General features: G+C 51.4%; 58 protein-coding genes and 1 riboswitch (1 of these 59 cut by a window edge). Of the genes, 14 read left to right on the top strand and 44 right to left on the bottom strand.

The window, feature by feature from the left end; genetic code table 11:
• From TJ79_RS20050 to TJ79_RS20025, 6 genes are all read right to left on the bottom strand, one after another.
• Positions 1-723 carry the 5' portion of a glucose-1-phosphate adenylyltransferase gene (locus TJ79_RS20050; protein ID WP_052339789.1) on the bottom strand. It extends 477 nt beyond the left edge of the window, so the window shows 723 of its 1,200 coding nt (coding positions 1-723); its start codon is at positions 721-723; the stop codon falls past the left edge of the window.
• Between the two features lie 120 nt (positions 724-843).
• Positions 844-1,077, bottom strand: a complete 234-nt coding sequence (locus TJ79_RS20045; protein WP_040952115.1) for a hypothetical protein — start codon at positions 1,075-1,077, stop codon at positions 844-846.
• A gap of 31 nt (positions 1,078-1,108) precedes the next feature.
• Positions 1,109-1,951 (bottom strand): CheR family methyltransferase, encoded by an 843-nt coding sequence (locus TJ79_RS20040; RefSeq protein WP_040952114.1) that lies wholly within the window; start codon positions 1,949-1,951, stop codon positions 1,109-1,111.
• Positions 1,952-1,996: 45 nt separating this feature from the next.
• Complete coding sequence (locus tag TJ79_RS20035) at positions 1,997-3,124, bottom strand: SpoIIE family protein phosphatase (RefSeq protein WP_040952113.1); 1,128 nt, start codon at positions 3,122-3,124, stop codon at positions 1,997-1,999.
• A 24-nt stretch (positions 3,125-3,148) separates the two neighbouring features.
• Positions 3,149-4,924 carry a DNA helicase RecQ gene (recQ, locus tag TJ79_RS20030; RefSeq protein WP_040952112.1) on the bottom strand — a complete coding sequence of 592 codons (1,776 nt, stop codon included), beginning with the start codon at positions 4,922-4,924 and terminating at the stop codon, positions 3,149-3,151.
• Positions 4,925-5,127: 203 nt separating this feature from the next.
• Complete coding sequence (locus TJ79_RS20025; protein ID WP_040952111.1) at positions 5,128-5,328, bottom strand: cold-shock protein; 201 nt, start codon at positions 5,326-5,328, stop codon at positions 5,128-5,130.
• 488 nt (positions 5,329-5,816) lie between these two features.
• A riboswitch (SAM riboswitch) is annotated at positions 5,817-5,933 on the top strand.
• Between the two features lie 215 nt (positions 5,934-6,148).
• Here TJ79_RS20025 and TJ79_RS20020 point away from each other — a divergent pair.
• The 5 genes from TJ79_RS20020 (at position 6,149) to udk (ending at position 10,048) form a co-directional block, all read left to right on the top strand.
• Positions 6,149-7,162: a methionine ABC transporter ATP-binding protein gene (locus TJ79_RS20020; protein WP_040952110.1), complete on the top strand. Its 1,014-nt coding sequence runs from the start codon at positions 6,149-6,151 to the stop codon at positions 7,160-7,162.
• A 14-nt stretch (positions 7,163-7,176) separates the two neighbouring features.
• On the top strand, positions 7,177-7,836 hold the full coding sequence (locus tag TJ79_RS20015; RefSeq protein ID WP_040952147.1) for a methionine ABC transporter permease: 660 nt from the start codon (positions 7,177-7,179) through the stop codon (positions 7,834-7,836).
• Between the two features lie 88 nt (positions 7,837-7,924).
• Entirely contained in the window at positions 7,925-8,794 is an 870-nt protein-coding gene (locus tag TJ79_RS20010; protein WP_040952109.1) for a MetQ/NlpA family ABC transporter substrate-binding protein, read from the top strand.
• 221 nt (positions 8,795-9,015) lie between these two features.
• The gene (locus TJ79_RS20005) at positions 9,016-9,198 is read left to right on the top strand and encodes a hypothetical protein (protein ID WP_040952108.1); all 183 of its coding nucleotides are present in this window, start codon (positions 9,016-9,018) and stop codon (positions 9,196-9,198) included.
• 235 nt (positions 9,199-9,433) lie between these two features.
• Positions 9,434-10,048, top strand: coding sequence for a uridine kinase (gene udk, locus TJ79_RS20000; protein WP_040952107.1), 615 nt, complete (start codon positions 9,434-9,436; stop codon positions 10,046-10,048).
• 55 nt (positions 10,049-10,103) lie between these two features.
• On the opposite strand, the gene TJ79_RS19995 is transcribed toward udk, so the two are convergent.
• The 4 genes from TJ79_RS19995 to TJ79_RS19980 form a co-directional block, all read right to left on the bottom strand.
• Positions 10,104-10,994 (bottom strand): alpha/beta fold hydrolase, encoded by an 891-nt coding sequence (locus tag TJ79_RS19995; protein WP_040952146.1) that lies wholly within the window; start codon positions 10,992-10,994, stop codon positions 10,104-10,106.
• 5 nt (positions 10,995-10,999) lie between these two features.
• A complete protein-coding gene (locus TJ79_RS26190) occupies positions 11,000-11,629 on the bottom strand; it encodes a TetR family transcriptional regulator (RefSeq protein ID WP_052339787.1) in 630 nt (209 codons plus the stop codon).
• Between the two features lie 174 nt (positions 11,630-11,803).
• A complete protein-coding gene (locus TJ79_RS19985) occupies positions 11,804-12,787 on the bottom strand; it encodes an SPFH domain-containing protein (RefSeq protein ID WP_040952106.1) in 984 nt (327 codons plus the stop codon).
• Positions 12,788-13,213, bottom strand: a complete 426-nt coding sequence (locus TJ79_RS19980; RefSeq protein ID WP_040952105.1) for an NfeD family protein — start codon at positions 13,211-13,213, stop codon at positions 12,788-12,790.
• 183 nt (positions 13,214-13,396) lie between these two features.
• Here TJ79_RS19980 and TJ79_RS19975 point away from each other — a divergent pair, with 183 nt between their 5' ends.
• Together TJ79_RS19975 and TJ79_RS19970 are read left to right on the top strand one after the other, a co-directional pair.
• Positions 13,397-13,735, top strand: a complete 339-nt coding sequence (locus tag TJ79_RS19975; protein WP_040952104.1) for a L,D-transpeptidase — start codon at positions 13,397-13,399, stop codon at positions 13,733-13,735.
• 113 nt (positions 13,736-13,848) lie between these two features.
• Positions 13,849-14,067, top strand: a complete 219-nt coding sequence (locus TJ79_RS19970) for a DUF378 domain-containing protein (protein WP_040952103.1) — start codon at positions 13,849-13,851, stop codon at positions 14,065-14,067.
• Between the two features lie 102 nt (positions 14,068-14,169).
• Here the strand turns inward: TJ79_RS19970 and TJ79_RS19965 are convergent, their stop codons facing one another.
• From TJ79_RS19965 to mobA, 7 genes are all read right to left on the bottom strand, one after another.
• Positions 14,170-14,628, bottom strand: a complete 459-nt coding sequence (locus TJ79_RS19965; RefSeq protein WP_040952102.1) for a hypothetical protein — start codon at positions 14,626-14,628, stop codon at positions 14,170-14,172.
• Positions 14,629-14,753: 125 nt separating this feature from the next.
• A complete protein-coding gene (gene lepB / locus TJ79_RS19960; protein WP_052339786.1) occupies positions 14,754-15,311 on the bottom strand; it encodes a signal peptidase I in 558 nt (185 codons plus the stop codon).
• 175 nt (positions 15,312-15,486) lie between these two features.
• On the bottom strand, positions 15,487-16,173 hold the full coding sequence (locus TJ79_RS19955) for a metal-dependent hydrolase (protein WP_040952101.1): 687 nt from the start codon (positions 16,171-16,173) through the stop codon (positions 15,487-15,489).
• A gap of 105 nt (positions 16,174-16,278) precedes the next feature.
• Positions 16,279-17,043 carry a TSUP family transporter gene (locus TJ79_RS19950; RefSeq protein ID WP_040952100.1) on the bottom strand — a complete coding sequence of 255 codons (765 nt, stop codon included), beginning with the start codon at positions 17,041-17,043 and terminating at the stop codon, positions 16,279-16,281.
• Positions 17,044-17,229: 186 nt separating this feature from the next.
• Positions 17,230-17,988, bottom strand: a complete 759-nt coding sequence (gene pflA, locus TJ79_RS19945) for a pyruvate formate-lyase-activating protein (RefSeq protein WP_040952099.1) — start codon at positions 17,986-17,988, stop codon at positions 17,230-17,232.
• 82 nt (positions 17,989-18,070) lie between these two features.
• Positions 18,071-20,335, bottom strand: coding sequence for a formate C-acetyltransferase (gene pflB / locus TJ79_RS19940; RefSeq protein ID WP_040952098.1), 2,265 nt, complete (start codon positions 20,333-20,335; stop codon positions 18,071-18,073).
• 397 nt (positions 20,336-20,732) lie between these two features.
• The gene (gene mobA / locus TJ79_RS19935) at positions 20,733-21,359 is read right to left on the bottom strand and encodes a molybdenum cofactor guanylyltransferase (protein WP_052339785.1); all 627 of its coding nucleotides are present in this window, start codon (positions 21,357-21,359) and stop codon (positions 20,733-20,735) included.
• Positions 21,360-21,545: 186 nt separating this feature from the next.
• On the opposite strand from mobA, the gene TJ79_RS19930 reads away from it, so the two are divergent.
• Positions 21,546-22,271 (top strand): Crp/Fnr family transcriptional regulator, encoded by a 726-nt coding sequence (locus TJ79_RS19930; protein WP_052339784.1) that lies wholly within the window; start codon positions 21,546-21,548, stop codon positions 22,269-22,271.
• A 161-nt stretch (positions 22,272-22,432) separates the two neighbouring features.
• On the opposite strand, the gene TJ79_RS19925 is transcribed toward TJ79_RS19930, so the two are convergent.
• The 20 genes from TJ79_RS19925 to TJ79_RS19835 form a co-directional block, all read right to left on the bottom strand.
• A complete protein-coding gene (locus TJ79_RS19925; protein ID WP_040952097.1) occupies positions 22,433-23,272 on the bottom strand; it encodes a formate/nitrite transporter family protein in 840 nt (279 codons plus the stop codon).
• 27 nt (positions 23,273-23,299) lie between these two features.
• Positions 23,300-23,632: a nitrite reductase (NAD(P)H) small subunit gene (locus TJ79_RS19920; protein ID WP_052339783.1), complete on the bottom strand. Its 333-nt coding sequence runs from the start codon at positions 23,630-23,632 to the stop codon at positions 23,300-23,302.
• 61 nt (positions 23,633-23,693) lie between these two features.
• Complete coding sequence (nirB, locus tag TJ79_RS19915) at positions 23,694-26,126, bottom strand: nitrite reductase large subunit NirB (RefSeq protein WP_040952095.1); 2,433 nt, start codon at positions 26,124-26,126, stop codon at positions 23,694-23,696.
• A 473-nt stretch (positions 26,127-26,599) separates the two neighbouring features.
• Complete coding sequence (locus TJ79_RS19910; RefSeq protein WP_040952094.1) at positions 26,600-27,229, bottom strand: hypothetical protein; 630 nt, start codon at positions 27,227-27,229, stop codon at positions 26,600-26,602.
• Entirely contained in the window at positions 27,226-28,470 is a 1,245-nt protein-coding gene (locus tag TJ79_RS19905; protein WP_040952093.1) for an ABC transporter permease, read from the bottom strand. Before TJ79_RS19905 ends, TJ79_RS19910 begins: the two co-directional genes overlap by 4 nt.
• The gene (locus TJ79_RS19900; protein WP_040952092.1) at positions 28,467-29,342 is read right to left on the bottom strand and encodes an ABC transporter ATP-binding protein; all 876 of its coding nucleotides are present in this window, start codon (positions 29,340-29,342) and stop codon (positions 28,467-28,469) included. Before TJ79_RS19900 ends, TJ79_RS19905 begins: the two co-directional genes overlap by 4 nt.
• Position 29,343: 1 nt before the next feature.
• The gene (locus TJ79_RS19895) at positions 29,344-29,646 is read right to left on the bottom strand and encodes a hypothetical protein (protein WP_155987968.1); all 303 of its coding nucleotides are present in this window, start codon (positions 29,644-29,646) and stop codon (positions 29,344-29,346) included.
• Positions 29,603-30,196: an RNA polymerase sigma factor gene (locus TJ79_RS19890; protein ID WP_040952090.1), complete on the bottom strand. Its 594-nt coding sequence runs from the start codon at positions 30,194-30,196 to the stop codon at positions 29,603-29,605. Before TJ79_RS19890 ends, TJ79_RS19895 begins: the two co-directional genes overlap by 44 nt.
• Before the next feature lie 169 nt (positions 30,197-30,365).
• On the bottom strand, positions 30,366-31,625 hold the full coding sequence (gene hydF, locus TJ79_RS19885) for a [FeFe] hydrogenase H-cluster maturation GTPase HydF (RefSeq protein WP_040952089.1): 1,260 nt from the start codon (positions 31,623-31,625) through the stop codon (positions 30,366-30,368).
• A 29-nt stretch (positions 31,626-31,654) separates the two neighbouring features.
• Positions 31,655-31,801, bottom strand: coding sequence for a hypothetical protein (locus TJ79_RS28250; RefSeq protein ID WP_238323083.1), 147 nt, complete (start codon positions 31,799-31,801; stop codon positions 31,655-31,657).
• A 28-nt stretch (positions 31,802-31,829) separates the two neighbouring features.
• Complete coding sequence (locus TJ79_RS19880; protein ID WP_040952088.1) at positions 31,830-33,260, bottom strand: aspartate ammonia-lyase; 1,431 nt, start codon at positions 33,258-33,260, stop codon at positions 31,830-31,832.
• A gap of 53 nt (positions 33,261-33,313) precedes the next feature.
• Positions 33,314-34,732: a [FeFe] hydrogenase H-cluster radical SAM maturase HydG gene (gene hydG / locus TJ79_RS19875; protein ID WP_040952087.1), complete on the bottom strand. Its 1,419-nt coding sequence runs from the start codon at positions 34,730-34,732 to the stop codon at positions 33,314-33,316.
• A 141-nt stretch (positions 34,733-34,873) separates the two neighbouring features.
• Positions 34,874-36,610 (bottom strand): NADH-dependent [FeFe] hydrogenase, group A6, encoded by a 1,737-nt coding sequence (locus TJ79_RS19870; protein ID WP_040952086.1) that lies wholly within the window; start codon positions 36,608-36,610, stop codon positions 34,874-34,876.
• Positions 36,611-36,627: 17 nt separating this feature from the next.
• Entirely contained in the window at positions 36,628-38,508 is a 1,881-nt protein-coding gene (gene nuoF, locus TJ79_RS19865) for an NADH-quinone oxidoreductase subunit NuoF (protein ID WP_081757027.1), read from the bottom strand.
• 31 nt (positions 38,509-38,539) lie between these two features.
• Positions 38,540-39,052, bottom strand: coding sequence for an NADH-quinone oxidoreductase subunit NuoE (gene nuoE / locus TJ79_RS19860; RefSeq protein ID WP_040952085.1), 513 nt, complete (start codon positions 39,050-39,052; stop codon positions 38,540-38,542).
• 262 nt (positions 39,053-39,314) lie between these two features.
• Complete coding sequence (locus tag TJ79_RS19855) at positions 39,315-41,606, bottom strand: thiamine pyrophosphate-dependent enzyme (protein WP_040952084.1); 2,292 nt, start codon at positions 41,604-41,606, stop codon at positions 39,315-39,317.
• Between the two features lie 21 nt (positions 41,607-41,627).
• Positions 41,628-42,626 carry a 2-oxoacid:acceptor oxidoreductase family protein gene (locus TJ79_RS19850; protein ID WP_040952083.1) on the bottom strand — a complete coding sequence of 333 codons (999 nt, stop codon included), beginning with the start codon at positions 42,624-42,626 and terminating at the stop codon, positions 41,628-41,630.
• A 168-nt stretch (positions 42,627-42,794) separates the two neighbouring features.
• Positions 42,795-43,847 carry a [FeFe] hydrogenase H-cluster radical SAM maturase HydE gene (gene hydE, locus TJ79_RS19845; protein ID WP_040952082.1) on the bottom strand — a complete coding sequence of 351 codons (1,053 nt, stop codon included), beginning with the start codon at positions 43,845-43,847 and terminating at the stop codon, positions 42,795-42,797.
• A gap of 527 nt (positions 43,848-44,374) precedes the next feature.
• Positions 44,375-45,823, bottom strand: a complete 1,449-nt coding sequence (locus tag TJ79_RS19840) for an LCP family protein (RefSeq protein WP_052339782.1) — start codon at positions 45,821-45,823, stop codon at positions 44,375-44,377.
• A gap of 208 nt (positions 45,824-46,031) precedes the next feature.
• Positions 46,032-47,390, bottom strand: a complete 1,359-nt coding sequence (locus TJ79_RS19835) for a TcaA NTF2-like domain-containing protein (protein WP_040952081.1) — start codon at positions 47,388-47,390, stop codon at positions 46,032-46,034.
• A 200-nt stretch (positions 47,391-47,590) separates the two neighbouring features.
• Between TJ79_RS19835 and TJ79_RS19830 the strand changes: the two genes are divergently transcribed.
• Both TJ79_RS19830 and TJ79_RS28245 read left to right on the top strand, forming a co-directional pair.
• A complete protein-coding gene (locus TJ79_RS19830) occupies positions 47,591-47,911 on the top strand; it encodes a hypothetical protein (RefSeq protein ID WP_155987967.1) in 321 nt (106 codons plus the stop codon).
• A gap of 13 nt (positions 47,912-47,924) precedes the next feature.
• On the top strand, positions 47,925-48,116 hold the full coding sequence (locus tag TJ79_RS28245) for a hypothetical protein (protein WP_238323082.1): 192 nt from the start codon (positions 47,925-47,927) through the stop codon (positions 48,114-48,116).
• A 95-nt stretch (positions 48,117-48,211) separates the two neighbouring features.
• Here the strand turns inward: TJ79_RS28245 and TJ79_RS26185 are convergent, their stop codons facing one another.
• Genes TJ79_RS26185 through TJ79_RS19815 form a run of 3 tightly spaced genes read right to left on the bottom strand, consistent with a single transcriptional unit; the run spans position 48,212 to position 51,438 of the window.
• Entirely contained in the window at positions 48,212-49,366 is a 1,155-nt protein-coding gene (locus TJ79_RS26185; protein WP_052339781.1) for an ABC transporter permease, read from the bottom strand.
• Positions 49,359-50,489: an ABC transporter permease gene (locus tag TJ79_RS19820; RefSeq protein WP_040952079.1), complete on the bottom strand. Its 1,131-nt coding sequence runs from the start codon at positions 50,487-50,489 to the stop codon at positions 49,359-49,361. Before TJ79_RS19820 ends, TJ79_RS26185 begins: the two co-directional genes overlap by 8 nt.
• Before the next feature lie 13 nt (positions 50,490-50,502).
• On the bottom strand, positions 50,503-51,438 hold the full coding sequence (locus TJ79_RS19815; RefSeq protein WP_040952078.1) for an ABC transporter ATP-binding protein: 936 nt from the start codon (positions 51,436-51,438) through the stop codon (positions 50,503-50,505).
• Positions 51,439-51,671: 233 nt separating this feature from the next.
• Here TJ79_RS19815 and TJ79_RS19810 point away from each other — a divergent pair, with 233 nt between their 5' ends.
• The gene (locus tag TJ79_RS19810; protein WP_040952077.1) at positions 51,672-52,817 is read left to right on the top strand and encodes a sensor histidine kinase; all 1,146 of its coding nucleotides are present in this window, start codon (positions 51,672-51,674) and stop codon (positions 52,815-52,817) included.
• 18 nt (positions 52,818-52,835) lie between these two features.
• Complete coding sequence (locus TJ79_RS19805) at positions 52,836-53,537, top strand: response regulator transcription factor (RefSeq protein ID WP_040952076.1); 702 nt, start codon at positions 52,836-52,838, stop codon at positions 53,535-53,537.
• 93 nt (positions 53,538-53,630) lie between these two features.
• Here TJ79_RS19805 and TJ79_RS19800 read toward each other — a convergent pair whose 3' ends face one another.
• Positions 53,631-54,332, bottom strand: coding sequence for a DUF554 domain-containing protein (locus tag TJ79_RS19800; protein WP_040952075.1), 702 nt, complete (start codon positions 54,330-54,332; stop codon positions 53,631-53,633).
• Between the two features lie 4 nt (positions 54,333-54,336).
• Positions 54,337-55,074 (bottom strand): HNH endonuclease, encoded by a 738-nt coding sequence (locus tag TJ79_RS26180; protein ID WP_162162977.1) that lies wholly within the window; start codon positions 55,072-55,074, stop codon positions 54,337-54,339.
• Between the two features lie 406 nt (positions 55,075-55,480).
• On the opposite strand from TJ79_RS26180, the gene TJ79_RS19790 reads away from it, so the two are divergent.
• A complete protein-coding gene (locus TJ79_RS19790) occupies positions 55,481-56,347 on the top strand; it encodes an aldose epimerase family protein (protein ID WP_040952074.1) in 867 nt (288 codons plus the stop codon).
• 78 nt (positions 56,348-56,425) lie between these two features.
• On the opposite strand, the gene TJ79_RS28240 is transcribed toward TJ79_RS19790, so the two are convergent.
• The gene (locus TJ79_RS28240; RefSeq protein WP_337588959.1) at positions 56,426-56,584 is read right to left on the bottom strand and encodes a hypothetical protein; all 159 of its coding nucleotides are present in this window, start codon (positions 56,582-56,584) and stop codon (positions 56,426-56,428) included.
• A 142-nt stretch (positions 56,585-56,726) separates the two neighbouring features.
• Between TJ79_RS28240 and TJ79_RS19785 the strand changes: the two genes are divergently transcribed.
• Complete coding sequence (locus TJ79_RS19785) at positions 56,727-57,158, top strand: DUF4395 domain-containing protein (protein ID WP_040952073.1); 432 nt, start codon at positions 56,727-56,729, stop codon at positions 57,156-57,158.
• A gap of 66 nt (positions 57,159-57,224) precedes the next feature.
• Here TJ79_RS19785 and TJ79_RS19780 read toward each other — a convergent pair whose 3' ends face one another.
• Positions 57,225-57,653 (bottom strand): GNAT family N-acetyltransferase, encoded by a 429-nt coding sequence (locus TJ79_RS19780; protein ID WP_040952072.1) that lies wholly within the window; start codon positions 57,651-57,653, stop codon positions 57,225-57,227.
• Positions 57,654-57,671: the final 18 nt, after the last annotated feature.

Raw genomic sequence — 57,671 nt, 5'->3', positions numbered from 1 at the left:
GCCTTTAAACGGATAAGCGAATAATTTCGCGCCTTGTTGGAGCATGCCGGGGATAATGTTTTTCCCGAAATCATTGCTCGATTCCAAATCATTCTCGTCTTGGGTTAAGTAGGATTTCAATACCTGCCAATTAAAAATATAAATGCCCATGGAGGCAAGATTACTCTCGGGTTTCGCCGGTTTTTCCACGAAATCCTTCACTCGGTTGCCGTGGTCGATATTCATGATGCCGAAGCGACTGGCTTCTTCCCATTTTACCTGGATAACGGAAATAGTGGCTTCCGCTTGGTTCATCTTATGGAACTCCAGCATTTCCCGGTAATCCATGTTGTAAATATGATCACCGGAGATGATCAAAACGTACTCCGGCTCATATTGCTCAATAAACGAGATGTTTTGGTAAACGGCATTAGCCGTGCCCTTGTACCAATTCATTTTATTGTTTTCCATCTTAGGCGCGAGCATGGTGACGCCGCCTTCTTCCCGATTCAAATCCCAGGGATCTCCCGCTCCGATATGATCGTGAAGAGTCATCGGCTGGTATTGGGTGAGAACGCCGACTGTGTCGATGCCCGAGTTGGTGCAGTTGCTTAACGTAAAATCGATGATCCGGTATTTTCCGCCGAAGTGCACGGCAGGTTTGGCCGTATTCGTTGTCAATACGCCAAGTCTCCGGCCTTCTCCACCGGCTAGAAGCATTGCCACGCATTCCGTTTGCTTCATTGTGCGATCACCTTTCATTTGTTTATTTTGCGGCCGGCAGGATAAGCAAAGCACCTTATTGCATGCTCGTCTTAAGCGTACGGAAATAACGATTCCAAGCCGTTTGTAGGCTCTTGCCGCCTATCCGCAAATGTTGTAATAGGTAATTACACGGCTCGTCCAGCCTTGAAACAAGGGGGCGCGGTTTGAAGTCGTAACGTTTTTGTTAAAAAAGCAGGAAAACACATGGGATAAGGCGTGTTTCAAGCCGCCCGGACAGTCCGCTGATCCTTCCTTAGTATGGCGTTTGACCCGATCCTCTATGCCCTTCTCCGCAGAGAGGCTCCCCTTGACAGTCACGCGCGTCATTTCCATAAGAAAAGCCACCCGGAAGGATGGCTTTGGTTTATCTGACTTTACGGTAAAGCTTCTCATGGGGCAAAATCGTCTCGTAGCAATCCGCACGGGCGATGAAATTAATCGATTCCCGATTGCCCAAGCCCAATACGCCACCTACGGCTAGGCTGTCGTAAAACAGCTCGTGGACCCGGTCCTGCAAGGTTTTGTTGAAATAAATCAAAACATTCCGGCAAAAAATAACATGAAACTCATTGAAGCTCTGGTCGGTAGCCAGGTTATGTTGGGCGAACACGACGTTTTCCAGAAAACGGGGGTGGAAGACGGCATGTTCGTTTTTAACCGTGTAATATTCGGAAAATTCTTCTTTACCGCCGGAAAGCAAATAGTTCCGGGTATACTCCCGCATTTTCCGCAGATGAAAGACGCCTGTCCGCGCCTGTTCCAGCGCTTCCTCGTTCATGTCCGTGGCATAGAGGCGCGCCCGCTCCAAAAGCCCCTCCTCTTCCAGCAGGATAGCCATGGACAGCACCTCTTCGCCGGTAGAGCAGCCCGCGTGCCAAAACCGGATAGACGGAAGCTGCCGAAGCCGGGGAGCGCATTCCTTGCGGAATACCGCAAACAACTCCGGGTCGCGGAACATCTCCGTGACGCTCACCGATAGGCTGGACATCAGCTCCGCCATGCTGGCGGGATCATGCAGAACCCGGTCCTGCAAAGCGGAAATGGAGCCGAGCCCCCAGGTGTTAACCCGGTGCCAGAGCCGGCGGCGGATAGAGGAAGCCGCATAATTGCGGAAATCATACCCGTAATGCCGGTATATCCCCTCAAGCAACAGCTCGATTTCTATCCGTTCCCTCTCTTCGTCGCAGCTAGACGGAGAAATCTGCATTTTCCACCAACCCCTCTTTGATCGGCCCAATCTTCGTTGCCAGTGTCATACCGTTTCGATCAGCACCATGCACATATCGTCCTGCTGGTTTCCCCGGTCTTCCTCCGGCAGGATCCGATCCATCGCTTCAGCCAAATCCCCGGTCACGGCGGATGTCAGTTGGGTATGCAAATCGCCTCCCTGCTTCTCCACCGCTTCCAGAAGCCCGTCGGTAAACAGAAATATACGCGCGTTATCGCAGTACTCGATCCGATCCTTTTGAATTTCAATCTGTTCGAAAAAGCCGACGGCGCAGCTGCCCTTATCAAGCTGAACGGAGCTTCCGTCTTTATAGACAACCAGCCCCGGAGGATGGCCGGCATTTACGTACTCAATGGTTTTACGATGGGTGTCGATGACAAGATAAATAGCCGTAAAATAGTAATGGATAAAGTGCTCCAGACTGTACAACTGATTCATGTAGCGGTTCAACTCGTTGATGACCAGCTCCGGATCCACCAACCGGGTAATGGTATCCTGCAGCACGGAGGAAATGAACATGCACACCAAGGACGAGGATATCCCATGCCCCATCATATCCAGCAAAATGACACCGTACCGATGATCATCGATCCGGTACCAGGAGTACATGTCTCCCGCCAGTTCAAAGGATGGATAGTAGTTTGCCGTGATACGGATGATCTCATTATCCACCGGCTGCCCTAGCACGCTGCGCTGCACCTGCTTGGCTAAATCCAGCTCATTGCGGATTCTCCGGTCCCGTTCGATATGCCAATCCTTCTCATATTTCAACCGCAAGGCAACCCGGATGCGAGCCATCAGCTCCACCTTGTTGATGGGCTTCATGACATAATCCATAGCCCCAGCATCCAGCGCCTCCGCTAGCTTATTGGAGTCACCCAGGGCGGTGACGATAATGATGGGGATGTCTCTTAGCCTTTCTTCTTGATGAATCCTTCGACAAGCGGCCAAGCCGTCGATCTCCGGCATCATCATGTCCATCAGGATCAGGTCGACGGGCATTTCCGCAGGCTCCCCCGAGACAATGCCAAGAAGCTTGTACAGCTCATGGGCCGAGCTCGCCGTGATGCAATCGCGGTAGCCTTCGCTTTTCAATATTTTTTCGATAATGATCAAATTCACCGGATTATCGTCAACGATCAGAATACTCATATCTCGCTTCCCTTCTCCGACGGTTTAGGCGCCGGATTCCGTATACTCGCGGATGAGCTCCATAAACAATACACCGTAGCGAAGGAACTTGGCCTCCCCTACGCCCTTCACGGACAGCATGGAACCGCGGTCGGTGGGCAGCGATTCGCTCATCTCCCGTAAGGTACTGTCTGGGAAGACCACATACGGCGGAACATTGTCCCGCTCGGACAACTCTTTGCGCAGCATCCGCAGACGTTCAAACAACGCGGCGTCCCCTACAGCCTCTTGACGTTTAGCGATGCGTTTGCGAACGATGACCGGCTCCTCTCCCCTCAGGACGGCGGCTGCCTGCTGCTGCAGGCGAACCACCGGGTACTTGCCTTCCGATAAGGCAAGAAAGCCTTCCGCAATAAGCGTGTGAATCAAATCGGCGATTTCCTTTTCCGTTAACCGGCTCATCAGGCCATAAGTGGGCAGCCGGTTAAAACCGAACTGGGTCACTTTTTGGTTACGGGAGCCCTTCAGTACCTGGCTCACCAGAGAGACGCCGAACCGTTCCTTCATGCGATAGATGCAGGAGAAAATCTTTTGGGCTTCCACGGTTAAATCCGTAAGCTCAACATCGTCGGAGCAGTTGCCGCAATTACCGCAAGCTTCCGGTGCATCCTCGCCGAAATAACCGAGTATATAACGGCGCAAGCAGCGAGTGGTATGGCAGTAATCCACCATTCCCTGAAGCTTGCGGTATTCATTTGCTTTGCGCTCCGGGTCCATCAGGCTCTGTTCGATGAGGAACTTTTGAATGATGGTATCCTGGGCGCTGAACAGCAGGATGCATTCGCCGGGCTCGCCGTCCCGCCCCGCTCTTCCGGCCTCTTGATAGTAGGCTTCCATATTTTTCGGCATGTTGTAATGGATCACGTAGCGGACGTTGGATTTATCGATGCCCATGCCGAAGGCGTTGCTGGCCACCATGATGCGGATATCGTCAAACAGGAACCGCTCCTGGCTTTCCTTGCGCTCCACATCCGTAAGACCGGCATGATAGCGGCCGGCAGAGATGCCTTTCTTGTTCAGGAAAGCGCAGAGGGAGTCTACTTCCTTGCGGGTCGCGGCGTAAACGATGCCCGCCTCGTCCTTATGCTCGCGAATATAGCGGAGCAGGTAATCCTGCTTATTTTCACCTTTCACAACGGAAAACTTCAGATTCTCCCGGTTAAAGCCCGTCAAAAAAACATGCTCCGGCGGTATGCCCAAGTAACGGGTAATATCCTCCGTAACCTCGGGTGTCGCCGTCGCCGTAAATGCCGATACCACCGGCCGCTTGGGCAAAAGCTCCAGAAGCCCCGTGATCGCCCGGTAGCTGGGCCGGAAATCATGGCCCCACTGGGAGATACAGTGAGCTTCGTCGATGGCGAGCATCGACACGGGCAGAGTGCGCAGCAAGTCCCGAAAGCGCTCCGACTCCAGCCGCTCAGGTGCGATGTAGATGAGTTTGAACTCTCCATTTTCCGCACGCCTCAGCCGCTTCCCCACCTCCGAGCCGCTTACGGAACTATTGATGAATGTGGCGGCGATGCCCATACTGGTCAAAGTGTCGATCTGGTCCTTCATCAGTGAGATGAGCGGCGAGATAACCAGCGTTATGCCTGGAAGGAGCAAAGCGGGAATTTGATAGCAAAGGGACTTTCCCCCGCCTGTGGGCATGATGCCCAGTACGTCGCTGCCGGCAAGAATAGAACGGATCGCCTTCTCTTGCCCAGGGCGGAAAGAATGATAACCATAGTATTTTTCGAGAATGGACAATGCTTGTTGCAAACGGCATACCTCAAATCTTTAATGGAAATATAAGAAAACCTCTATCGAGGCTTTACAAAGATGAGCGACCGCGTTTCAGAGGTAGGTTTTCTTGGTACAGAATGTTTTCGTGCTTGAGCACTTTAGCAAACTTAAACATTCTGTAACGTAGAAAAAACTGCTCCGTACAGAGCAGTTTCGTTGGTTTAAGTTCGGACCTTGTCTTACAGCTTGACAACGCCGTCTGCTTGAGGCCCACGTGCGCCCTGCACGACACTGAACTGCACCTTCTGGCCTTGATCAAGGGTCTTGAAGCCTTCGCCTGTAATCGCAGAGTAATGAACGAAAACATCATTGCCGCTTTCCGTGGAAATGAAGCCAAAACCTTTCTCTGCATTAAACCATTTTACCGTACCCGTTTGCATTTGTACAACCTCCAAGGATGGATTTGTTAATATGTACGTTTTTTACTTACCAAGACCGGCAAATAAAAAATTCACACATTATCGAGTGGTTCATTCTTCGAGAATGGACCCCTTGATCATGAGTGAATCAAGTATCATTCCTGCGAATGCCGATATTACGGGTGTGAAATTATAGCGTCTCAACGCTTAATACCCTTGCCAAGGAATCGTGAAACACCCTTTTTAAAATTTTTGATCATTTTCTTTTTCAGCTTGGGGCTGGAGCGGCAACTTTCGGTTAGAGTTCATTGTATGCGGCTTCAGGCTAAATGCTTTTCAGTCGAGAGAACAATTCGAATCCAAATTGCGACAAGATTATACAGCAGTTATATAAAATGTCGGAATATAGGTTGACGGAAGAAGGGGGATAGGCTATACTGCAACTTAGTAACCCGAGGTTAGAATATAACTTCTTTTTTATCGGGAAAATCAAATTAAATATGCGGTTCTTCTTATTCAGAGAGGCGGAGGGAAAGGCCCTATGATGCCCGGCAACCGTCCTGCTATCAAGCAGGAAAATTGGTGCCAATTCCTCGGAGCGTTTATGCGGCTCCGACAAATGAGAAGGGACAGTGCGCTTTTTACCAAAACCACGACCCTTTTCCTTTGCGGAAAAGGGTTTTCTTATTCCCGGATAACTGGCGGATAATTCCTCGCCGAGAGAAAAAGGATAAAGGTTGAATAACCTTTATTTCATGTTACCTAGCGAATATAAATCCAAGAATCTCTGTTGGATAAGTAGTAGTTTAAACCGCCTTCATTATAGGTAGAGGTGAATGCATTGATCCGATTGCATCAAATTCACAAAAGCTACAAAGTGGGCTCCACCCTCGTCCCTGCCTTGAAGGGCATCGATTTGGCGATCGAGCGGGGCGAAATTTTCGGGGTGATTGGCCATTCCGGGGCTGGAAAAAGCACCTTGATCCGCTGCATCAACCTGCTTGAGCGGCCGACCAGCGGCGAGGTGTTCATCGACGGTGTCGAGATCACCAAGCTGGATAGCCGCAAGCTGCAGGAACAGCGGCGGAAAATTGGCATGATTTTTCAGCATTTCAACCTGCTCAGCTCAGCGACTGTTGCCGATAACATCGCCTTTCCCCTTACATTGGCCAAGATGCCTTCAGCGGAAATCAAACGCCGGGTGAAAGAACTCGTCGCCTTGGTGGGATTGGAAGGCCATGAGCATAAATACCCGGCCCAGCTATCCGGCGGGCAAAAACAGCGGGTCGGCATCGCCCGAGCTTTGGCCAACGATCCGCACGTCCTGTTATGCGACGAAGCAACATCGGCTCTTGATCCGCAAACCACAAATTCCATCCTCACCCTGCTTCTGGACATCAACCGCAAGCTGGGCCTGACGATCGTGCTGATTACTCACGAAATGCACGTCATCCGCTCCATTTGCGACCGTCTGGCCGTTATCCAGGATGGAGAAATCGTGGAATCCGGGAAAGTTGCCCATGTTTTCCTGAAACCCAAGCATCCCACAACTCGGGAATTCATCGAACAGGTGGAAAACTCCGCCGAACTGTTAGCCGCGGTTTCCAAGGAAAAAGCGGCTGGCCGCCGCACCATCGTCCGCATGACCTTCATCGGTGAGATGACCTATGAGCCGGTGCTTTACCGGGCGATGCGGGATACAGACACGTCCTTCGCCATTCTGCAGGGCACCATTTCCCGGCTGAAAGACATTCCCTACGGGCAAATGGTCGTCGAACTGGAAGGCGAGGAGCCGCAAATCGCCAAGGCCGTCAGCTATTTGCGGGAAAGTGGCGTGGAGGTGGAATTCCTGTGATTTTAAAAAATAGCATGGACTTCTCTAATATCGACTGGTCGAGCATCTGGAGAGAGACGCTGCACACGCTGGAGATGGTAGGCATGTCCGCTCTGTTCGCGGTGTTAGTCGGCCTCCCAGTGGGGATTCTCCTTTTTCTCACCGCCCGGGGACATTTGCTGCAAAACACTGCCGTTTATAGCGTCCTTTCCATTGTCGTGAACATTCTCCGCTCTGTGCCTTTCATCATTTTGATGATTCTGGTCATGCCGTTAACCAAGGACATCGTCGGAACGACCATCGGTGTAAAAGGAACCATCCCGCCCTTAGTCTTCGCAGCCGCCCCCTTCTTCGCCAGGCTGGTGGAAACCTCCTTGCGAGAGGTGGACCGCGGCGTCATTGAAGCGGCTCAAGCCATGGGTGCCGGAAAATGGCAGATTGTCAGACGCGTGCTTTTGGCGGAATCCCGCCCCGGCCTCATCGCCGGCATCACGATCACCATCGTCAATCTGGTCTCCTACTCGGCCATGTCCGGCGTCATCGGCGGCGGCGGTCTCGGGGATTTGGCAATCCGCTACGGCTATAACCGGTTTCAATTCGACGTCATGATCGTCACGGTGGTCATTCTGATCATCATCGTGCAGGTGCTGCAAATCATCGGCGACCGATTGGTCATTTATTTTAGCCGGAAGTAGCGGGAACCACCTGTCTGTCTGTTTCACCCCATCACGGTTTCAAAGCAAAAAATATATAGAATCATTTATCTTGGGAGGCTAGAGAAACATGAAAAAATGGATCACCCTACTGTTCACCGTCGTCTTGGCATTCAGCTTAGCCGCTTGCGGCAGCAAATCGGATAACAAGTCCGGGTCCGAAGCGTCGACGACGCCGGAATCCAGCACATCGGCTGCTCCTACGACTGCACCTAGCGCCGAACCTGTTAAAATCACCGTAGGCGCCACCACGCCCCATGCGGAAATTTTAGAGCACCTGAAGCCCGCTTTGGAAAAAGAAGGTGTCATCCTCGATATCAAGGAATTCACCGACTACGTGCAACCCAACGTCCAATTGAACGACAAACAGCTCGACGCCAACTACTTCCAACACGTTCCTTACTTGGACGAGTTCAATAAAGAGCACAACATGAACCTAGTGAAAGTGGTCGGCGTTCACGTGGAGCCGATGGGCATTTACTCCAAAAAAATCAAAAGCCTGGACGAACTGAAGGACAAAGCCAAAGTCACCATTCCTAACGATGCCACCAACGGCGGACGCGCTCTGCTGCTGCTGGAAAAGGCCGGACTGCTGAAGCTGAAGGACGGCGTAGGAATCAACGCTACGGTAAAAGACATCGTCGACAACCCGAAAAAGCTGGCCATCACCGAGTTGGAAGCCGCCATGCTGCCCCGTACCCTGGATGAAGTCGCTATTTCCGTTGTCAACACGAACTTCGCCCTCGATGCCGGCCTTAAGCCGACGAAGGACGCGCTGTTCATCGAAGACAAGGATTCGCCATACGTCAATATTCTCGTAGCCCGCGAAGACAACAAGGATTCCGATGCCATCCAAAAACTGGCGAAGGCTCTGAACTCCGAAGATACCCGCAAGTTCATCGAAACCCAATACGAAGGCGCGCTCGTACCCGCATTCTAAGCACGATCTCAAACAGAGGACACCATGACGGATCCTCTGTTTTCTTTTCATAAATAAAATGAATTGGACATCTGCCCGCCGCTATGTGTTAAAATGAACCTATAGTTTGATTGAAGCGATTTCGGTTTAATTTGTTACTAATGACACAATCTTTTGGAAGTGCGCATTTGTTGAGCTGACAGAATAAGGTCAATACGCGTGTTCATGGGAGGTATCTGTCGATGGGTAAGAAAACCGATGAAGTCAAGCAAAGCCTGCTGGAGCTGGCCCGCATCTATCAACCGAAGGATCCACGCCGGTTTGTCAACGAATTCGTCCACAAGTACAGAATTACGAAAGGGTACGAGGACGAACTGACCCACCTGGTGAAGCTTGAAATGAGCAAGATGGATGTGCCCATTTAACCATCGCTTCTTATCCGCTTACAGATTAAGGAAGTCAACAAACACCCCTCGCATCGAGAAGCTTAAGCCCGGTCATGATGTCCGGGCTTTTTATTTTGCCAGTTTTATGTATCAGTGGGATCGGTTATTGTGTCTGTTTCCCCTCCTATGTTAAAATTTTAGGCATGCTTGGACATAAATTAGGAAGATGACTACGGGATAACATCCTGCATGCACTTCTTTTGGGAGGATTCACGTGCTTATTATCGGAATTGCCGGGGGAACCGGATCCGGCAAAACGACTGTCGCCCGCTCCATCATTCAACAGCTCGGCACAGACAATGTCGCTTTTATTTCTCAGGATAACTTTTATGCGGACGGATCGCATCTGACCTTTGAACAGCGCAAACATACCAACTACGACCATCCCGACTCCTTCGACAACAGCCTGCTGCTGGAGCGTATCTGTGAGCTCAGAAGCGGTTCGGATATTCACATTCCCGTCTATGACTTCACCACCCACACCCGCACGCAGGAAACGGTCAGCGTCCCGTTCCGCCCTGTCGTGGTATTGGAAGGTATTCACGTGTTGTCCGATCCGGAGCTGCGCGAAGTGCTGGATATCAAAATATTCGTCGACACCGAACCGGATGTTCGCCTGCTTCGCCGCATTCTGCGCGACATCAACGAACGAGGGCGGTCTCTCGAGTCCATTCACGCCCAATATATTCACTCCGTCAAACCGATGCACGAAGCATTCATCGAACCATCGAAAAAATACGCCGACATCATCATTCCCGAAGGCGGCGAGAACGAAATCGGCATCTCGCTGATCACGGCGCGCATTGAACGATATCTATCGGAATTATAAAAAACGGTCCAATCCTGTGAGGGGTTGGACCGTTTTTTTGAGACGACACGGATATTCAAGTATGTATTTTCTCACTAAAGTACTCAATAAGTATAAGGTTTATTTCATCTGCCATTTCGTGGTTGATACCATGTCCCACTTCTGCAAAGAAGCGGGCATTCATTTCATATTTCTCCAATGCCGCTTTCCCACCCATAACGGAAAAAGGATCTACCTCCCCCACTAAATAAAGGACTTTGCTTCGTATGCTTTCGATTTGCTCATCCGAAAAACCGATAACCTTGTGGTACCGCATCGCCATGTTATTGTAACCGCGCAATAAATAGCTAAAATGCTCAAGGATCAGCGGGTTCTCTGTGAAGACGGCGCTGTTTTTTCCGGTAAGCTTCATCAGCAGTTTCTTTATGTTCTGTTTTGTTGGAAATAAGGCTTCCGGAAAAAATATCTTGATCATAGTTTTCATTGGACTCCCGGTTACCCCCGCAGGCACACTTGACGCCATACAGACCACCTTATTAACGCGTTCCGGCCGGACAAGGGCGTAGTACTGTGCCAGATATCCTCCGTGTGAAACACCGGCAATATTCACATCCTTGAGTCTTAAGCCGTCCAGTATATCATCTATCCAGACAGCATCATCAAATTCTTTGTTATAGCTGTTATCGACTACGCTTTTCCCGGGTCCTCCAAGAGTATCCACTGCATAAAGCCGGAAGTGCGGAGCAAGCGCAGCGGCATTGCATATCCACATCAATGCAGAGTCATCACCGACACCGTGAAAAAGCAGGATGGGAGGTGCATCGCTTTCGCCAAACACATTAACATGTGTGCTGCCGTAACGCGTCATGATATCGATCTGGGTTATATCGACACCCCATTCATCAAGTAAACGATCATAGGTCGACAAGATATTTTTTTTGGCCTTTTGAGTTCTATATATTTTCAAGATCACTATGCCTCCATGCAAAAATAATGGGTGAAAAATCGCTTTAACATAAGAGTCAGTTCTTTCTTAGCCGCTGATTTTGCATCATCTGCGACAGCACCCGGGCCGGAAAAGTACTTTTGAAACACATATAAAATGATGGATTGATATTCTGCCGCCAAAAAATCAGGATGGTCTTCATGGATATACCCTTTATCGATCATAAAGGTGAAGACATTTTTATGATGTTCAAGTGGGGCGACAAAGAGAAGCTTATGATAAATGATTGCGGCATTCTCGTTTCTTTGCTTTTCAATTAAAAGCATACGAATCAATTTATGAATCTTTGCTTCTAGCAAGTAGCCTTCTATATATGCAATTCCAGCATTAATAAATTTTTCACAGACAATCTTTGAAACGACATATAACTCATTGTTAAAGCTATCCTTCCTTATCTGCGCCAATTGTTCCGCCTGATCCAATAGGGTTTGGAAAATATCTTCCTTGTTCCTGAAGTGATAATAGATGGAGCTTTCCTTTATACCAACTGCTTTACCGATATCTCTGATAGAAACAGCCGTATATCCATCCACAGAAAACATATCCAGCGCCGCGACAAGAATTTTTTCCTTTGTACTCTGTTCAATACCGTTCATAATTACCTCCTACGCTAGCCTAACGATCGTTAGATAAGTACAATATATCTAACAACTGTTAGATAATCAAGTGCTTTTTTCACTGGTTAGAAGATGCGTGCCTCCGTGCACGCTATGCAAAAAAACGGTCCATCCCGAATCGGGATTGGACCGTTTTTATTAGTTGGGAGGAGGTTAAGCCTCCGGATTGAATTTGCTGCGGGCTTTGGAGGGGTCGGCAACAACATCTTTCTTATCCTTGAAGACTTCGCTGATGGCGCCTAAGCTGCCTAAAGCATTTACTGCGCCTGTAGGGATAAAGACTTTGTTAGCCGTGCCTTTGGACATCTCGATCAACGATTCAAAGGATTTGTAAGCTAACACGTTTTCGTCCAGACCTGCAGATTTGAGCAGCTCAATCCGGCTCTTTTCGGCTTCCGCAACGGATTGGATCGCCCTCGCTTGACCGATAGCCTCCAACTCCTGAGCTTCCTTGAAACCTTCCGCTTGACGGATGCGGGCTTCTCTCTCGCCTTCCGCCCGGAGAATTTTACTTTGCTTATCCCCTTCGGAGCGGAGAATCATATCCTGCTTCGCGGCTTCTGCCTCGAGGATGATCGCCCGCTTACTGCGTTCAGCTTTCATTTGCTTATCCATCGCATCTTGAATGTCTGAAGGCGGTTTGATGTCGATGACTTCGACCCGCTCGATGCGCACGCCCCATTTTTCCGTCGCTTCATCCAGCGCCAAGCGAATTTCCGTCGAAATCTTTTCCCGGCCGGAGAGGGTTTCATCCAGCTCCAGCTTGCCGATAATTTGCCGCATCGTAGCGGTTGTAATATTCCGTACGCCGTAAACGTAATCGGAAATGCCGTAGGTCGCTTGCTCGGGGCCAACCACTTGATAGAAGATGATCATATCGATCTGCACTTGCACGTTATCCTTGGTAATAACGGTTTGTGGCGGAACGTTCGACTGCTGAATCCGCAGATCATGATAAGTGCGAACCTGTTCAACGAGCGGGATCAGAATGTTCAGACCTGGTGTCAAGAGCCGGTTGAATTTACCGAGACGTTCCACAACGCCGACTCTTTGCTGCGGGACAATCTTGATCGTTAATGCTACGATAATGATAACAAGAACAAGGATAACCACACTGAAAATAAGCGCGTTGTTCAATTAAATTCCTCCCCATTTTTGGACTTCCAACGTTGTGCTGGTTCTGCTGAGCACAATGACTTTCTCTCCTCGGTCAACCGGACTTTCGGAGCGCGCGCTCCAGGATTCGTTGCCAACCTTAACGATTCCGGTTCCTTCCGCGCCAATGGACTCTACAACGACGCCTTCCTTGCCCACTAATTCGTCAATGACGTCGCGGAACCCTCTGCTGTGCCGGAGCCGCCGCGTCAACGGCTTCGTCCAGATCGTCAAGACGATAGCGACAATGCAGCCCGCAACAATCTGCAAAGCGTAGGCGTCTGGAAGAATGAACGCAAGCACCAACGCGACCAACGCACCTATGCCAAGCCAAAGCAGATAAAACGTTAGAGTGAACATCTCCACGATTAGCAGAGTCACCCCAATAATGAGCCATATGACCCACATACGCGTATCACCGCCTCATTCCATATTACAACGTGTTTCACCATTACATACGCAGCTCCAGCCAAAAAGTATCAAAATAGAGCGTTTTCTTTTTTAGCCCCCCTCATGATAACACTTCAGTCGTCCACAGAACATATAGTAATATCAATTTGGCTTTTATTTTGCGTTGAAAGGGGATTTCAAATGCCTCCCTACCGCATCATTATCGACCTGTCGGATCGAAAGCTTCATCTGTTACAGGGCGACAGAGTCATTCGTACCTTTCCCGTCGGAATTGGCCGTATCGCAACGGAAACCCCACGAGGGGAATTCCATATTATCAACAAACAACCATACCCGGGTGGCCCATTTGGAGACTACTGGATGGGACTATCCAAGCCACACTACGGAATTCACGGAACAAATGATGAATCTTCCATAGGCAAGCTTGTTTCAAAAGGATGCATTCGCATGCACAATCACGATGTGCTGGAACTGGCCAATCTCGTGCCCATAGGAACTCAAGTTACCATTCGCAGCTGAGCCGTGCCTCGGCTTTTGTTTCAAATGGCTTTTTGCAGGGGTTTGCATAAAGGAAAGGAACGAACCCATACTAGCCCTAGGACCGCACCTTATGTACGGGAGGAGGGTGAAAAATGAAAGCCATGAATATACTGGCTCTTACACTGCTTATCATCGGCGGCTTGAACTGGCTTTTGGTTGGTCTGTTCGAGTGGGATCTGATTGGTGGATTGACCGGGGGAATGAACAGCGCATTTGCGCGGGTTGTTTTTGTGATCGTCGGTCTGGCTGCGATTTACGCCTTTGCGCTTTACGGCAAGGTGTCCGACGACGACCGCATCGGCGCTCGTTAGTTCCGGTTCATGAACAGCAGAATACGGCGAAAAAGAAAACCTAAGAAAACCAGACCCGTTTTTCCCTTAAGAGGAAAGCGGGTCTGTTTCTGATGGAGACATTTAATCTTCCTCATCCGTATAAGTCACATATCCTTTATTGGCCCGGATATAGTCGACGATCTCCTCGTAGCGGTCATCCGGCACCTTGGCGGCGAGCACATGGTTCAAGCCGTCCCGGTCCCCATCGAAAAGATCAAGGGAATATGGGCCGACTCCGAATATGGGCCGACGATCTCTCGGAGTATTCCGGTCGAGTTGATCTTCTTCGATGACGTGGCCAGCAGCGCCTCCCTCTCCCATCGTTAACACCGAAGCAGGAGCTGCAGGTATTCCTGTCCCGTAAGCGGCAGAGCCGTTCATAGCGCCAAACGAATAAGGCGCGATCAGAGGGACCTCACGAGGAACGCCCTCATTTAAATCAGACATTTCAATATCGCTGGCGCCGTTAGCCTGAAGCCTTACCCGTGCGTCGGCCGCATCGCTTTCCGTAGGAAAATAAGCTTGTAAGTTGCGGGTCATGTCCATCACTCCTTTAAATGGTGTGAAAGAGAAGAACTCGGACTCTCTACATAGGTTTACCCGATCTTCCGTGATCTAATCGCGGCTGATCCGTTTCGCCGCCTTTCATTAAAAGACCTGCCGCTTTAGTCATGGGAATCCGCCGTCTCCGTCGCTGTCACCTTCATCGTGCTGAACTCATCCAGAGGATAAAAGCGGCAAACCACCTTGCCCACCAGCTTGTCCCGGCTGACAAAGGGCGTATCCCACATATGAGAGTCCAGACTGACATTGCGGTTATCCCCGAGAAACAGGTAATGATTCTCCGGAACCGATACCGGACCGAAAGTATAGTCCATCTTTTCCTTAATGTAGGGTTCATCCACCTTTTCCCCGTTGCGATAAAGATAGCCGTCCTTGATCTCAATAAGGTCACCCGGTAAGCCGATGAGCCGCTTAATGAACCGCTCGTGGGTTTTATCTTCGATAGGCGGATAAAAGACGACGATGTCGCCGAAATTGAAATGGGTGATCGGCACCATTTTTTCGATCAAAAAGCGATCATTCAGCTGAATAGTGGGGAGCATGGACCCCGATGGTACCACCACGCCTTCCGCAACATAGCTTTTGATCAAAATAGCCGTCAAAGCGGAGATCAAAAAACTGGGAAGCAGCGACCTAAGCCATATCTTTGTCGTCGTCATGTCCGGTCAACTCCTTATTGGAATCAAGAGACAGGCTGGTGCTCACAAGATGAAAATACCCCATTTTTCCCGGAATCAATCACCAGGATACGGCCATGACGAAAACAACGGAAAGCCCCAAACAAGCGGACCTGCCAGGTTCCGGCTTGTTTGGGGCTTTTATTGGAATGCGACTTTAAAAAACGAAGGTTTCTCCTGGTTTCAGGACCTTGCCTTCGATATCCCGTTCCGCCAGCTTTCGGACGAACTCGTCGCCGTCTTGGCGAATAGGCGGGAAGGTATTATAGTGCATCGGAATGACCAAACTGGGCTGCAGCCACTCCGCAGCCTGAACTGCATCATCAGGACCCATGGTGAAGAGGTCGCCGATGGGAATGAAGGCAATGTCGATATTATGCCGCTCGCCTATCATTTTCATATCGCCGAACAGAGCCGTATCCCCGCAGTGCAAAATAGTTCTTCCGCCCATTTCAATGATGAAGCCGGCGGGATTTCCCAGATACAGAGAACGTCCGTCCGCTCCCGTTACGCTAGAGCTGTGCCATGCCTGAATCATCTTGAAACTGGCAAAATCCGTGCGGTATGTGCCGCCCATGTTCATCCCTACCGTTTTGGCTCCGCCCGCTCCTATGTAAGCTGCAAGCTCGACCATCGCGACAATCGTGGCATCGTTTGCCTTAGCAATATCCGCAGCGCTGCCGATATGATCTGAATGTCCGTGAGTCAGCAAGATATACTGCACCTTGATGGTTTCCGGAGCTGCCGCAATCTGCGGATTCGCCACAAGAAAAGGATCGATAATGATGGAATTCGGGCCGTCGGTAATTTGAACGGCAGAATGGCCATGAAACGTGATTTCCAAACTAATCTTCCCCTTTCATTTATGGAATGAATCCCCTTCATTTTACCCAACGAACAGGCAAAAACAAGTCTAACACCAGATGAATTCCAAAAATTCCATATCTGATCAGTTGGACAGCATATCCCAAAGCTGCTTAGCCACTAGAAGTCCGCTCATCGCGATGAACAACGGCTTCACATAGCGATGACCCTTGCGGATTGCCACTTGCGAGCCGATGAGCGAACCTGCTATCATCGCTATTCCCATCAGAAGGCCGACGCTGTAATTGACGGAACCAAAGCAAATAAAGGCGATCAGACTGGTGATATTGCTGCCAAAATTCAAAACCTTGGCATTGCCGGCAGCCGTGACGAAATCAAAGCCCAACATGAGAAAAGCGAAGATTAAAAACGAACCGGTTCCGGGACCAAAAAATCCGTCGTAAGCTCCCAAAAAAAGCGCGGCAAGCAGCATGTAAATACCGGATCTCCGGGTCAGGCTCTCATAGGTTTTCAGCTCTCCCCACCCCTTGCGCAGCAAGGTGTACAGCAGAACGGCAAAAAGCATGACAGCGACGAACGGCTTGAGAAAAGTGGAAGGCACATGCTGCAAAATAATCGTCCCCGCCGCCGCACCCACAACAGTAAAGGGAAAAAGCCGGCTAACCAGCTTCAGGTCGATTTTTCCCGATTTCAAAAAAGACAACGTGCTTGTCAACGAAGACATAGATGAGGCCAGCTTGTTAGTGCCCAGTGCCATATGCGGCGGCAAGCCTGCGCTCAGCAGCACCGGAAGGGAAACCAGACCCCCTCCCCCAACGACTGAATCAACAAATGCAGCTAGAAATCCCCCCGCCAAAACAAACACCAGCATACCAAACGATAGATCCATAAACGACCTAATCCCCTTGCAATGTTAAGTCAAGGATAAACGGCTAACGCCGTCCTTGGAAGGACGAGCGGCGTTTACCGATGCGGAATAAGGCATTTTATCGTGCAAACATATAAAGTCTTATGAAGTAAAAAGGCAGCCGGTGTCCGGCTGCCCAAAGACGTATCTATTATAGCACTGCTTTTTCTAGTGGGATGCTTTTTCTTCCACTTTAGATGCCTTTTCCGCAGCTATTCCTTCGTTTAGGATGCGGTTAGCCCGTGCGACTTCGTCTTCGTTGGGGGAAGAAATATCCTTCAACTGGTAGTCCCATCCGAGCTCCTCCCATTTGAAGACGCCCATGGTGTGATAAGGCAGCAGCTCCAGCTTTTCGACTCCATTCAAGCTGCCGATAAATCGCCCTAATTGATAAAGATCCTCTTCGTCGTCGGTATAGCCAGGAACAAGAACATGGCGGATCCACATATTTTTGCCTGTATCGGACAAGTATTTAGCGAATTTCAGCATACGATCGTTTGGTTGGGAGGTAAGTGCAATGTGTTTCTCCCGGTCGATATGCTTCAAATCGAGCAGCACCAAATCCGTTACTTCCATCAGACCGGCAACATGGTCCGGTTCGCAAAAACCGTTGGTATCCAAGGTCGTGTGAAGATTCCAACGGCGTTTGCATTCCCGAAACAGCTCCTCCACAAAGTGGGCCTGCAGAGTCGCTTCCCCGCCCGTTACGGTAATGCCGCCGCCGGAACGGCGATAATAACCGAGGTAGGGCTCGATTTCCGCAAGAACATCTTCTACGGAAACGACTTTGCCACCTTTCATCTCCCATGTATCCGGGTTGTGGCAGTACAAGCATTTCATCGCGCAGCCCTGCATGAAAAGGACAAAGCGGATGCCCGGACCATCGACTGTTCCAAACGTCTCCAAGCTGTGTATCCGGCCTAACATAAGCATCCACTCTCCTTCTCAAAGGTAGGGCGGGATAGTCGTCCCGCCCCCTTGCTTGCAGGTTCTATAGTAAAGGGAGATGTTACATGGATTGGTGGAACGTACGGTTGATGACGTCGAGTTGTTGCTCGCGGGACAGCTTGATGAAGTTGACGGCATAACCCGATACGCGAATCGTCAGTTGCGGATAGTTTTCCGGGTGATCCATAGCATCCAGAAGCTGTTCGCGGTCAAAGACGTTGACGTTCAAGTGGTGGCCGTTGCTGCTCATGTAGCCGTCCAGAAGCGAAGACAGGTTGGAGATACGGCTGTTCAGATCTTTCCCCATTGCCTTCGGCACGATGGAGAAGGTGTTGGAAATGCCGTCCATGCTGTGTTCATAAGGAAGCTTGGCGACGGATTCCAAGGAAGCAAGTGCGCCTTTCTTGTCGCGGCCGTGCATCGGATTGGCTCCGGGAGCGAAAGGTTCGCCGGCTTTACGGCCGTCCGGAGTGGTACCGGTTTTCTTACCGTATACGACGTTGGACGTGATGGTCAGGACGGACATCGTGTGCAAGGCGTTCCGGTACGTCGGGTGCTTGCGGATCATGCCCATGAAGGTTTCCACCAGTTCCACGGCGATGGAATCGACACGCTCATCATTGTTGCCGTATTGCGGATATTCCCCTTCGATCTCGAAGTCGACGGCGATGCCTTTTTCATTGCGGATCGGGCGAACTTTGGCATATTTGATGGCGGACAACGAGTCGGCTGCTACGGACAACCCGGCGATACCGGTTGCCATGGTGCGCAGAATTTCTTTGTCATGCAGAGCGAATTCGATACGTTCGTAGCTGTATTTGTCGTGCATGAAGTGAATGATATTCAAGGTGTTGACGTACAATCCAGCCAGCCATTCCATCATTTCCTTGTACTTGGCCATGACTTCTTCGTAGTCCAGCACTTCCGAGGTGATCGGAGCGTAGTGCGGGCCCACTTGAGCGCCGGACTTTTCGTCCACACCGCCGTTGATAGCGTACAAGAGCGATTTTGCCAGGTTGGCGCGGGCGCCGAAGAATTGCATTTGCTTGCCGATCCGCATAGCCGATACGCAGCAGGCAATGCCGTAGTCGTCACCGTAGAATCCGCGCATCAGATCGTCATTTTCATATTGGATAGCCGAAGTCTCGATGGATACTTTAGCGCAAAAGTTTTTGAAGGCTTCCGGCAGTTGAGTCGACCAGAGCACCGTCAGGTTCGGTTCCGGAGCCGGCCCCAGATTGTACAGGGTGTGCAGGAAGCGGAAGGAGTTCTTCGTTACACGGGTTTCGCCATTCAAGGACATGCCGCCGATAGATTCCGTAACCCAAGTTGGGTCGCCGCTGAACAGTTCATTGTAATCCGGTGTGCGCAGGAACTTGACGATCCGCAGCTTCATGATGAAGTGGTCGACGATTTCTTGGGCTTCCTTCTCGGTGAGGGTACCTTCATCCAGGTCACGTTGAACATAGATGTCGAGGAAGGAGGATACACGGCCCAAGCTCATTGCGGCGCCGTTTTGTTCTTTAACAGCAGCCAAGTAACCGAAGTATACCCATTGAGTTGCTTCTTTCGCCGTTTTAGCCGGTTGCGAAATGTCAAAGCCGTGCATGTTCGCCATTTTCTTCAGTTCGCCCAAGGCGCGAATTTGTTCAGCGATTTCTTCACGTGCGCGGATAACGTCTTCCGACATGACGCTGACGTCCAGTTGCTTCAGTTCCCGTTGTTTATCGGCAGCCAGCTTGTCAACGCCGTACAGTGCCACTCGGCGGTAGTCGCCGATGATGCGGCCGCGGCCGTAAGCGTCAGGCAAACCAGTGATGATGCCAGCTTTACGAGCTGCTCTCATTTCGTCGGTGTAAGCGTCGAATACCCCTTGGTTATGAGTTTTACGGATTTCCGTAAACATTTTTACGATTTCTTTCGGAATCTCGAAACCGTAAGCTTTCGCTGCATCCATGACCATGCGGATACCGCCGAAAGGCTGCATAGAACGCTTAAAGGGGGCATCGGTTTGCACGCCGACGATTTGTTCTTTTTCCTTATCGATATAACCAGGACCATGAGAAACGATAGTCGAAGGAGTGTTAACATCTATGTCCAGCACGCCGCCGGCTTCTCGTTCTTTCCGGGAGAGCTCGCTGATCTCGTTCCAAAGAGCTTTGGTATTTTCCGTCGCGCCTTCCAGGAAAGCATCATCACCATAGTAGGGAGTGATGTTTTGATCTATAAAATCGCGAACATCTATGGCTTTCGTCCATTTCCCCTGCAAAAATCCACGCCAAGCTTCAACAGATCCTTGTTGCAATTCTTTTTCCTGTACCGACATGGTACACACCTCCATCATTTTGGAACTGAGCTTTGGCAAGCAGGGTCGTGCAGATCATAGAAGTAAGGCCTCTGTTTGCTATTAGCTTGTTCCTGTTTGTCGCGTTTACTATTTGGTTATTTCATGAAAAAGAGCGACGTAGCGGCTTTCCTTTATACTATTACCCTTTTCCAAAACCTGCAAATCATTTTGCTGTATTACTAATATTCTTTACGTGTTTCATTGTAACGCTTTGACACAAACAAGTAAAGTGAAAAAAATCACACAATCTAAAATTAATGAAAAAAGTCACAACCATAAACGAAAAAAGCTTCCCAGTAAAGGGAAGCTCCTCATTTCTCACACGGAGATAATCCTGTATATCGCTAGCGGCCTGTTATATAACTTTTCAGATCTGTTATAAAGCAAATAAGTTTCCGGATTCCAAGGAGTAGTTCAGCTGCATTGCCTGCTGGTATTTCTCTGTCGTGCTGATGTTCGTAACAAAGTGGCTTGCGATATTCCCTTGCCGGAAGAAACTTTCGTTAACCTCCTGCACTCGAGCTTCGCGAAGCAACCCGTTCAGGTCAAACCAGCCTTTATTAAGAAGCGTCGTTACCGATTCCAGACAGCGTTTCCGGTAGATCCCATGAAACGGATGCTGTTCCTCCATAAAGCAAGGCAGGATCGCGTCGCTATCCTCCTCCATATGGTTAAGCATCAATTGAGCGGCTTGCGCGGATATGAAAGGCATATCGCTGCCAACTATCCAGTAGTAATCCGAGGTCCCCAGCGAGAGTGCCGCGTGCATTCCTCCCAAGGGTCCCTTTTCCGGAATGTAATCCGTGATGATCCGCACCGAATTTCCTAACACCGGCAAATAAATCTTGGGCTCATTCGTGACGATAATAACTTCCCTGCAGATGGTTTTCATGATTCGAACTTGACGTTGGATTAAGATTTCACCGCAAAATGGAAGCAGCGATTTAGAGCTGCGATCTGCTTTTCTGCCTTGTCCGCCAGCGAGGATAACCCCTGTTAGCACCGTGCATTCCTCCCTTCCGGTAGATTCATTAAAGTCATTATCGAATATAAAGCTTCAATATTCTGTAAACAAAATCACAAAAATCTTTTGCGGCAAAAGCACTAGTGTCAATGAGTTTCATCACATGTATTATGTCACACTTCGGCTATACTATAAGATAATGGTTTCATTTAGGAGGGCATTTCCATGAACGAGACACAGCCCAGCCTGGAGCAGGTCCTGCCAGGTAACACCTCGATATTCTCAGACGATAATCTCAATATACTAAAGGAAATAATGTATGAGCAGAAAGTCACGGCGAACTCTCATCTATACTGGGAAGGCGACGTGGCGGATAAGCTGTATTATTTGAAATCCGGTCGGGTTAAGATTACGAAGTCGACGGATGAAGGTAAAGAATTGATCCTGTACATGCACCAAAGCGGTGACATGCTGGGACAAATCGATCCTTTCCAAAATTCACGCCATGTTTTCAGCGCAACTGCGCTTGAAGATTGCACCATCGGCGTATTGCTGCAGAGCGATCTGGAAATCCTCGTTTGGCAGCATGGCGAACTGGCTATTGATTTCATGAAATGGATGGGCATGACGCACCGGATCACGCAAGCCAAGTTCCGCGATATGGTCATGTACGGCAAACCGGGCGCTTTGTGCTCCACTTTAATGCGGCTGTCCCACACCTATGGCAAGAAGTTGGAGAATGGGGATTTGCTCATCACCAAAAAGTTAACCCACTCCGAGCTTTCTGATATGATCGGCGCCACTCGGGAGAGCGTCAACCGGATGCTGAACGATCTGCGTAAAAAAGAAGCCGTCGATTATGATAACGGCTACATTGTGATCAAAGATGAAGTCTATCTGCAGGGCATTTGCCACTGTGAATGCTGTCCGTTGGAAATTTGCCGCGTATAATCGCACGAGCACGATCAAACCACATCGCCATTCCCTCATAGACCAAGGCTTTCTCCTCCGCCCCTCGCGGAAATAGGAAAGCCTTTTTTCATGCAAATAAAACAGGCTGCCCCAAAGCTTTAGCTCTTGGAACAGCCCGTCGAATCTTCGTTATCCTGTTCTTACCCTCTTGCCGCCGCTTTCTTCTCCCCAGATGACGTTTTAACCGCTTCTGTTTCTTTGCCCGCCTTGTAGCTGCGGATCGGAGAAATGACCCAGTACGCCGTGCCGACGAAAAGGAAGCCGCCAACGATATTGCCCAATGTTACCGGAATGAGATTGTGAACCAACCCACCAACGGTAATGTCAGAAGCATGAGGAAGCAGCAGAGACAAGGTGAGCGTCGTCATATTGGCGATGCTGTGCTCAAAGCCGGAAGAGATGAACGCGAAGAGGCACCAGAAGATAAGAATAAGCTTGGCCGCATCGCTTTTTGTGCGTTTCGCCGTCCAGATGGCCAGACAAACCAGCCAGTTACAGAGAATGCCGCGGAAAAACAATTGTTCAAAGGGCAGATGCATCTTTTTATGGGCGATGTGCATCATCTGTTCCAAGGCGCCGCCCGCCATGATACCCGATCTCCAGATCAGAACCGCAAACAAGGCCGCTCCTAAAAAGTTGCCGACCCAGCACCAGAACCAATTGCGGAACGTATCCTTCCAGGTGGTCGCGCCGGAATACGTGCTAATGGCGAAAGCCATATTATTGCCGGTAAAAAGTTCCGCACCCGCGAACACGACCAAGGTCAAAGCGATGCCGAAGGAAGTGCCCATCATCCATGTGGTGAAAGGGGATTGCGCCGCATAAAGCGGCCCGGATACGGAAAACATCAGGATGACGGCGATACCCACATAGACGCCGGCAAGGGCTGATGCAACCAGATACCTCGGCAGGCTGCCGTCTAGCATCTTCTTTTTCTCAAGGGCGTATTCGATGATATGTTCGTTTGATTCTTTGTACACGGTTCTCCACTCCATCTCTCGTCTTTTTTAAGCTTCTGGATATATTTGAACGTCGGACCCGATAACCCGTACCGGATACGTCGCGACAGACTCATCGGAATCCAACACCTTGCCGTCATACAATGAGATCTTCCGATTGTACAGCGGATCAAACACGTAATCGCCGGATACGATCCCTTCGCAAAGAGGCCCTCCTTTTTGATGGGCGTTATGATTCTCCAGGGCAACAAAAGCATCGCCACTCAGCCGGAAAACCGCAATCTCTTTTCCTTGATACCGGATAACCCGGCCGATCCGGGGTAAATAATCATCCACCTGACCAGCAGATAGATAATAGGGAATCTTCTCTTGCGCTTGCATATCCACACCACTCCTTCTCTCTCTTAACCGCCCTTTACCGCTCTTACGGTTTCAATCGCCTTTAGCGGACAGCTTCCGCTTCCAAACCGATAAAGAGCTTCTCTTTCGTCTCTTTGTCGTTTACCACCGCCGACCAAGGCTCGCGGGTCCGGGACAGCGCCAATTCAATGCGCGCGTTAAGCTCTTTCCGGGTCTCCGCATTCTCCACAACCACTTGGTGAATGCTTGCGAGACCGACACGTTCCACGAAATCCGAGGTCCGCTCCAAGTACTTAGCATTCTCCCGGTAGTACTGCAGGAACGCGCCGGTGATTTCCATCAATTCCTCCGTCGTCTTCACTTTACAAAAGAGATCAGCCAGCCGGGCTTTGATCCCACCGTTTCCACCGACGTAGATCTCCCATCCGCCGTCATTTCCGACGATCCCCACATCCTTCGTGCTGGACTCTGCGCAGTTCCGAGGACATCCATTGACCGCCATCTTCAATTTAGCCGGCATGTCGAGACGCTCGAATTTTTTCTCCAAATCGATGCCAAGACCGATGGAATCCTGGGTGCCGAACCGGCAAAAACGGTTGCCGACACAGGTTTTCACGGTACGCAGCGCTTTGGCATAGGCATAACCGGAAGGCATATCCAGTTCTTCCCACACCTGCGGCAAATCTTCTTTTTTCACCCCGATCAAGTCGAGGCGCTGCCCGCCGGTGACCTTAACCATCTTCACGTCATATTTCACGGCGACGTCGGCGATTTTTTTCAAATCCTCGGGTGTTGTCACACCGCCGTACATCCGGGGAACAACAGTAAAAGTGCCATCCTTCTGGATATTGGCGTGATAGCGTTCGTTGACGAAGCGGCTTTCCCTCTCATCCCGGTATTCCGCTGGAGCCAGCATGCCCAAGTAGTAGTTAAGGGCAGGACGGCAGGAGGAGCAACCTTCCGGATTGCTCCACTCCAGAACGTTCATCACTTCTTTGATAGTGGTTAGCCCCTTGTCCCGGATAGCGGCGACGATTTCATCCCGGCTGAGCGGCGTGCACTCGCAGATGCCTGTTTTTCCGGCGCTACTGTCGAAGGCATCGCCCAGCACGTGCTGGAGGATTTGCTCCACTACCGGACGGCAGCCGCCGCAGGAGCTGGAGGCCCCTGTGCATTTTTTCACTTGGTCGACCGTCGTGAGGCCGTTTTCGCGGATAGCACCGACGATCTGTCCTTTGGTTACGCCTTTGCAGCCGCAGACGATTTCATCGTCGGCCATCTCCGCCACGGCGCTTCCTGGGTCTGTCGTTACCGTGCCCATCAGCCGGGCATAAATGTCTTCCGTCATTTCCGCTCCTGCACGAATCCATTGCTGCACTTTAGGAGCTTCCGTCACATCGCCGAACAATACACCGCCAACGATGCGGTTATCCCGAAGCAGTACCTTTTTGTAGGTTCGCTTCCAGTCATCCTGCATCTTCACCACCGACAGATCGGGCTGATCCATGAATTCGCCGGCCGAGAACACGTCAACGCCGGAGATTTTCAGCTTCGTCGACAAAACGGAGCCGGTATAGGGAGCCGTTTCCACGCCGCAAAGGGTTTTGGCCAAAACCATTCCCTGCTCAAACAACGGGGCCACTAGCCCGTAACAAATGCCGCGATGCTCGGTGCATTCTCCTACAGAATAAACATCCGGTGCAGATGATGCCATGAAATCGTTCACTACGATACCGCGGTTAACTTCGATACCGCTCGTTTTTGCAAGTACTGTGTTAGGGCGAATCCCTACGGCCATCACGACGAAATCCGCTTCCAGTTCACTTCCGTCACTGAAACGGAGGCCGGTTACTTTTTCGTCGCCAAGAATTTCCGCCGTCTGCTTGCCGGTGGCAAATTTCAAGCCTTGCTCGGCAAGCTCGTTTTTGAGCATCAGAGATGCTGTCGGATCAAGCTGCCGTTCCATCAACTCATCGAAAATATGCACAACAGTGACGTCCATCCCCAGCTTGGAGAGGCCCTTGGCCGCTTCCAGACCGAGCAGTCCGCCGCCGATGACAGCGGCTTTGCCGCCTAACTCAGCAGCAGCTAACATCTTCTCACAATCGGCGATGTCGCGGAAGCCGATGACGCCATCCTTGTCCGCTCCCGGCACGGGCAGAATAAAGGGAACCGAGCCTGTGGCGACGATCAGCGAGTCGTATTCGATCTCGGATTCGTCGTCCAGTTGCACTCGTTTTGTTTCTGTATCAATACGCACCGCTTCCTTGCCGGTATGGAGCGTTATTCCATTGTCCCGGTACCAGTCGTAGCCGTTCAAGACGATATCATCGATAGTTTTGCTGCCTTCCAGAACATAGGACAGCTGAATCCGGTTGTAATTGGGGTACGGCTCCTTGCCGATTACCGTGATGTCAAACCGGCTCGGGGCAAGCTTTATGATTTGCTCCAAGGTTCCTACCCCAGCCATGCCGTTGCCAATGAGTACCAAACGTTGTTTTTCTGTTCCTGCCATCCTTTGTTCCTCCTATCCGTATAGCCTCTTTTATCTGTATGGTTTGTTATAAGTTACTCCTAGTATAAAAGGGCTTGCCGGTTGATTATGTGAAAACAATCACACACTGAGAGATAAAAAAACGAATCCTCTTTGGACCCCGCAGATCAATTCCACTCTCCTTGCCTATATCGTGACCTGACGTTTGCCCGATTTCTTCTATTCAGAAGTCTATTTTTGCTGCAGTATCCCAACAAAAGCTGAAGTTACCTTATCCGATTTTTCCATCTGGATTTATGACGCCGGTCACAGTTTTTTATTGTTCATAAATTGTTCCTCGGAAAATGGGCATCCGCTACTAACTACTATTAACGGCCATATGAGAAATTTTGCCGTAATTCCATGTCGTATGGTCTGGTTAAAACGAAAAACCGCTTCATCTCCCTAAGAGAGAAAAAGCGGTTCAGATATGGACGCCAATTATACGGCTGCTATTACTCCATGCGAAGCTTGGGAAGAAGAACGGCGATGGCGAGGACGACACCCAGTGCAACCAGCCCTAGCCACAGTTTGTCATTGTTCCACTCGCCCGACGCCATGCTGAACAGGTACAGCTTACCGGTTAGCTTGCCCTTGGTCATCATATCCAACAGATACCAGGCAAAGGCGGCAATATAACCGGCGGTGGCGCTGCGGGCGAGGAAGGCCGCCAGCATGCCGCAAGCGCCGAGACCGGCGGCGGTGAGCGCTGTGCCTGCGATGATCGGGCCGGGAGCGATCGCTGCTCCCGCCCACCGCAGGCATGCGGCAAGAGCCGCGACGAGCAGCGCCGAATAGGCGGCGGTCAGGAGCCAGCGCAGCGCGAGCACCCATGCGGCGGGAACCCGCTTGGCAAAGGCGGTTTCGCCGATCCCGCCCTCTTCCATAAGGGCCAGATGGGGATAGAGCAGCAGTCCGATCAAGGAAAGGACCATTTCGCCCCATCTGCCCATCTCTTTAGAATTGAGCAAGGTGGGATCCTGAACAAGCGGCACGAGCAAGATGAAGCAGGCGGCCAAAAGCCAATAGACATTGGCAAGAAGCTTCACATTATGGCGGAAGAGAGCAGGCAGGAGACGATTCATCGCAGCGAAGCCTCGAACCCCGGCTCATAGGATCGCAGACTTTCTTCCCCGATCAGGCGATCTTTGCCTTTGCTCTTGCGCTTTCTGCCATCCTTGCCGGCGCTGCGGCTGCGGTTCCGCTCCCACAATAAGGCGGCCCCTGCCGCCAAAACAAAAGCAACCACCCCATAGCTGATGCGATTCAGCGTAATATCCCGCAAGGAATCCCGGAACAGCTCATATTCATCGGGTGTATTAAACCGGAGGAACAGCTTCTCCAACCCGTATGATCCGGTTAGCGGCATTACAGAGAGAAACCACCAGACCAGTTGCAAAGGAATCGCCACAATCCCTCTGCGAAACAGTACGTTGATGAACATCCCGAAGGCCGTCGTCATCCAGATCGTAGGCAGCAGCCAACCCGCCGCATACCCGATGAATACCGGTAAAACAGTCCACAACTCTTTTTCCTGATTCAAAGCACCTACGGTCTGAAAGGCGGCAGCGACGGCAAAAAGCAAATATATAACAGAGAGGAGCAGTCCCAGTGCGACGAATTTGCCGCCAACGTATTTCCAAGCCGAGATTTTCCGACTGTAAATCAACTCATGCATCCGGCTCGACTTATCTCTCGTCAGGATAAAAGCCGAGATGAATACCGGGAAAATCCCCGCTGTCATCCCCACATAATCGCAAAACAGTCTCGCTGCTCCCGGGTATAGTTGATGTTGCGCGACTTTTTCATTGTACCGCCGCATGTTATCGGCGTAGATCTTTTCCGCTTCTTCCTTGGTTTCAATGGGCAAAAGGGATGTGTACATACCCGGCGCATAGTGCGTAGTCCCACCCAGCTTTTTGTTCAACCCGATGCTGATAGCCTCAACATCGTAAGCCGTATAGGAATCCGGATTGGCGATGATCGGATCCAGCTTTGCGATGGCTTCCTGAAAGTATCCCTTTTCCTTAGCGGAAAGCTTTTCGTTTCTGCCGAAGCCGAATGTATACTTCATGAACCTGCCCGAATCCAAGTCTCTCTGCATCATACCTTGATTGGTTTCCGCCAACCTCTTCGCGTCCGTCATTGGCGCGTAGCCGTAATTCCCTTCAGCCGTAAGCTGCGGCATCTCCGGTGCTTTCAAATCTCTCCACGTTTCCGGAGCGGCATATTGCGAAAAGTAAAACAACCCGGCGGCAACAACCATTAAATAGAAGACGACGTTACGCAACAACAGCCGCATTTCTTTTCCGATGAGCGTGATCAAGCCGGACTCGCCTCCCCCTGCATCAAACAGAAGTAGCCGTCTTCAATGGAAGGCCGTACGGGTTCTGCCTGTTCAAAAGGCTGATTCTCCGCCAATAGTCGGAGACGCATGCCGTCGCCCTCCGTCACCGCAGCCAATACCGGATAGGCGAGCCGAACTTGCTCGTAGGCCTCCCGAGACAGCACACCCGACCAAACCCGGCCGTCCGCCAAACGATTCAACTCGAACACGGGGCCGTGATAACGGACCGTCCCTTGACGCAGTACGGTCACCTGCTCACAGGTGGATTCCACGTCTTCCACCACATGGGTGGAGAGCAAAATGGTCCGGCCCTTGGCAAAACCGTTAAGCAAATGCCGAAAACGCACCCGCTCCTCAGGATCGAGACCAGCGGTAGGCTCGTCCACGATTAGGAGCCTTGGCTCATGGATCATTGCCTGGGCCACGCCTAACCGGCGCTTCATACCCCCGGACAGTGCCCGCACCTTGGTTTTTCGATGGTTTTGCAGGTTGACCTGTTCCAGCAGCACGGCAATTCGCTTTTTCCGCTCCAACCGGCCCCCCATCCCCGACAAAACCGCCAAATAATCCAATGCCTCCTGCACCGACATCCCCGGGTAAAAAGCAAACTCCTGGGGCAGATAGCCCACCGCTTCGCGTATCCGGCTTTTCTCCTGCAGGGCGATCCCGTCTATGGTTACCTTCCCCTCCGACGGAGTGAGCAGCGTAGCCAAGAGCCGCATCAGGGTTGTTTTCCCAGCGCCGTTTGGCCCAAGCAAGCCATGGATGCCTTCACCCAGATGCATGCTGACCGCATCCAGCGCTTTCTTTCCTCCGAAGGTCTTTGTAACCTTTTCGATCATGACATCCATATCATTTCCTCCATTCCTCACTGACGAGCCGCATTTCCACCCTATCTGCCACGATTCCGACGACCGCCAACGCAAAGGAGAGAATGAAGCAAGCGGATAGACTATACGCGCTATCATACAAAAACAGATAGCCTCCAACGGCCAAAACAGTTCCTGCTGCAATCTTCAATCTCCGCCTCTTGGCAAGCTTGGCACGATTTTGCCTGACTTTTTCTTCTTCTTTTTTATCAAAAGCCAGCAATCGGGCCTTGGCATAAACTTCATCCAGAAACTTCCGATCTTCCGACATTCCGTTCCCACTCACGTCCCCATCCCTCCTCTTCGTATCGTTTCTTCAGCTTTTTCCGTGCCCGATGGAGCATCACCCGGAACGCCGCCGGATTTTTGCTCATGATGCGCGCCGCATCGCTGCCGCTCACCCCTTCGAGATCGACCAGATAGATGGCCGTGCGTTCGTCACTTTTCAGCATCGCCAGATACCGCCGCAGCTCCTGACTTTGCTCGTTATGCAAAAGTGCCCATTCCGGATCATCAGCATCTTCAACCGAAACTGCCGCCAATCGCTCGGCCACGGCTTCATCGGGAATCATCCGGCGGTTTTTCCGCAAATAGTCGATGGATTTATTACGCACCAGGGTGAATAGATACGTTTGGAAGGATGCGCGAAAATGATATTTTTCCGGATAGACGTAAAGGTAGGCAAAGACGTCCTGCACCAGATCCTCCGCAGCGTAATAATCCCCTGTCATTTGCATGGCAAACCGAATGGCCGGCTTTCGCCAGTGAACCGCCAACGCTTCGAAGGCCGAACGGTCTCCTATGGCATAGAGCCTGACTTCTTCCTCTTGGTGCATACCCGCGCATCCCTCCTTTCTTCTGTCCTATACTAGTTATTCGAATAAGGGTAGACAAACGTTACAAATTTCAACCTGTCATAATAAAAAAAAATCCGACCGGGAAAAGACATCTTGTTCCCGAACCGGATTGCTGAACGATGATTTATTGTTTTTGGCCGTAATCAGCTTATAAGACTCCGCTTTCTTCCCACGCCAGCCGCGCTAGCGGAAAAGGCGAGATGGCCCGTTCCAAAATGCCCTGAACATGGGCGATAGCTACGCCATAATTGACAATGGGCACTCCTGCTTCTTCCGCCTGTTCGATACGCCACAGCATCTGCCTGCGGTTCAGCATGCAGCCGCCACAGTGTACGATTAACGAATAGTCGCGCACATTGTCCGGAAATTTCATCCCGTTGGCGAAGTCGAACTGGATTTGCTTGCCCGTCGCTTGCAGAATCCAGCGGGGGATTTTCACCTTGCCGATGTCGTCAGGCTGTTGGTGGTGCGTACATGATTCCGCGATCAGCACTTTGTCGCCGTCCTTCAACCCATCGATGGCTCGGGCGCCCCGAACCAATTGCTCCAAGTCTCCCTTGTGACGTGCAAATAAAATGGAGAAGGAGGTTAGCGGGATATCTTTCGGAGTATCCGCCGCTACCTTGAGGAATACCTGAGAATCGGTAATGACCATCCGCGGCTTGCGGCCCAAGCTTTCCAGGGTCTGGCGCAGCTCATGCTCCTTGGTGACGACAGAAATGGCGTCACTCTCGAGAATATCCCGAATCACCTGCTGCTGAGGCAATATCAACCGCCCCTTAGGCGCGGCTTTATCGATAGGTACGACCAGCACTACCAGATCACCGGGAGAGAGAAGATCGCCAACGATGCGGAATTTGTCTTCCTCGTCCGGCACCGCTTGGGTGATGGCTTTTTTCAACTCAGAGATGCCCTGCTGTCCGACTGCCGCGGATACCGGAATCGGCAACAGGTTCAGTTCTTCTTTTGCTGCAACTGCCAACTGTTTCAGCGACTCCTCGCTTCCATGAGGCAGAAGGTCGATTTTGTTCAGCACGGCAATGGCGGGAATGGACTTGCTGCGAAGCTTGTCAGCAATGTCCCGGTCAAAGGCGGTCACACCCACGGTGGAATCTATAATCAACAAAGCCATATCCGTTTTGTTCAGCACTTCATAGGTTTTCTGTTTGCGCAGCTCGCCCAGCTCGCCTTCATCGTCCAGCCCCGCGGTGTCGATTAATACGACCGGACCGATAGGCAAAAGCTCCATCGCCTTATAGACCGGGTCTGTCGTTGTCCCCAGCACCGGGGAAACGACAGCGATGTCCTGTTTGACGATGGCATTGATGACGCTGGACTTGCCGGCATTCCGGCGTCCGAATAAAGCGATATGAAGCCGGTTGGAGCGTGGCGTTTCATTCATGCTCATGGGGACTCCTCCTGAACTTAAAATCTTGGCTATTGCGTAGTCAGAACTGCGGACAATTTAAACTTCCGGTCGCTGTTGTTTTCCGATTTCTTGATTAGAGCCATATGTTGAATGGAGAAATCCGAAAACAAAGGCGAACGCTGACGCTCCTCCAGTTCAAATTTCCTCCGTTCCATTAACGGCAATCCACTAATAAGTTCAATTTCATTGCTTGCCGCTGGCGCCGGAACCGCCGGGTATGCCGGGCTTCGTCACTTGATACGGGTTCAAAATATCCGCGATGCGCTCTTCCGGAAGCAGCTCTTCCCGGGAAAGTACCTCCCGCACCGTGCGGTGTTCCTGCTGCGCTTTGACGGCGATCTCGGCGCTCTTCTCGTAGCCGATGTGGCCGATAAGCGCAGTTGCCAGCACCGAGGAACGCTCCAAATGTTCCCGGCAACGTTCGGCGTCGATGACGATGCCGCGGATGCCGCGGGTATCCAAGAGCTCGACAGCGCCAGCCAGAATCTCAAGAGATTCCAGCAGCGACTCGGCGATCAGCGGCACGAAGGCATTCAGCTCCAACTGTCCGGCTCCCGCAGCCATCGTGATAGCCGTATCGTTGGCGATCACCCGCATAGCGGCCTGGGCGGCCATCTCCGCCATCACCGGGTTGACTTTGCCCGGCATGATGGAGGACCCAGCTTGAACAGCGGGCAGCGTCAGCTCGCCAAGACCCCCGGCCGGACCGCTGGCCAAAAGCCGCAAATCACCGGTAAGCTTAAGCAAATTGACCGCCGCCGCCTTCAGGAGGCCGGATACCTCCACGAAAACGTCCATGTTTTGCGTCGGATCCATAGGAAACTCGCTGCGGGCGATCCCGTACCCCGTCAGCTCCTGGAGAATATCAGTGACATAAAAAACGTATTTTTGCGGCGCATTCATACCGGTGCCGATGGCTGTGCCGCCAATGTTCGTTTCCCGTAGGCGTTCTTCCGCCTTGTACAACCGCCAGCGGTCCCTGGCGATGGCTTTGGCGTAAGCGCCAAAGCCTTGCCCAGCCATCATCGGCAGAGCATCCATCAGCTCGGTCCGTCCCAGCTTCAGGACGCCGGCGAATTCCTGTTCCTTCTCTTGCAGCGCCTCTTGCAGCGTTGCAAACGCCTGGCTCACCCGCCGCAAAAGCCCGATTGCCGCGATTCTGAGTGCCGTCGGATAGACGTCGTTGGTGGATTGGGCGCAGTTTACATGATCCAACGGGTGCACCTGCTTGTACTCGCCCCTCCGTCCGCCTAGAAACTCCTCCGCCCGGTTGGCAATCACTTCGTTCACGTTCATATTGGTAGAAGTCCCGGCCCCGCCTTGCAGAGCGTCCACCGGAAATTGATCGGCAAAATGTCCCGATAGCGCCTCATCGCAAGCCGCGATGATGGCATCCGCGGTCTCCGCCGGATAGGTGCGGATTTTCCGATGCGCCATGGCAGCCGCTTTTTTCACGATCAAAAGCCCCTGAAGAAGCTGTCGGTTAAAAGGTCTCCCACTCACGGGAAAATTGGCGAGGGCCCGAGTCGTATGGATGCCGTAATAGACATCCGAATCCACCTCAAGGGTGCCAAGAGCATCGTGTTCGATCCGGTGTTTTCCGTCTTCGCGCATAAACCGATCTCTCCCAAATTTCACTAGTGAACGACGGCTTTGCCGTCTCTTCATTAAAACCGCAGATCCCGTTCGCCTTTTTCCAAACGAGCCAAACGATCAACCGTCGCTTTGCGGGCGGCTTCCTTCGGAATATCCTCCAACCCTTTGCGGATGATTTCCTCGCCTAGCCGTTTCGTCTCTTCATCGGCGTAATCCAGCAAATATTCTTTAAAAGTCAAAAGTGAATTCGGCTGGCAAATGTTGTGAATCTGCCCCGTTTTGGCCAAACGCATGAACCGGTCGCCGGTGCGGCCTTCCCGGTAGCACGCCGTGCAGTAACTGGGCACATAACCGTCTTGACACAACCCTCGAATGATTTCCTGAGGCGAACGATGGTCACCTACTTCAAATTGGGGCTTCTCTTTTTCCCGCGATTCATCCTGGGTTTCCATATAGCCGCCAACACCTGTGCAAGAACCGGCGCTGATTTGCGAGATGCCCAGCTTGATCACTTCATCCCGGAAAACGGGCTCCTCCCGAGTGGAGAGAATCATTCCGGCGTAAGGAACAGCCAGCCGCAATACGGCGACGATCCGTTTGAAATCGTCGTCTTTTACCATGTGGGGGTACTTTTCCAGCGTCACGCCCTCAGCAGGGCGCAAACGCGGCACGGAGACGGTATGGGGGCCGACGCCGAAGCGCTCCTCCAAATGCTCCGCATGCATGAGCATGGCTACCGTATCGTATTTGTGGTCGTACAGCCCGTAAAGGACGCCGACGCCGACATCATCAAGGCCGCCCATTTGCGCCCGGTCCATGGCCGTCGTGTGCCAGTCGTAATCATGCTTCGGCCCTTTGACGTGGAGCTTCCGGTAAGTGGGGCGATGATAGGTTTCTTGGAACAGGATGTAAGTCCCTACCTCAGCTTCATGCAATTTCTTGTAATCTTCCACCGTCGTAGCAGCGATATTGATATTGACCCGACGGATGCTGCCGTTATCCACTTTTACGGAGTAAACAGTACGGATCGCTTCCAAAACATAATCGATCGAGCAGTTTTGCGGGTCCTCGCCGGCTTCCAACACCAGCCGTTTATGACCGAGTTCTTGCAACACGCGAACTTCGTCCGCCAGTTCACCCATGCTGAGTTTTCTGCGGAAAAAATCTTCGTTAGAGTGCTTGTAGCCGCAATACTCACAATCGTTGACGCAATAATTACTGATATATAAAGGCGCAAATAAAACAATGCGGTTGCCGTATATTCTCTCTTTGATCATTCGAGCCGTCTTGAACAATTCTTCTAAAACCTCATGATCCTGGGCATTCAAAAGAACCGCTGCTTCCCGGTGGGACAGTCCTTTGCAGCTTTTTGCTTTTTCCAGCAGGCCTTTCACATAAACCGAATCCTTTGCCAGCTCCTCAGCCGCTTCCAAACTGCTTAAAATCTCCTCGTCGTCAATAAACGCTGCTTCTTCCCATCCTTCTCTCATGTCGCTTTCCCTCCTCGTGTCAAAAGAGCCTGTATGATCTGCTCTTCAGATATGCCTATCCGTATTGCCCATCGGTATGAAAAAAAGCGCCGGCGGAAAAATGAAAATCGGACTTTCCAACCGGCGCCAAGTCAACAGCTACTATTTTTTCGAACGATCGATATAGTGGGTATGCAGGAGCTCGTGAGCCAGATGGCTGTTCGGCTTGCCCAGAAACTCTTCATAGATGGTTTTAATATAAGGGTTAAGATGTGACTTGCGAACCGGCAGATCCTTGTCTTCGTCGTAGATTGATTTCGCCCGTTCTGCCTTCACGTTGATCATTTCCGATGTCTTGGCGTCGACGATCGGTTGACCCCCGCCGGTGATGCAGCCGCCAGGGCAGGCCATCACTTCGATAAACTCATAAGCTTTTTCGCCTCTCTCGATGGCTTCCATCAGCTTGCGGGCATTGCCTAGGCCGTGGACAACGGCGGTACGGATTTTCCGGCCGTCCGGCAGCTCGATGACGTTTTCTTTAATCCCATCCATGCCGCGTACTGCGGTATATTCGATGGTGTTCAGTTCTTTTCCTGCAATCACTTCGAACACCGTCCGCAGAGCGGCTTCCGCTACACCGCCGGTTGCGCCGAAGATGACGCCAGCGCCGGAGCCTTCGCCCATCGGGTGATCGAAAGTATCGCCCTTCAGGTTGCGGAAGTCGATGCCGGCTTCCTTGATCATCATGGCCAGCTCGCGGGTGGTCAGAACGTAATCGACATCCTGCATTTCTTCGTGGGAGAGTTCATTCCGTTGGCCTTCGAACTTCTTCGCCGTACAAGGCATGATGGAAACCGTAACGATCTTCTTCGGATCAACGCCCATTTTTTCTGCAAAATAGGTCTTGATCATCGCGCCTTCCATTTGATGCGGCGATTTGCAGCTGGAGAGATTATCGAGTTGGCTCGGGAAGTTGTGCTCGACGAACTTCACCCAACCCGGACAACAGGAAGTCATCAAAGGCAGAGTGCCGCCGCCGTTCAGTCGGTGGATCAACTCGGTGCCTTCCTCCATAATCGTCAAGTCGGCAGCAAAGTTGGTATCGAACACTTTGTCGAAGCCCAGCTTGCGCAGAGCGGAAACCATTTTGCCCGTAACGCGGGTTCCTACCGGATAGCCGAATTCTTCGCCCAAGGCAACACGGACAGCCGGAGCCGTTTGAACGACGACGAACTGATCAGGGTTCGCGATGGCTTTCCAAACGTCGTTGATGTTCTCGATTTCGTGAAGGGCACCTACTGGGCAAGCCATGATGCACTGGCCGCAGTTTACGCATTCCGAATCGTTCAGAGAACGGCCGAAAGCCGGACCAACGGTGGTATCAAAACCACGCTTAGAGAAGCCGATGGCGTGAACCGATTGAATGTTGCCGCAAGCGCCGATACAGCGGCCGCACAGGATGCACTTGGATGCGTCCCGGGCGATGGAAGGGGACGTGTAGTCCACTGCCGTTTTGGATTTGCCGCCGGTATAACGGATTTCGCGGATATTGAGATCATTAGAAACGGCTTGCAGCTCGCAATTGCCGCTGCGGGTACAGCTGAGACATTCCCGCTCGTGATCGGAAAGCAGAAGCTCGACGACGACTTTGCGGGCATCGCGAACTTTTTTCGTATTGGTTTGGATCTTCATGCCCTCTTCCGCTTTCAGCGTACAGGAAGCAACCATCCTGGGTCCCATTTCCACGACGCAGACGCGGCAGCTGGAGGAGCAGTTAACACCCTTCATATAACATAAGGAAGGAACTTGAATGCCAAGTTCGCGGGCAGCTTCGAGAACGGTGGTGCCTTGTGGTACTTCCGTTTCAATGCCGTCAATCGTAAGTTTTACCGTGTCCATCTTCATCACTCCTATCCTCACACCTTCGCGATAGCTTTGAACTTACACACATCGAAGCAGACTCCGCATTTAATGCAGGTGGCTTGATCGATGACAAACGGTTCTTTCACTTTTCCGCTGATGGCATCATTCGGGCACTTCCGGGAACACAGGCTGCAGCCGGTACAAAGCGCCGAATCGATCTCGTACGAAATGAGCGATTTACATACGGTAGCCGGACATTTCTTCTCGGCGATGTGCGCCATGTATTCGTTGCGGAAATATTTCAAGGTTGATAGCACCGGATTGGGAGCCGTTTGGCCCAGGCCGCAAAGGGAAGCGGCTTTGATTTGTATAGACAAATTCTCCAGCTTATCCAGATCCTCTATGGTGCCTTTGCCCTCGGTGATTTTATCGAGAATCTCTAGAAGGCGCTTCGTACCGACACGGCACGGTGTACACTTGCCACAGGACTCGTCGCGGGTGAAATCCAGATAGAACCGGGCGACGTCCACCATGCAGGTGTCTTCGTCCATGACGATCATCCCGCCGGAGCCCATCATCGAACCGAGGCTGACTAAGGTATCATAGTCGATGGTGCGGTCCAGATGCTCTTCCGTGAGACAGCCGCCGGAAGGTCCGCCGGTTTGCACGGCTTTGAACTTTTTGCCGTTCGGAATGCCGCCGCCGATTTCAAAAATAACCTCGCGCAGCGTTATCCCCATAGGTACTTCCACGAGACCGGTATTAACGACTTTGCCGCCCAAGGCGAAAACCTTCGTACCTTCCGATTTCTCGGTACCGATGGAAGAATACCAGTCGGCGCCTTGGAGAATGATCATCGGAATATTGGCGTAGGTTTCCACGTTGTTGATGACGGAGGGTTGACCCCACAAGCCTTCAACCGCCGGGAAGGGAGGCTTCGGATTCGGCATGCCGCGGCGGCCTTCGATGGAGTTCATCAACGCCGTTTCTTCGCCGCAAACGAAAGCTCCTGCGCCGAGACGGACGTCGATGTCGAACTTAAAGCCGGTATTCATGATGTTATCGCCCAACAGACCGTATTCCCGCGCCTGTCTGATCGCTTTCATGAAGCGCTGTACTGCGATGGGATACTCGGCCCGCACATAAACGAAGCCTTGGTTTGCTCCGATGGCGTAACCGCCGATGATCATCGCTTCGATGACGCTGTGAGGGTCACCTTCCAGGATCGAACGGTCCATGAACGCGCCTGGATCGCCTTCGTCGGCGTTACAGATCATGTACTTCACTTCTTTATCCTGCTTGGCTGCGAACTCCCACTTCATCCCCGTCGGGAAACCGCCGCCGCCCCGGCCGCGCAGTCCCGACTTTTTCATTTCGTCGATGACTTGCTGGCGGGACATGGTCATGAGCACCTTGCCCAGCGCTTTGTACCCGTCGCGGGCGATATATTCGTCAATGCGCTCCGGATCGATAACGCCGCAGTTGCGGAGGGCGATGCGGACTTGCTTTTTGTAGAAACCGGTTTCTTCGAACTTCTGAATTTCGCCGTCTACGATAGCTTTGTCATAGATGAGGCGCTGCACGGGTTTGCCGTTCAGCAGGTGGGATTCCACCACTTCCGGAATATCCTTGACGCTGACGCGGCTGTAAAAGACCCCCTCGGGGTACACGATGACGACAGGTCCCAGTTCGCACAAACCGAAACAACCGGTACGGACGACTTCTACCCGATCTTCAATGCCGTGGTTGGCGATTTCCTGCTCCAGGGATGCGATGATTTTGTTGGAATCCGAGGACGTACACCCGGTACCTCCGCATACCATCACCGATCTCATGCCAATGGAGCTGCTGCCGATGCTGGCTGTGCTCTGCCGGTTGTTCAGCCGATCCTGGGTCAGGGTCTTGATCGCTTCCAGATCCGTTAAAAGCTTCATGCCTATACCTCCCGTTATGCTGACGCGCGCGTCATTTGTACTCTTTCAAAATTTTCGGAACATCGTTTGGGGTCAAGCGGCCGTAAACCTTTTCCCCGATGGTGAGCACCGGTGCCAAACCGCAGGCGCCAAGGCAACGGGTTGCATCCAGAGTGAACTTGTTGTCCGCCGTCGTGCCGTTAACCGGGACGTTCAATTCTTGGCTCAGGCGGTCGAGCAGGCCTTGGGCTCCTTTGATGTAACAGGCGGTACCCATGCAGACGCGGATAACATGTTCACCCTTAGGCGTCAGGGAGAAGAACGAATAAAACGTCGCAACTCCATAGATTTCCGCCAAGGACATCTTCAGTTCAGCGGATACGAGTTTCAGCACGTCCTCCGGAAGATAACCGTAAATGTCCTGAACCTCGTGGAGGACTGGAATAAGCGCCCCTTTCAGCCCCTTCAGATTCTCGATTGCGGCTTTGACTTTCTCCAGCTTTTCGTCCGTCTTCTCCCCGCCGCAGCAGCAGGTGGATGGTTGTGCCGTTTGCTGATCTGCCATCGAAATAGCTCCTTTCTGTTCTTGCCTCCCCTGCCACTTGTGAACAATTTCACATTGGTTTGGACGATGAATCGATTCACAATCCAATCGTTGTGAAGTTTTCCACAAAAACATTCGTCGGGAGGATATCTCTTCGTATTGAGATTGATTTTCATTGATAACGGGAAAGGCCGGCGGCCGCAACCGCCGGCCTTAATAGACCCGTCAATCATCTGAAACCTTGCATGTAATTAAAAGCTTCTTTGCAGATAAGCTTAGAAACTTAAAGCTCCGGATTTTCGTGCTTTGCTTTCAATCTTCTCCAGCGGCGTTCTACTTCGCTTTCGAAGGCTTTCAGCATTTCTTCTTCTTTCAGCAGGTGCTTCGTTTTACCCATTTGCTTCAGCCAATCCGTAACCGGTTTGCGTTTGCCTTTAGCTTCCGGATCGTAAGTAATGTTGGTAATGCCGTTTTCGATTTCATACAGCGGGAAGAAACAGGAATCGACAGCAGTTTGCACGATGTTGGTGCCGAGAGCATCGTCGGCTTTCCAGTTCAGCGGGCAAGAGCACAGCATTTTGCCGTAAGCCATGCCGACATTGTTGGCGTACCATTGAGCCTTAGCCGCTTTTTGCAGCAAGTCTTGGGCGTTGCTTTCAGCTGCGGTGAAGACGTAAGGAACGTTACATGCTGCCATGATTTGCGGCGTATCCTTGTGATGGCCACCTTTGCCCTTTTGAGCTTTTCCTACGCCGGAGGTGCTGGTCATGTGACCGGCCGGAGTAGAATAAGACAATTGGGAACCGGTGTTCATGTAGCCTTCGTTATCGTATTCGAGAATGATCATTTTATGGTTGCGTAGAGCGGAGCCGATAGCAGCGCCCATACCGATGTCCATACCGCCGTCACCGGATACCATGACGAAGGTGATGTCGTCGGAAATTTGTACTTCACCGCGGCGTTTCAGCTCCAAGAAGGCTTCCACTGCACCGGCTACCGTTGCCGCGCCGTTTTGGAACAGGTTGTGGATGAAGGTTTGCTTATGAGACGAATACGGATAGCTGGCCGTTGTGACATATGCGCAGCCCGTTTGCATCAAGAGAACAACGTCGCCTTCAATGCCCTTCAGGAAGAGCTCGATGCCGGACAGAGCGCCGCAGCCGGGACATGCGCCGTGGCCGGTGGACAGACGGTGCGGTTTAGAGGTCAATTGACGCAGCGGAGGCAGTTTTACCTTCACTTTGCCGGTTTCTTCGTCCGGGGTTACGGTGATCAAACCGGTACGGTAGTCGTCACCATGCAGCGGTTCAAGCACGGAAGGCAGTACTGTTTCTGCGGTGCCCGGGTTTTGGCCGTAATAGTCGAAGGGAACTTCGGCATAACCTTTTTCGGCAGCGTCGATGGTCAGCTGGAAGAAAGCTTCTGCGTCATCGGCATAGAAGTCTTTGCCGCCGAGACCGAATACGCGGCTAAGGACGATGGTTTTGTTGTCTTTATCCACTTGCAATGCGGAACGCAGCTCGTGAGTCAGGTTCGCGCCCTTGCCGCCGTAGGAGTCAGCACGTTCGCCGACAAGAACGGCTTTCACGTTTTTCAGCGCCTTGCGGAGCTGTTCAGCCGGGAACGGACGGATGATGTTCGGACGAACAAGACCGGCCTTCACGCCTTTTGCCCGCAGACGGTCAACGACGTCTTTCGCGGATTCGCCAGCGGAGTTGAGCAGGAACAGAGCGACTTCCGCGTCTTCCATGCAGTACAGATCCAGAACCGGATATTCGCGACCGGACAAGAGAGCGTACTCGCGGGCTACTTGCTCATACACTTCCCCAGCCTTCTCGATGGCTTCGGAGAGTTGATAGTGGTTGTTCAGCAGATCGTCGCCGCCCATGTGCGCGCCGATGGTTACCGGATGAGCTGGGTCGGAAACGTTCGGGAAGTTCATATTCGGGTTCGGACCTACGAAACCTTGAACCACTTTATTGTCTTTGAAGTATTGCACTTTGCGTTTTTGGTGAGAGGTGAAGAAACCGTCGTAAGCGACGATAACCGGCAGACGAACATCGGAGTGCTCGGCGATTTTCAGTGCCATGATGTTCATATCATATACGGCTTGAGCGGTAGGCGCAGTCAGGATGACCCAACCGGTATTCAAAGCATAGTACAAGTCGGAGTGGTCGCCGCGGATATCAAGAGGACCGCTCACAGCCCGGGTAACCAGGTTAAGCACCATTGGGAAACGGGTACCGGATTGAGTCGGAAGCTGTTCCAGCATGTACAGGAAGCCTTGGGAGCTGGTGGCGTTGACGACGCGGGCACCAGCGGCAGCAGCGCCGTAACAAATACCGGCGGAGCCGTGTTCACCGTCAGCAGCGATCAGCTTGATGTCGTGCAAACCACGAGTTTTCATTTGATCCAAATATTGAGCGACTTCCGTGGAAGGCGTGATCGGGAAGTAACCCATAATGTGATAGTTGATCTGGGCGGCGGCGGTGGCAGCCATTTCGTTGCCGGACTCAAAGGTCGTGACTTGCTCTGCCGAAGTTACCGTCTCCAGTTGATTTTCAATAACAGCCATTTCTAGCATCCTCCCTTCGAATTAACGTTTTCCAAAGAATTGGGCTACGCGGTTTTGTTCGGCAAAACCGACTTCTTCACGCTTGGTGCTGAGTGCGTTCGTAGGACAAACATCTACGCATTTCAGACAGCCTTTGCAATATTGATAATCGATGCCGCGCAAGAACTGTTGCTTGCGGCCGCGCTTGTCTTCGCCTTCTTCCCAAACGAAGCAGAAATCCGGGCAGATGGCGTCGCAGTTGGCGCAGTGGATACAGGTTTCGGTGTTGAGCTCAGGAAGGAAGCCTTGGCGGGAACCGCTCAGGTCCTTCATGAGGCTGTTGCCGGTGTTGAGAATGACGCCGCCCAAAGGCTGGGTAGCGTACCCGTATGCCGGAAGCGGGCGTTTAAAGGCTTTGCCCTCGGCGCCTTCCGGAACTTCATAGGTTTTGAACTTCACTTCATTATAGCCACGGTCAAAGGTGCGCAGGTTCGGCTCAACCAGGTGCGGATATTTCTTCTCAAAGGTGCTGCGGATGACGGAGCGCATGGCTTCGGGGTCGAGAAAATCACAGATGCGGAACATAGCGCCCAGCATAGAGGTGTTGACCTTGGTCTTCTCTTCAACGGCGATCCCCATGGCATCGACGATGGCAAGTGTGCCATATTCCATCTTCAAATCCCGCCGCACTTCATCAAAATCCCGAGTGGTGTTGACCAGTACAACCCCGTCTGCGGGAAGTCCGCTGACGACGTTGACCGTCTTGTAGAGCGCTTCGTGGAACACGGCTACTAAATGGGGTTCTTCAATCGGACTGTGGTCGCGAATATCGACATTCGGATCGCACAAGCGGACGAAGCTCTTCACCGGGGTACCTTTCTTCTCCGAACCGTAGGAAGAGAAGTTGGAAGCGTTCAGGCCAAGGCCCAGCGCACCGGTTTCGGCAAGCATTTTGCCGGCCAGGTTGGCTCCGAGACCGCCGATGGACTCAAGGCGAATTTCGAAAAAGCCCAGCGAGTTCTTCTTCGGTAAAATAGACATCTGTAATCCTCCTTCGTATAAATGAATCCATTCCGATTTCCCGAAACCTCGATAATATGGGAAAAAGGACGAATTGAAACCTGGTGGACAGAATAAGTGAAAGTTTTCACAAGTGGATTTACCTAAATATCAGACGGACGCATCAGCCTGCCGTATCAACCGAATTCCTTATGCTACCGGGCTCGGATAACTGCAATGATCCCCTCTTCCGAGGTCGATGCGGTAGCCGGATGAAACGATTCTCATTTCGATACAGTGTCGACAGTGGGCGGATTCATCGCCGGTGCAGATCTTGTTTTCATAAAGAGCGTACTTCTCGCGAACCGATAATGGTGACAAAATCGGCATCACCACATTAGCCCCTGCAGATAAAGCCTTCTCTCTTCCGATCGGATCGAGAGTGCCCATAGCAGTTGTCGCCGGCATGAGCGCATCAGGAACAAAGAGCCTTGCCATCGCGATCATAACCAGCGTATCCTCCACCGTTCCTCCAGTCGCTTCTCGCAAAGGAGTAGCGCTATGAGGAATGAAGGGTCCGATGCCGATCATTTCCGGATGCAAATCCTTCAAGAACAGAAGATCTTCGGCTAGGTGTTCCAACGTTTGTCCGGGAAGGCCGACCATAAAGCCTGCCCCTACCTGATAACCAATCCGCTTTAGTGTATGAAGGCATTCGATGCGGTTATCATAGGACATGCTGGGATGAAGCGATTCATACAGAGACCGCGATGCCGTTTCATGCCTGAGCAAAAAACGATCGGCACCTGCCTCATACAACTTGCGGTAAAATTCCTCGTCCCTCTCCCCGATGGAAAGAGTGACCGCCGAATCGGGAAACCGCCTCTTGATTTCCTGAATGATGCGGGTAAGAATCCGGCTGGTAAAAGTGAAATCTTCGCCGCTTTGTAAAACAAAAGAACGATATCCTAAAGCGTAGCCTTCTTCGCAGCACATCAGGATTTCGTCTTCCGTCAACCGATAACGATCTACTTTTGGATTGGATTTACGCAAGCCGCAGTACATACAGTCACGCCGGCAGTAATTGGAAAATTCAATCAAACCGCGCATGTAAACGCTTTTACTATAATGTAGCTGCCGTGTTTCATCTGCCATTCGAAACAGACGGGTTTTGGTTTCCGCCGTAAGATGACTCAGAAAATGGACGATTTCCTCCTTATTCAGGAAGTTTTGCTCGCCAAGCTTGCTCAATAAGTCTCCCATGGTGTCCCTCCTCTCAAGCCGGTTAGAGATAGGCCAAGTCAGGAAAGAAAAGTCCGTGCTTTTCCCATCTCATATTACAACAAAAGCGTTTTCTTTCATGTGAAGTCAATCACTTCATGGAAAATTCTATGTATTACTTCTTTCTTTTTGCCATTTCTCGATTCAACCCCCATTTAGCCGCTGCATCAGCATATAAAACAGAATAGTACAGATGAAAAAACACACATCATAACAGCCACCCTGACGCGCATTGGCATACCAAACAACTCCCCATCTTTTTATAACAGTTCGCTCTGCCAAGCCCAACTTCAGATCACCTAAATTCTTCTATATCATGCTCTTATCTGGATCCAAATCAATCATATGGCTTCAAAATCCAAGAGCGAGTGATGAAATTCATTCTCATGATGGGCGAAAGATGACCTTTCCAGGATAAAGTTCGACCGATTTCTTTTCTAAAAAATAAAAGAAGACCAGAGCTCTTGCTTCTGGTCTTCCCGTTCAATTTACGTATTGCCGGTAGTCGATTACTTGCCCCCATTCGCTCCTGTTGAAGCGCCTGTTGAAGGTTGCGTGTTTTGCTGCGTAGCCGGCGAAGGTGTCGGAGTTGCCGCTGGTACAGTTGGAGTGGGTGTTGATGGCGGAGTTGCTGAATTCGATCCCGTCGGGCTGGGCTGAACGCCGGCATCCGGCGTAGAAGTCGCAGGAGACGTTGCCGTTTCGCCGTCTTGATCCTCCGGTTCATTAGCCGGGGTTGGATCCGGCGTTGCCGTTGGTTGCTTCACTTCCGCACCCTTGCCTCGATTCGGAGTCGTGGTTGAATCCGCCAGTTGCTTTTTACCGCCGCTTTTACTGGAGGAAGATGAGCCAGAGTTGCCGATCCCGCTGGATGCGACCATACTTCCGCTTTTACTGCCGGATACGTTGACGTTGGCAGCCAGTACTTCATTATGATTATTGGCATCGGCGAGAAGAGGCAAACCGAGACGAGCACGGATACCATCCACCGCTTTCACCAAATCCTCTTCCTTCGGTACGACATATGGGCTGATCCAGTCACCGACAAGCGCGGTAGATTCCATCGTATTGGGCTTCAGCTTGCGGAAGGACTTGATCCAGTCGTGAATTTGCGACACGGGAATATCCGTCCGCACATTTTCACCGGCGATATCCAGCAGGCCTCCCCACTTCGTAATGCCGCCGAGGGAGGTCATCTTGTCGAGCAGCTCGCTCAGCACAGCCTGCTGCCGGTCATTGCGGGCAAAGTCGGAGGACTCCGCGGTACCCATGTTGGACTTCCGGTAACGCACGAAATCAAGAGCGTTTTTGCCGTCAAGCTTTTGAATGCCGGCTTTCAAATCGATATTCGTTCCGTCCTCGTTGTCCACGTATCTCATGTCCATGTCGACGTCTACGGTTACGCCGCCCAGTTCGTCGACCACATCGCGGAAGCCTTTAAAGTCAATGACCGCCATGTAGTCGATGGGAATCTGAAACATATCGGAAAACAATTCTTTCGTCTTCGTGATTGCCGTATCTTTATCTTGCGCATAGAAATGAGAATAGTAATAGTTGATTTTGTGCGGAGTGATATCTTTCGTATTCAACCGAAGATCCCGTGGCAAGGACAACATAGTAGCGGTCTGGGTCTTCGGGTCAAGGGCGACGATCATCATGACGTCGGTGTTCATGGAATTATTCGCTCCGTCATTGCGGTTATCCACCGCCGTTAGCAGAAACGTGACCGGTTTGGTGATACCCGGATTGCCATCATCCGTGTTGTTGCCGCTTGCGGAAGCGGAGTTGCTCGACGGATTCTCGTGAGTACCCATTTTATCGATAGCCGAATTAGCTTTATGATAAAGGACGGCCGCATAAATACCGCTGCCAACAAACACGGTTATAAGAATTGCGCCAAGCGCAATGAGAATATTGCGACGGTAGGACGGTTTCTTAACTCTTCTATTCCTTCTCATGTTGGATATTCATCCCTCACAGTCTTCTATAAATTCATCATCCCATTGTACCTGCATAAGGGGATGGTTTTGCTTAAAAAAGTGTGAACATTTCATGATATTTTCCAGATCCCCTCCATTTGTTGCCTCAGCCTCTGAAGCTGCCTCTGAATCATTCTGAAAATAGACGCCGCAGCCGCAGATTTAGTTGCATTTTCGAGGATTCCTGTTATTTCAAAAATTTCTCCAGCTTGACCCAACGCATGCTCCCATCCGATTCTTCCTGCAAAGTGGCAGTGCTGTTCAACTCGACTTGATCGGTCTTTCCTTTGGAATCACGGGTAAGCTTCACCTTGAAATGGACGACCCAACGGTTATCCTGATTTGTCTCCTCACCGAAACGGACATCCTGCAGGCTTACCCTATACAATATGCCGTTGGCGTAGGTTTTTTTCACGAGGCTTGACATATGTGCATAAAGCTTGGGCTCCAGGTTTAAGCGAGAGTCTAATTGATTCGGGTCGCCAGACTTAACGGCATCGATAAACGTGTTCAAAAAGCGATAAATAGCCGCCTCGGCTTGCGGGTTCGTGTTGTTCACGTCTCCAAGCTCGAAAGGTATTTTTGTATGAAGCATTTGCCGGGGCAGCATATCCTGATCGGAGATTTGATTAACGTCCTGCACAATGATTTTATGCGGTTCAGCTCCCGGTTTATTTTCCACGATAAACAGCCCGGTCTCACCATAGTCAGGCAGCTGCGCCAACGCCTCATCCTCGGACACAGCCCCGCTTGGCTTCGAATACACGAGATATTTCCCGTCAGCAGTAAGATTCGGATAAAACAGATATTTTCCGATGGTTTCCAGTTTTTTCATATCCGGATCATATCGATAGGCTTCATGATTATTCGTTAGCAATATCGTATGAGGAGGGTACCATTGGGAGATATAAAAGGAACAATTCCGCTCAGACAAATCCTTACCGATTTTCACGTGATCGATAATAGCGTTTTTGGCCAGATCATAAATAAGCAAATATTTGACGTGATCCGCGTCCTCGCCCTGATAGGCGAATTGGCTGCGGTCGGGAGAATAAATCATGCGGTATAAGCTGCCTTTTACCTGATCATTTAAATCCAAGTGCAGGGTAGAAATCGTTCCATCCTTCTGACGGTAGGTTTCCGGTTCTCCATATGCATGAAAAATAACCGGCCCCATGCTGGTTTGAAAGGCTTCGGCTTCCGCTTCCGTCATAATCCTCCTGGCCGCCAAATCATAATAGAGGGATTGCACCCCGCCATCCGACGGTTTACTGCCATAAAACACCTTGCTGCCATCATCGGATATCTTCTGGGGGTAGAGGGAGCCCGCCCCTTTCACGTCAATCACCTTACGGTCGAAAGCGCTGACTGGGACTACGGTCTCTTTGCCTTCGACAGCATCGCTTATATTGATGAAAAAATGCTGATCATTAGCGGTGAACCACAGCCAATCCTTATATGCCTTCTTATCCTCCACTGACCCGCAACTTGACGCCAGCAAGACGAGAAACAGCAGGACCAGACAAGCGCATACGGTCTTCTTCACTCTTTTCATCCCTTCTTACTAGGGCGCCAGTAAAAGCTAAATAACTAACCCATATTATGTAATTTATAGTATAATTTTAGGTTTGTATAGATATATGACGCCTACCGTGACAAGAAAGATGCAGCAATTTTTGTATTTTTTGATAAAAGCTCGCATTCGGGACACTCTAAGAGAAACTCCATGAGGAAAGGGTGCTCGCGGTGACGTACTCGAACAACCCCCAACAAACAACCAGCTATCAACAATTTCAGCAACAGCTAGAGGAAAACCGTAAAATGCAGATGCAGCAAGCCCAAGCCGCCATTGCAAAAACAGGGGCAGACAATTTCTCCAGCCAAGTGCGGCAGGTCATTCTCAAGCTGCAAAATCTGCGGGACGAGCTGCAACAATCCCAAAACCAGTTGGAATCGCAAATGGACGCCAGCCGCCGACAATTGCAGCGAAACCAGGATTCCATCGGTCAAATCGAGCAGCAGCTGAGCGACCTCTTCCTTTCCGGAACGAAGACCCACATCCAATAACATGCACAACACGATGAAGCGACTGTTCGCGGCGATGTTTGCCCTCATGCTGATGGTATCAGCCATCGGGTGCAGTTACCGTGGCGGAGAAACTGGCATTAAACCCCGATCCGGAAACGATAATCGGATGCTATCCACGCCGATCCCTCCCAATATGGGGCGGGAAGGAGTGAACGTGCGACTCCATGGAAATGGCAGCAGTTAGCGGAATCCATCCGATGGTCCGGATAACTTTAAACGTTAACAGCAAACAACCCGACTTCTAAGAAGCCGGGTTGTTTGTTTATCGCTAATCAGCCTTTAATTCTCAACCGTATCGGCAGGCCGCAAGGATGCCGCGCCGAAAGCTAACAGTACAAGAGCAAACAGGGCAAGGATGGCCAGATTCAAGCCGATATCCGAAAGATGGCTGCCGTTGGACAAATCGACGATCGCCTCGATCGCCCATTTATGCGGGACAAAATTGGCCAGCTTCTGCATCGCGTTCGGCATCATACTGACCGGCCAGAAGCAGCCACCGATCATACAGGAGGGCGTAATGACCAGATTGTTGAGAATACCCACCATATTTTGGCTTCTCGCCATATTAGCGATCATCGTGGCAATCCCCATCGCCGCCAGCATGAAAAAGGACAGGATGACAAACAAGGAACCGAAATCCGTACCGTAGTTGAATCCGACGACATAGATCGTGAAAAGGAGCAAGAAGAGAATCTGCAGCATCCCGACAAGCAGGCTGCCAAGGAAATTGCCGAAGGTAATTTGTAGCTTGGTGACTGGAGCCGCGTATATTCGGGACATCGTTTGCTGGCTGCGGTCCTCTAAAATAAAACCGACTGTTCGGGAAACGGAAAGCATCATGAAGAACATCAGAAAGCCGATGACCATCTGCAGGGAGGGATCGCCGTGGGAGCCTGCTGTGGTTACCGCAACCACCGACGTTCCCTGGTTCTTCGCCGCGATCATGGCATCCACCTGCTTACGCAATTCCTCTCCGGTATGTCCGGCGGCACGGGCAGCATCCGCAAATCCAGCAAATGAGCCCGTCAATTGCTTCAGCATGACCTCGATCCCAGCCGTAGCTTCACTTTGCGTCAGATACTGCAACCGGATTTGTTCCCCTTTTCCCTGCAGCAGCGAGGCGGAAAAATCCGGAGGGACGACCATCAGCACATCGGCATTGCGGTTAACGACTTCATTTTCCCCTTTATCTTTGGATTCGACCGGCACGAGCTTTACGTTCTCCCCATTGCCCAGAGCGGATATGACCTCAGCACCGAGCGTGCCTTGATCTTGATTCCAATACACGATTTTGCCCTGATAGGTACCCTGACCGCCCGCGATGCCGATGATCATAGAAACGACGGCAACCGGCAACAGAATCGTGAAGAATAAACCCCTCTTGGTCCCCATCACCCGCTTTATCATATTGAGGGCTATCGTCAGGCTATTCATTGTATCCCACCTTTCGGTATACGATTAGAGCGGCAAGCAGTAAACCCAACGACAACCCCGCCAGCGTTCCGATTCCGGGCAGGAAGGCTGAGGGATCAAAACCCGACATCATCCGGTTGAAGCTATTCGCCGCCCAATAGCTGATCGTCCCCTTCGCAATCTTCCCAATAATTCCACCAATCCCTGGCCACATCCCTCCGCTGATAAAGGTCATCAAAAAGATGATCAACGAATAGATGTTATCCACGCTGGATCCGGATTTAACCAACAGTGCCAGAAGCAGCGCGATGCTAAGGGAGGCAATAATGACAAGCAGGCAAACGAGAGCGACATATCCGAGATTATGGCCCCAATCTACGCCATACACGAACTTAGTGAAGACGATGATCAGTAACGCTTGCACCGCTGAAACGGCGCCGCGCCCCAGCATCTTGCCGTACAGGACCCAGGTGCCCCGAATGGGAGCGGCAAATTTGCGCTCCAGCGTGCGGTTCTCCCGATCCCATGCGAGCCCGCCTCCTGCAGATGCGCCGGCGAATAGCAGGAACATGACCAATTGGGCTGACGAATAATACTGCATAGCCGTAGGCTCTTTGTCATCCGCGTTAAGCCGCTCCGCTGTAACCAGTTCGGCTGTTCCTTGTGGCAGGCCGGCGTTCACTGCTCCGCCCATAACGGTGGCAGTAGCTATTTTACTGTCCACTTCATCGATGATCGTGCGGAGAACCGATTCCGCTATCATGTTTTTCGTATCCGACTTGCCGGAAATCAATTCATAGTTTGTTTGCGCCGCTTGAGGTCCGATGTGGATTCCAAAATCGGTCTTCCCTTTTTTCACGGTATCGAGTAGCTCTTTAGCTGAAGAAACATTCTCAGACTGGACGTATTTTTGTGCCTCTTCGCTGCCGAATGCTGCAGCAAAAGCCGCCGACAGGTCCGGAGATTCGGAAAAGACAGCAATCCCCACCGGTTTGGCGATTCGGTCTTCAGGCTTGAACTCGTTGCCTAGCGCCGAACCCAGGATGAGAATGAGCAAAAGCGGCAAGATCAACAACACAATAAATGTATTGCGGGAACGAACCATCTGCAAAATTTCGTAACGTGCGATCGTCAATATGGCCATTCGCGTCCCCTCCTTAATCCCTTAATTTTCTGCCGGTCAAGGACAGGAACAGTGTTTCCAGATCAGGCTCAATCCGCTGGAGGGATTGAATGTTCACGCTGTGCTTGGAGAGGATGAACAGAATATCCTGCAAAATCGTTTGCGAATCGGATACGTACAATTCGAGGGTTTGTTCTTCTGCAATTACATGTGAAATCCGCGGATGCTGCTGTAGTTCAGCGAGAGCGGCCGGATTTTGCGCCGTTACCTGGATAAGCAGCCGTTCTTCTTCCGCCACCGTCTTCATCAGCTCGTTTTTCGTGCCCAGCGCCTTCAATTGCCCTTGATCGAGAATGCCTACTCGGGTGCAGATGGCTTCGACTTCCTCCATATAATGGCTGGTATAAATGATCGTGGAACCCGTCGTATTCAGCTTCTTGACGCTTTCCAATATATGATTGCGGGACTGCGGATCAATGCCCACTGTCGGTTCATCCATGATGATCAGTTGAGGACGATGAGCGATAGCGCAAGCGATATTCAATCTTCTTTTCATCCCGCCGGAAAATTCCTTTGGTTTATCCTGCTGCCGCTCGGTGAGGCCGACAAACTCCAACGCCTCATCGGCTCTAGCATTCAGTTCCTTGCCGCTCAACCCGTATAGCTTTGCGAAAAAAAGGATGTTCTCCCGCGCCGTCAAATTCGGATAGATCGCCAAGTCTTGAGGAACGAAGCCGATCCGCTTCTTGGTTTCCAAAGGATGCTTGTTAACGTCGATTCCATCGATCTTGATAGTGCCTTGGGAAGGCTTAAGCAAGCCGACGATCATTTTAATCGAGGTGCTTTTACCTGCGCCGTTCGGTCCAAGAAAACCAAAGATCTCTCCTCGCTCGATGGCAAGGTCCAGATGATCCACAGGCACAGAGGTTCCGTAGCGTTTTGTAACCCGGTCCAGCTCAACAATATTCATGTGATAGCTCCTCTCGTCTTATATGCCGCATCCGTAGTGCCCGGCTAAGTCGCGTTACCTTGATCCGGCGCCACGGCTCTCTTTCTATTGCCATCCTACCGAATTTTGGAACGGCCGGCAGGTACCAAAGGTCATTTCTACGCATCCGCAAGTCCGTTCGCAAAATGACGAAAGTCATGAGATCGGTAAAGCGCCCCCATGATATAATCGGTTTATTAAAGGATGTGTTGCCCTTGAACGGAATCGTTGCGCTTTTGCGCTATTCCCTCCTCTTCCTGCCTGGAGTCGCTAATCTTTACCTTACCGATTACGAATCATATCAGATGTTCACGTTCGCCCTTCTCGTGTTAATCCTCATCGCCAGAATTCGCGAGCGATGGATACCGCCTCGCCTTGCCATAGCAATCGCCGTCGTAGAAGCGGCATTCGCCGGGTATCTTTTTCATACCTATGGGGGCTGTCTGTACTTTCTGCTGCTGTCGACCTTGCTGTCCTTCTCGGGATCGATCCGGAAGCCTTCGGAGCTGTGGCTGCCCGGTCTTGCCCTGCTCGCCCTACTCAATGCCATGATCACCCCGGCGGGGGAGGTCGCCAGCTATTTCATTCCCAATCTGAGCTTCCTTGCTGGATTCGGCATGCTCTATTTTGCAGAAACCATGGCCGACCAATTTACGGAAATGAACGAGTTGATCTCGGCATTGAGCGATAAGCATTATGAGCTGGGAGAAGCGCGGAAGCAGCTTGTGGAATACGCCCGCAAGGTAGAAAATTACGCGCAAACCGAAGAACGCAACCGCATCTCTCAAGAGCTTCACGATAATCTGGGCCACAAGCTGATCCGGCTCAAAATCATGATGGATGCTGCCGTGGAATTGAGCGGAAAGTCCGACAGCCGGTCGGATGAAATCGTGCGTCAGGTGCGGGGACAGTTGACGGAGGCGATGGAAACGATGCGGACTACCGTGCGCAAGCTGAAACCGGAGGCTTCCGCCGTCAGGCAGTATTCCTTGGAAAAGCTGATCGAGGATTTCGGCAATTCGTACGGGGTCACGATCCATTACGAGGTGAGCGGCCTTTTTTATGAGCTGTATCCGAGCGTTGAGGTCCTGCTTTACCGCAACGCCCAGGAAGCGATGACCAACGCCATCCGTCATGGCGAGGCAAGCGAAATTTCGGTGCAGCTGCGCATGGAACCCGGCCAGGTCGTTTTTCGTGTGGAGAACAATGGAATTGTTCCGGAGAAAATCGGGCCGAAGGGCCTCGGCATAAGCGGCATGGAGGAACGGGCGGCGCTTTTGGGCGGAAAAGTTACCGTGGAATGCAACGGCCGGTTTGCTGTTACTACTACCTTGCCAAGACGTGAAGACCAACTTGCCTGAAACGGGGGACTAATCGAGATGATTCGCATTTTGGTCGTGGATGACGATCCTTTTATCCGAGAAAGTTTACGGATCGTTCTGGATATCAACGAGGAGATTAAGGTTGCCGGCGTTAGCGCCAATGGCCAAGAGGCCGTGGAATTCATCGAAACGAACGGGCCAGTGGATCTCGTTTTGATGGATATCCGCATGCCGGTTTGCGACGGTGTGGAGGGGACGAAACGGATCAAGGCACGAAGCCCGGAAACGGCAGTGCTGATTTTGACCACCTTCGAAGACGATGCGTTTATTCTCGAAGCGCTGCGCAACGGAGCAGGCGGCTATATGCTAAAAAACGTTCCGCCGGACCAGATTATCGCGGGAATCAAAACCGTTCATCAAGGGAACATGCTTATCCATCCCAATATCGCCCGGAAAATGGCGGGTTTGCTATCCGCCGTCCCGGCCCAAGGCGGCGCTGTCAAAGCTGTGGAGAAACGGGATGCCACCACTTCGGAAGATACTGCCGATCCGCTGGACGGCTTGGGTTTGACTCCGGCTGAACAGGCGGTGGTTATCGAAATCGCCGGCGGGCTATCCAACAAAGAAATCGCCCAAAAGCTGTTTCTAAGCGAAGGTACCGTGAAAAACAACGTGACAGAAATTCTCGGCAAACTCTCCTTACGGGACCGGACGCAAATCGCCATCTTTTATTGGAAGAAAGCCCGGGACCGCGGGTAGTGAACGACGAAAAAGCCTGAATCATCCGAACGGGTTCGGATTGATCCAGGCTTTTATCTTTTTGAGACAATCTAACTAGCGCCTCGCGCCGCTTTAGCTTATCGCAATGGAAGTCAGCACAGCCATTATGAGGACTGCCGGCAGCATGTTCGCCACTTTCACCTTCATGAAGCCCAGCAGGTTAATGCCGACGCCGATAATCAGCACACCGCCGATGGCCGCCATCTCGCCGGATACGATATCGACGGCGCTTGCCGTGAAAAGTGATGTGATTCCACCGGCAGCAAGTCCGATCATTCCTTGGTAAAGTAAAACGGCGATGGCCGAAAAGATGACACCGATCCCTAGCGTCGAGGTAAGGATGATCGCTAAAAATCCGTCCATCAGCGATTTCGTATACAGCAGATCGTAATTGTGCCGAACCGCTCCGTCTATAGGACCCAGTATCGCCATCGCCCCTATGCAAAAAATAAGCGATGCGGTGACGAAAGCTTTTCCCACTTCGCCCCGTCCGTCTTTCCCCACTCTGCGTTCTAGTCTCCGGCCCACAGCCTCCAGACGGTCTTCCAGTCGCAGCGCTTCACCCAAAACCGCTCCAAGCACAAGGCTGATTGCCATAAATAGGATGCGGTCTGATTTGATCGCCATAGATACGCCTAAAACGCTTGTGAAAATGCCCAGCCCCTGCACCACTGTACGGTGCATGCTCTCTTGCATTTTAGGTACCACAAGCCCCAACAGACTTGCCACCACAATCGCAATGGTATTGACAATGGTCCCCCACAAAGCCGACATCTCACTATTTCCTTCCTCTCGAACGCTTCCGCCTTCTTCTTTTTCCCTTGGGGATGCCGCTGATTTCACCTGTGACCCCTAAGCGTTCGTTCCCCGACCGCCCCATCGTCCCCGGCGTACTCGCCCCACGTTTCCATTCCCGATAATCCTCCGCGTCATGGCTCGCCTTCTCTTGATTGCAGGTATAACAAGCGCAGACGCAGTTCACGGGCGTGGTGTGACCGCCCTTGGACTTCGGGACGATATGATCGAGGGTATCGCCGTGATTTCCGCAATACTGGCAAATTCCGTGATCCCGCCGCATGATGTAATCCTTAAAGGACTTGTTTGTATACAATCTCCGGATCGTGGACGCATTGACGATGACCGCAGCCCGCTGTTCTACCAACAAAATCGCCGTCTCCAAATCCACCGGCGACTTCCAGCGTACGCCTTTGTCGCTTTTTCCTTTTAAAGAGATAAAGCCGTCCCGCGGCCGAAGTTTTTTCTCCAATGCTCCGGGCGGATAGCCTACAGGAGCCTCCGGGAAGGGGAAGCTTGTCATTTGATTAACTGCAGCAGCGGCTGGTTCGGTTGCGGCCACTGTCGGAATCTCTGCCTCCAGACGGCTCTTGACGGATTCCGTCCGCCTTTTTGCCGCCTTCCGCTTGCGCCGCCTTTTTGCCGATCTGGACAAGCCAGACACCGCGGGAGCCGGCTCCGCTATATCAATAGCCCGCCCTAAAGAAGCGGTCTCTGCCAACGGACTCATCCCGCTCTTTTCAACAGGTTCCACAATCTCTTGTAATGCTGCAGCCTCGCGTTTCCTGTTCCGGATCAAGCGGCTCTGACAGCTCCGGCAGCTGCTTTTTCGGGCATTCGGCCCTTGCTTGCCTCCCCCGCGAGCGGGAAACTTACGGTAATGCAATGTCAAGCCACAGTGGCTGCACTCTTTATATAAGTGGCAGCTGGCGCCAATTTCCATATTCCCACCAACCTTGTCTAAACCCATACTGCCTATCCTGAAATAACCTTCTCTTGCTCACAAGGTTAGGTTCAAGTGGCCTTGCCGACAATTCAAACGTTCGCTGGTCCCTCGCAGCAGCATGTGTGTCTATGATATCATATTCTCATGAATTCACGTTGACGAAAAAAAAGGAGACACGAAGATGAACCGGTATCAGGTTAGTTTACATACGGACAAATATGCGATTGTCGAATTGGCGGATACGGAAACGAACTCCATCGTCCGCATATGCCCCGAGCGGGGAGGCATTGCCATCAACTGCACGCTCCATGGAAAAGAACTTTTCTATTTGGATAAAGATACCTTCTACGATCCGGAGGCAAATATCCGCGGTGGCAATCCCGTGCTGTTCCCCATCAGCGGGCAGCTGCAGGGTGGGCAATATGAGTGGGAAGGCGTTACGTACACGATGAAAAATCACGGAGTCGCCCGTACCAACCCATGGAAGGTCGTTTCCACGAAAGAAGACGGAGAGGCCTCCGTTACGCTTATTCTGCAAAGCAGCGAGGAAACCTTAAAGGCGTACCCCTTTGCCTTTGAACTGCTGTTTACCTACCGGCTGCAGGACGGCACTCTCCATATCGGACAAGAGTATCGCAATGGCTCGGATCAAAAAATGCCCATGTATCCGGGCTTTCACCCCTATTTTGCCGCCGACCAGAAAAGCATCGACTACGAGACCGACGCCACCCGCTACCTGGATCTGAACGACAACCAGGAGAAACCGATCGAGGGGCCAATCAGCCTGGAAAACAAAGTGGAGTCCTTCGTCCTCTTGGGCGCAGTGAAGCCATCTATCACCTTTGAGCCGGTAGAAGGAACCCGGGTGCGGTTGGATTACAGTAAGGCGTTCAAATACGTAGTGCTGTGGTCCGTGGAGGGGAACCCCTTCGTCTGCGTCGAGCCTTGGATGGCGCAAACCGGTGAGTTGAACCGCAAGAACGAACTCGTCTTCGTTCCGCCCGGCGAAACACTGGAAGCGGATCTCACTATTTCGCTGGTAGTATAACTGCTTTCATATTAAAAAAGCTGCTTCCGACCGATCTGTCCCTTGGGACGTTCCGGCGGAGCAGCTTTTTCATTTCGGTCACATCCCCTTCGCATACAGCCCATTTTTCATCGACTGATCGGAACGGGAATGCTGCACCAGGCCAACGAGCCGATACAGCGATTGCTGCTGAAGTTGGCGGATATCGTTGCCGTCGATTTCTACGATGCCCTCCGTAACATCATTAAGACGGGTCAATAGGCTGATCAAGGAGCTTTTTCCCGCGTCGAAACCTACTACCAGACATTATTTAGAAATTATCGCCAAAATACCATTTACGGATGCCACCATTTCGAGTAAAATATAACTATTCCAATCGGAATTAAAGGAGGAATCATTCATGCCCGCAAAAGAAATTCCGGTTCCATACGTCAAGGCCAACCAGACCGGCATTGTTTTGACGGTGGCAGCCGCCTTCCTTTTTCAAGAACCCTGGGCTATCGCCGCTTTATGGGCCATCCAAGTCATCGGCTTGCTGACTCATGGGAAAGGCAACCTATTCGTGCTGATCGGCAAAAGTTTTCTGCAAACCACATCATCCCGCACGGAAGCTTATGAGCTGCAGCGCTTCAATAACACGCTGGCCGTGCTGTTCCTGACTTTGTCCTTGCTAAGTTTCGGACTTGGCTGGACCGTCGCCGGTTACGTCTTCGCCGTCATGCTGTTCGCCGCCGCCGGCGCCGCCCTGGCCGGATATTGCATCGGCTGCACCGTCTACTTCCAATACAAGCAGTGGAAAGCCAGAAGAAGGCTGAGAAGCTCGGCATCATAAACCAAACGAACAACCCCCGCTGCCCAAGGGATCGAACCCAAGGGAACGGGGGTTTTCTTTTATATCTCAAACTGCGCCAACGGACAAGCTTACCCTTCTCATGATATTCGTCGTTTCATTTACCCGCGCAAACTCCCATTTTCGATAAAAATCAATCCGGTCATCGACACAGTACAATTCGATTCGCTCGATATCTTTTAACCGGGGATGGCTGACGATATTACCCAGAAGCTTCCTTCCTAACCCTTTGCCTTGATAATCGGCGTGTACGATCACATCATAAATCGTCGCCCTATACACAAAATCTGTCACGACTCTCGAAAAACCGATCAATTTATCTCGATCCTCATCAATCAAGCCAATGTTAAAACTGTGGGTCAGCATAATCTCTATATCATTCTGTTTACGCCCACGTGTCCACTGCTCTTGTTGAAACAGCTCCTGCAAGTCGTAAACATGAGACTCCTTCAACTGCTCCACTACCGAAATATTCATAATACCAACAGCCCCTCA

The organism is Gorillibacterium massiliense, from assembly GCF_000455485.1.
Taxonomy (GTDB): Bacteria; Bacillota; Bacilli; order Paenibacillales; family NBRC-103111; genus Gorillibacterium; species Gorillibacterium massiliense.
This window is presented reverse-complemented; position numbering and strand designations above follow the sequence as displayed.

Bases quoted from the DNA above. Each gene is read 5' to 3' on its own strand.
- TJ79_RS20045 (WP_040952115.1), bottom strand. From the start codon at position 1,077: ATGGAAATGACGCGCGTGACTGTCAAGGGGAGCCTCTCTGCGGAGAAG.
- TJ79_RS20040 (WP_040952114.1), bottom strand. From the start codon at position 1,951: ATGCAGATTTCTCCGTCTAGCTGCGACGAAGAGAGGGAACGGATAGAA.
- TJ79_RS20035 (WP_040952113.1), bottom strand. From the start codon at position 3,124: ATGAGTATTCTGATCGTTGACGATAATCCGGTGAATTTGATCATTATC.
- TJ79_RS20025 (WP_040952111.1), bottom strand. From the start codon at position 5,328: ATGCAAACGGGTACGGTAAAATGGTTTAATGCAGAGAAAGGTTTTGGC.
- TJ79_RS20015 (WP_040952147.1), top strand. From the start codon at position 7,177: ATGGACTTCTCTAATATCGACTGGTCGAGCATCTGGAGAGAGACGCTG.
- TJ79_RS20010 (WP_040952109.1), top strand. From the start codon at position 7,925: ATGAAAAAATGGATCACCCTACTGTTCACCGTCGTCTTGGCATTCAGC.
- TJ79_RS20005 (WP_040952108.1), top strand. From the start codon at position 9,016: ATGGGTAAGAAAACCGATGAAGTCAAGCAAAGCCTGCTGGAGCTGGCC.
- TJ79_RS26190 (WP_052339787.1), bottom strand. From the start codon at position 11,629: ATGAACGGTATTGAACAGAGTACAAAGGAAAAAATTCTTGTCGCGGCG.
- TJ79_RS19980 (WP_040952105.1), bottom strand. From the start codon at position 13,213: ATGTGGGTCATATGGCTCATTATTGGGGTGACTCTGCTAATCGTGGAG.
- TJ79_RS19975 (WP_040952104.1), top strand. From the start codon at position 13,397: ATGCCTCCCTACCGCATCATTATCGACCTGTCGGATCGAAAGCTTCAT.
- TJ79_RS19970 (WP_040952103.1), top strand. From the start codon at position 13,849: ATGAAAGCCATGAATATACTGGCTCTTACACTGCTTATCATCGGCGGC.
- TJ79_RS19965 (WP_040952102.1), bottom strand. From the start codon at position 14,628: ATGACCCGCAACTTACAAGCTTATTTTCCTACGGAAAGCGATGCGGCC.
- lepB (WP_052339786.1), bottom strand. From the start codon at position 15,311: ATGACGACGACAAAGATATGGCTTAGGTCGCTGCTTCCCAGTTTTTTG.
- TJ79_RS19950 (WP_040952100.1), bottom strand. From the start codon at position 17,043: ATGGATCTATCGTTTGGTATGCTGGTGTTTGTTTTGGCGGGGGGATTT.
- pflA (WP_040952099.1), bottom strand. From the start codon at position 17,988: ATGTTAGGCCGGATACACAGCTTGGAGACGTTTGGAACAGTCGATGGT.
- pflB (WP_040952098.1), bottom strand. From the start codon at position 20,335: ATGTCGGTACAGGAAAAAGAATTGCAACAAGGATCTGTTGAAGCTTGG.
- TJ79_RS19930 (WP_052339784.1), top strand. From the start codon at position 21,546: ATGAACGAGACACAGCCCAGCCTGGAGCAGGTCCTGCCAGGTAACACC.
- TJ79_RS19920 (WP_052339783.1), bottom strand. From the start codon at position 23,632: ATGCAAGCGCAAGAGAAGATTCCCTATTATCTATCTGCTGGTCAGGTG.
- nirB (WP_040952095.1), bottom strand. From the start codon at position 26,126: ATGGCAGGAACAGAAAAACAACGTTTGGTACTCATTGGCAACGGCATG.
- TJ79_RS19910 (WP_040952094.1), bottom strand. From the start codon at position 27,229: ATGAATCGTCTCCTGCCTGCTCTCTTCCGCCATAATGTGAAGCTTCTT.
- TJ79_RS19900 (WP_040952092.1), bottom strand. From the start codon at position 29,342: ATGGATGTCATGATCGAAAAGGTTACAAAGACCTTCGGAGGAAAGAAA.
- TJ79_RS19890 (WP_040952090.1), bottom strand. From the start codon at position 30,196: ATGCACCAAGAGGAAGAAGTCAGGCTCTATGCCATAGGAGACCGTTCG.
- hydF (WP_040952089.1), bottom strand. From the start codon at position 31,625: ATGAGCATGAATGAAACGCCACGCTCCAACCGGCTTCATATCGCTTTA.
- TJ79_RS28250 (WP_238323083.1), bottom strand. From the start codon at position 31,801: ATGGAACGGAGGAAATTTGAACTGGAGGAGCGTCAGCGTTCGCCTTTG.
- TJ79_RS19880 (WP_040952088.1), bottom strand. From the start codon at position 33,260: ATGCGCGAAGACGGAAAACACCGGATCGAACACGATGCTCTTGGCACC.
- hydG (WP_040952087.1), bottom strand. From the start codon at position 34,732: ATGAGAGAAGGATGGGAAGAAGCAGCGTTTATTGACGACGAGGAGATT.
- TJ79_RS19870 (WP_040952086.1), bottom strand. From the start codon at position 36,610: ATGGACACGGTAAAACTTACGATTGACGGCATTGAAACGGAAGTACCA.
- nuoF (WP_081757027.1), bottom strand. From the start codon at position 38,508: ATGAAGCTTTTAACGGATCTGGAAGCGATCAAGACCCTGACCCAGGAT.
- nuoE (WP_040952085.1), bottom strand. From the start codon at position 39,052: ATGGCAGATCAGCAAACGGCACAACCATCCACCTGCTGCTGCGGCGGG.
- TJ79_RS19855 (WP_040952084.1), bottom strand. From the start codon at position 41,606: ATGGCTGTTATTGAAAATCAACTGGAGACGGTAACTTCGGCAGAGCAA.
- TJ79_RS19850 (WP_040952083.1), bottom strand. From the start codon at position 42,626: ATGTCTATTTTACCGAAGAAGAACTCGCTGGGCTTTTTCGAAATTCGC.
- hydE (WP_040952082.1), bottom strand. From the start codon at position 43,847: ATGGGAGACTTATTGAGCAAGCTTGGCGAGCAAAACTTCCTGAATAAG.
- TJ79_RS19840 (WP_052339782.1), bottom strand. From the start codon at position 45,823: ATGAGAAGGAATAGAAGAGTTAAGAAACCGTCCTACCGTCGCAATATT.
- TJ79_RS28245 (WP_238323082.1), top strand. From the start codon at position 47,925: ATGAAGCGACTGTTCGCGGCGATGTTTGCCCTCATGCTGATGGTATCA.
- TJ79_RS26185 (WP_052339781.1), bottom strand. From the start codon at position 49,366: ATGAATAGCCTGACGATAGCCCTCAATATGATAAAGCGGGTGATGGGG.
- TJ79_RS19820 (WP_040952079.1), bottom strand. From the start codon at position 50,489: ATGGCCATATTGACGATCGCACGTTACGAAATTTTGCAGATGGTTCGT.
- TJ79_RS19815 (WP_040952078.1), bottom strand. From the start codon at position 51,438: ATGAATATTGTTGAGCTGGACCGGGTTACAAAACGCTACGGAACCTCT.
- TJ79_RS19805 (WP_040952076.1), top strand. From the start codon at position 52,836: ATGATTCGCATTTTGGTCGTGGATGACGATCCTTTTATCCGAGAAAGT.
- TJ79_RS19800 (WP_040952075.1), bottom strand. From the start codon at position 54,332: ATGTCGGCTTTGTGGGGGACCATTGTCAATACCATTGCGATTGTGGTG.
- TJ79_RS19790 (WP_040952074.1), top strand. From the start codon at position 55,481: ATGAACCGGTATCAGGTTAGTTTACATACGGACAAATATGCGATTGTC.
- TJ79_RS19785 (WP_040952073.1), top strand. From the start codon at position 56,727: ATGCCCGCAAAAGAAATTCCGGTTCCATACGTCAAGGCCAACCAGACC.
- TJ79_RS19780 (WP_040952072.1), bottom strand. From the start codon at position 57,653: ATGAATATTTCGGTAGTGGAGCAGTTGAAGGAGTCTCATGTTTACGAC.